This is a genomic window from Microcoleus sp. A2-C3 (assembly GCF_036706065.1).
Classification (GTDB): Bacteria; Cyanobacteriota; Cyanobacteriia; order Cyanobacteriales; family Microcoleaceae; genus Microcoleus.
In genome coordinates, this window is record NZ_JAUBVX010000033.1 from 1 (window position 1) to 57,671 (window position 57,671).

52 protein-coding genes, 2 tRNA genes and 1 pseudogene (1 of these 55 running past the window's edge) are annotated in these 57,671 nt (G+C 44.9%); 21 read left to right on the plus strand and 34 right to left on the minus strand.

Annotation, left to right across the window (positions count from 1 at the left end; all coding sequences use genetic code 11):
• Positions 1-308: pseudogene (locus tag QUB66_RS18455) on the plus strand (hypothetical protein); the annotation flags it as partial.
• Between the two features lie 61 nt (positions 309-369).
• Here the strand turns inward: QUB66_RS18455 and miaA are convergent.
• The gene (gene miaA / locus QUB66_RS18460; protein ID WP_332969121.1) at positions 370-1,275 is read right to left on the minus strand and encodes a tRNA (adenosine(37)-N6)-dimethylallyltransferase MiaA; all 906 of its coding nucleotides are present in this window, start codon (positions 1,273-1,275) and stop codon (positions 370-372) included.
• Positions 1,276-1,562: 287 nt separating this feature from the next.
• Here miaA and gyrB point away from each other — a divergent pair, with 287 nt between their 5' ends.
• Complete coding sequence (gene gyrB / locus QUB66_RS18465) at positions 1,563-3,503, plus strand: DNA topoisomerase (ATP-hydrolyzing) subunit B (protein ID WP_265234103.1); 1,941 nt, start codon at positions 1,563-1,565, stop codon at positions 3,501-3,503.
• 255 nt (positions 3,504-3,758) lie between these two features.
• Positions 3,759-4,475 (plus strand): biliverdin-producing heme oxygenase, encoded by a 717-nt coding sequence (locus tag QUB66_RS18470; protein ID WP_265234102.1) that lies wholly within the window; start codon positions 3,759-3,761, stop codon positions 4,473-4,475.
• A gap of 361 nt (positions 4,476-4,836) precedes the next feature.
• On the opposite strand, the gene QUB66_RS18475 is transcribed toward QUB66_RS18470, so the two are convergent.
• Both QUB66_RS18475 and mfd read right to left on the minus strand, forming a co-directional pair.
• Positions 4,837-5,502 (minus strand): S-layer homology domain-containing protein, encoded by a 666-nt coding sequence (locus QUB66_RS18475; protein ID WP_332969122.1) that lies wholly within the window; start codon positions 5,500-5,502, stop codon positions 4,837-4,839.
• Between the two features lie 30 nt (positions 5,503-5,532).
• The gene (mfd, locus tag QUB66_RS18480; protein WP_332969124.1) at positions 5,533-9,072 is read right to left on the minus strand and encodes a transcription-repair coupling factor; all 3,540 of its coding nucleotides are present in this window, start codon (positions 9,070-9,072) and stop codon (positions 5,533-5,535) included.
• A 347-nt stretch (positions 9,073-9,419) separates the two neighbouring features.
• On the opposite strand from mfd, the gene QUB66_RS18485 reads away from it, so the two are divergent.
• Positions 9,420-10,751, plus strand: coding sequence for a hemolysin family protein (locus tag QUB66_RS18485; RefSeq protein WP_265234099.1), 1,332 nt, complete (start codon positions 9,420-9,422; stop codon positions 10,749-10,751).
• Between the two features lie 292 nt (positions 10,752-11,043).
• Here QUB66_RS18485 and QUB66_RS18490 read toward each other — a convergent pair whose 3' ends face one another.
• Genes QUB66_RS18490 through QUB66_RS18510 form a run of 5 tightly spaced genes read right to left on the minus strand, consistent with a single transcriptional unit; the run spans position 11,044 to position 15,530 of the window.
• Positions 11,044-12,375 (minus strand): hypothetical protein, encoded by a 1,332-nt coding sequence (locus QUB66_RS18490; RefSeq protein ID WP_265234098.1) that lies wholly within the window; start codon positions 12,373-12,375, stop codon positions 11,044-11,046.
• A gap of 6 nt (positions 12,376-12,381) precedes the next feature.
• A complete protein-coding gene (locus QUB66_RS18495; protein WP_332969127.1) occupies positions 12,382-13,707 on the minus strand; it encodes a hypothetical protein in 1,326 nt (441 codons plus the stop codon).
• A gap of 13 nt (positions 13,708-13,720) precedes the next feature.
• On the minus strand, positions 13,721-14,953 hold the full coding sequence (locus QUB66_RS18500) for an SGNH/GDSL hydrolase family protein (RefSeq protein ID WP_265234096.1): 1,233 nt from the start codon (positions 14,951-14,953) through the stop codon (positions 13,721-13,723).
• Positions 14,954-14,957: 4 nt separating this feature from the next.
• The gene (locus QUB66_RS18505; protein ID WP_265234095.1) at positions 14,958-15,122 is read right to left on the minus strand and encodes a DUF5989 family protein; all 165 of its coding nucleotides are present in this window, start codon (positions 15,120-15,122) and stop codon (positions 14,958-14,960) included.
• Positions 15,123-15,530: an SxtJ family membrane protein gene (locus tag QUB66_RS18510; RefSeq protein ID WP_332969129.1), complete on the minus strand. Its 408-nt coding sequence runs from the start codon at positions 15,528-15,530 to the stop codon at positions 15,123-15,125. It lies immediately after the preceding gene.
• Between QUB66_RS18510 and QUB66_RS18515 the strand changes: the two genes are divergently transcribed.
• Positions 15,501-15,665, plus strand: coding sequence for a hypothetical protein (locus tag QUB66_RS18515; RefSeq protein WP_332969130.1), 165 nt, complete (start codon positions 15,501-15,503; stop codon positions 15,663-15,665). The two genes, QUB66_RS18510 and QUB66_RS18515, sit on opposite strands and share 30 nt — an antisense overlap.
• Here the strand turns inward: QUB66_RS18515 and QUB66_RS18520 are convergent.
• The 8 genes from QUB66_RS18520 to QUB66_RS18555 form a co-directional block, all read right to left on the minus strand.
• Positions 15,662-17,632: a carbamoyltransferase family protein gene (locus QUB66_RS18520; protein WP_332969131.1), complete on the minus strand. Its 1,971-nt coding sequence runs from the start codon at positions 17,630-17,632 to the stop codon at positions 15,662-15,664. The genes QUB66_RS18515 and QUB66_RS18520 overlap by 4 nt on opposite strands.
• A gap of 161 nt (positions 17,633-17,793) precedes the next feature.
• Positions 17,794-18,279, minus strand: a complete 486-nt coding sequence (locus QUB66_RS18525; RefSeq protein WP_265234092.1) for a hypothetical protein — start codon at positions 18,277-18,279, stop codon at positions 17,794-17,796.
• A 167-nt stretch (positions 18,280-18,446) separates the two neighbouring features.
• A complete protein-coding gene (locus tag QUB66_RS18530; protein ID WP_265234091.1) occupies positions 18,447-19,367 on the minus strand; it encodes an NAD(+) kinase in 921 nt (306 codons plus the stop codon).
• Positions 19,368-19,488: 121 nt separating this feature from the next.
• Positions 19,489-21,015 (minus strand): hypothetical protein, encoded by a 1,527-nt coding sequence (locus QUB66_RS18535; protein WP_332969133.1) that lies wholly within the window; start codon positions 21,013-21,015, stop codon positions 19,489-19,491.
• Positions 21,016-21,072: 57 nt separating this feature from the next.
• Positions 21,073-24,915: a cobaltochelatase subunit CobN gene (cobN, locus tag QUB66_RS18540; RefSeq protein ID WP_332969135.1), complete on the minus strand. Its 3,843-nt coding sequence runs from the start codon at positions 24,913-24,915 to the stop codon at positions 21,073-21,075.
• Positions 24,916-25,207: 292 nt separating this feature from the next.
• Positions 25,208-26,080 carry an EamA family transporter gene (locus QUB66_RS18545; protein ID WP_332969136.1) on the minus strand — a complete coding sequence of 291 codons (873 nt, stop codon included), beginning with the start codon at positions 26,078-26,080 and terminating at the stop codon, positions 25,208-25,210.
• Positions 26,077-26,814: an ABC transporter ATP-binding protein gene (locus tag QUB66_RS18550; RefSeq protein ID WP_332969137.1), complete on the minus strand. Its 738-nt coding sequence runs from the start codon at positions 26,812-26,814 to the stop codon at positions 26,077-26,079. Before QUB66_RS18550 ends, QUB66_RS18545 begins: the two co-directional genes overlap by 4 nt.
• A 201-nt stretch (positions 26,815-27,015) precedes the next feature.
• Positions 27,016-27,828 (minus strand): ABC transporter ATP-binding protein, encoded by an 813-nt coding sequence (locus tag QUB66_RS18555; protein WP_332969139.1) that lies wholly within the window; start codon positions 27,826-27,828, stop codon positions 27,016-27,018.
• A gap of 30 nt (positions 27,829-27,858) precedes the next feature.
• Here QUB66_RS18555 and QUB66_RS18560 point away from each other — a divergent pair, with 30 nt between their 5' ends.
• The 6 genes from QUB66_RS18560 (at position 27,859) to QUB66_RS18585 (ending at position 35,567) form a co-directional block, all read left to right on the plus strand.
• On the plus strand, positions 27,859-28,068 hold the full coding sequence (locus tag QUB66_RS18560) for a DUF433 domain-containing protein (protein ID WP_332969141.1): 210 nt from the start codon (positions 27,859-27,861) through the stop codon (positions 28,066-28,068).
• Positions 28,069-28,101: 33 nt separating this feature from the next.
• Positions 28,102-28,350 carry a type II toxin-antitoxin system MqsA family antitoxin gene (locus QUB66_RS18565; RefSeq protein WP_332969143.1) on the plus strand — a complete coding sequence of 83 codons (249 nt, stop codon included), beginning with the start codon at positions 28,102-28,104 and terminating at the stop codon, positions 28,348-28,350.
• Positions 28,351-28,625: 275 nt separating this feature from the next.
• Positions 28,626-31,835: a HEAT repeat domain-containing protein gene (locus QUB66_RS18570; RefSeq protein ID WP_332969144.1), complete on the plus strand. Its 3,210-nt coding sequence runs from the start codon at positions 28,626-28,628 to the stop codon at positions 31,833-31,835.
• Positions 31,836-31,839: 4 nt separating this feature from the next.
• Positions 31,840-32,697, plus strand: coding sequence for a Uma2 family endonuclease (locus QUB66_RS18575; RefSeq protein ID WP_332969146.1), 858 nt, complete (start codon positions 31,840-31,842; stop codon positions 32,695-32,697).
• A 21-nt stretch (positions 32,698-32,718) separates the two neighbouring features.
• On the plus strand, positions 32,719-33,633 hold the full coding sequence (locus QUB66_RS18580) for a Uma2 family endonuclease (protein ID WP_332969147.1): 915 nt from the start codon (positions 32,719-32,721) through the stop codon (positions 33,631-33,633).
• A 65-nt stretch (positions 33,634-33,698) separates the two neighbouring features.
• Complete coding sequence (locus QUB66_RS18585; RefSeq protein WP_332969148.1) at positions 33,699-35,567, plus strand: tetratricopeptide repeat protein; 1,869 nt, start codon at positions 33,699-33,701, stop codon at positions 35,565-35,567.
• A gap of 140 nt (positions 35,568-35,707) precedes the next feature.
• On the opposite strand, the gene QUB66_RS18590 is transcribed toward QUB66_RS18585, so the two are convergent.
• Entirely contained in the window at positions 35,708-36,340 is a 633-nt protein-coding gene (locus tag QUB66_RS18590) for a L,D-transpeptidase (RefSeq protein WP_332969149.1), read from the minus strand.
• A 631-nt stretch (positions 36,341-36,971) separates the two neighbouring features.
• Between QUB66_RS18590 and QUB66_RS18595 the strand changes: the two genes are divergently transcribed.
• Both QUB66_RS18595 and QUB66_RS18600 read left to right on the plus strand, forming a co-directional pair.
• Positions 36,972-37,469: an autotransporter gene (locus QUB66_RS18595; RefSeq protein ID WP_332969151.1), complete on the plus strand. Its 498-nt coding sequence runs from the start codon at positions 36,972-36,974 to the stop codon at positions 37,467-37,469.
• Positions 37,470-37,566: 97 nt separating this feature from the next.
• Positions 37,567-38,922, plus strand: a complete 1,356-nt coding sequence (locus QUB66_RS18600; protein ID WP_321161545.1) for a PQQ-dependent sugar dehydrogenase — start codon at positions 37,567-37,569, stop codon at positions 38,920-38,922.
• A gap of 65 nt (positions 38,923-38,987) precedes the next feature.
• Here the strand turns inward: QUB66_RS18600 and QUB66_RS18605 are convergent, their stop codons facing one another.
• The 5 genes from QUB66_RS18605 to QUB66_RS18625 form a co-directional block, all read right to left on the minus strand.
• Positions 38,988-39,443 (minus strand): DUF6575 domain-containing protein, encoded by a 456-nt coding sequence (locus tag QUB66_RS18605; RefSeq protein ID WP_332969152.1) that lies wholly within the window; start codon positions 39,441-39,443, stop codon positions 38,988-38,990.
• Positions 39,444-40,200: 757 nt separating this feature from the next.
• The gene (locus QUB66_RS18610; RefSeq protein WP_332969153.1) at positions 40,201-40,767 is read right to left on the minus strand and encodes a DUF924 family protein; all 567 of its coding nucleotides are present in this window, start codon (positions 40,765-40,767) and stop codon (positions 40,201-40,203) included.
• A 143-nt stretch (positions 40,768-40,910) separates the two neighbouring features.
• Positions 40,911-41,354, minus strand: a complete 444-nt coding sequence (locus tag QUB66_RS18615) for a peptidoglycan-binding domain-containing protein (protein ID WP_332969154.1) — start codon at positions 41,352-41,354, stop codon at positions 40,911-40,913.
• Between the two features lie 130 nt (positions 41,355-41,484).
• Complete coding sequence (locus QUB66_RS18620) at positions 41,485-42,123, minus strand: HesA/MoeB/ThiF family protein (protein WP_332969155.1); 639 nt, start codon at positions 42,121-42,123, stop codon at positions 41,485-41,487.
• 38 nt (positions 42,124-42,161) lie between these two features.
• The gene (locus tag QUB66_RS18625) at positions 42,162-42,989 is read right to left on the minus strand and encodes a hypothetical protein (protein WP_332969157.1); all 828 of its coding nucleotides are present in this window, start codon (positions 42,987-42,989) and stop codon (positions 42,162-42,164) included.
• Between the two features lie 153 nt (positions 42,990-43,142).
• Between QUB66_RS18625 and QUB66_RS18630 the strand changes: the two genes are divergently transcribed.
• On the plus strand, positions 43,143-43,535 hold the full coding sequence (locus tag QUB66_RS18630) for a DUF4189 domain-containing protein (RefSeq protein ID WP_265234071.1): 393 nt from the start codon (positions 43,143-43,145) through the stop codon (positions 43,533-43,535).
• Between the two features lie 187 nt (positions 43,536-43,722).
• Here QUB66_RS18630 and QUB66_RS18635 read toward each other — a convergent pair whose 3' ends face one another.
• On the minus strand, positions 43,723-44,064 hold the full coding sequence (locus tag QUB66_RS18635) for a hypothetical protein (RefSeq protein ID WP_265234070.1): 342 nt from the start codon (positions 44,062-44,064) through the stop codon (positions 43,723-43,725).
• Between the two features lie 316 nt (positions 44,065-44,380).
• On the opposite strand from QUB66_RS18635, the gene QUB66_RS18640 reads away from it, so the two are divergent.
• Positions 44,381-44,692: a DUF433 domain-containing protein gene (locus QUB66_RS18640; protein ID WP_265234069.1), complete on the plus strand. Its 312-nt coding sequence runs from the start codon at positions 44,381-44,383 to the stop codon at positions 44,690-44,692.
• Between the two features lie 46 nt (positions 44,693-44,738).
• Here QUB66_RS18640 and QUB66_RS18645 read toward each other — a convergent pair whose 3' ends face one another.
• The 8 genes from QUB66_RS18645 to QUB66_RS18680 form a co-directional block, all read right to left on the minus strand.
• Positions 44,739-45,125: a type II toxin-antitoxin system Phd/YefM family antitoxin gene (locus QUB66_RS18645; RefSeq protein ID WP_332969159.1), complete on the minus strand. Its 387-nt coding sequence runs from the start codon at positions 45,123-45,125 to the stop codon at positions 44,739-44,741.
• A 59-nt stretch (positions 45,126-45,184) separates the two neighbouring features.
• Positions 45,185-46,618 carry a hypothetical protein gene (locus QUB66_RS18650; RefSeq protein ID WP_332969160.1) on the minus strand — a complete coding sequence of 478 codons (1,434 nt, stop codon included), beginning with the start codon at positions 46,616-46,618 and terminating at the stop codon, positions 45,185-45,187.
• A gap of 209 nt (positions 46,619-46,827) precedes the next feature.
• Complete coding sequence (locus QUB66_RS18655; protein WP_265234066.1) at positions 46,828-47,292, minus strand: hypothetical protein; 465 nt, start codon at positions 47,290-47,292, stop codon at positions 46,828-46,830.
• A gap of 643 nt (positions 47,293-47,935) precedes the next feature.
• Positions 47,936-48,005: transfer RNA gene (locus QUB66_RS18660), tRNA-OTHER, on the minus strand.
• Positions 48,006-48,122: 117 nt separating this feature from the next.
• Positions 48,123-48,211, minus strand: a tRNA-Leu gene (locus tag QUB66_RS18665).
• A 177-nt stretch (positions 48,212-48,388) separates the two neighbouring features.
• On the minus strand, positions 48,389-48,589 hold the full coding sequence (locus QUB66_RS18670) for a hypothetical protein (RefSeq protein WP_265234065.1): 201 nt from the start codon (positions 48,587-48,589) through the stop codon (positions 48,389-48,391).
• Between the two features lie 130 nt (positions 48,590-48,719).
• Positions 48,720-48,920 carry a radical SAM protein gene (locus QUB66_RS18675; RefSeq protein WP_265234064.1) on the minus strand — a complete coding sequence of 67 codons (201 nt, stop codon included), beginning with the start codon at positions 48,918-48,920 and terminating at the stop codon, positions 48,720-48,722.
• A 393-nt stretch (positions 48,921-49,313) separates the two neighbouring features.
• The gene (locus QUB66_RS18680; RefSeq protein WP_332969162.1) at positions 49,314-50,273 is read right to left on the minus strand and encodes a GNAT family N-acetyltransferase; all 960 of its coding nucleotides are present in this window, start codon (positions 50,271-50,273) and stop codon (positions 49,314-49,316) included.
• 299 nt (positions 50,274-50,572) lie between these two features.
• On the opposite strand from QUB66_RS18680, the gene cpeB reads away from it, so the two are divergent.
• From cpeB to QUB66_RS18710, 6 genes are all read left to right on the plus strand, one after another.
• Positions 50,573-51,127, plus strand: coding sequence for a C-phycoerythrin subunit beta (gene cpeB, locus QUB66_RS18685; RefSeq protein WP_265234062.1), 555 nt, complete (start codon positions 50,573-50,575; stop codon positions 51,125-51,127).
• A 76-nt stretch (positions 51,128-51,203) separates the two neighbouring features.
• Positions 51,204-51,698 carry a bleomycin hydrolase gene (locus tag QUB66_RS18690; protein ID WP_265234061.1) on the plus strand — a complete coding sequence of 165 codons (495 nt, stop codon included), beginning with the start codon at positions 51,204-51,206 and terminating at the stop codon, positions 51,696-51,698.
• Positions 51,699-51,953: 255 nt separating this feature from the next.
• The gene (locus QUB66_RS18695) at positions 51,954-53,234 is read left to right on the plus strand and encodes a HEAT repeat domain-containing protein (protein WP_265234060.1); all 1,281 of its coding nucleotides are present in this window, start codon (positions 51,954-51,956) and stop codon (positions 53,232-53,234) included.
• A 58-nt stretch (positions 53,235-53,292) separates the two neighbouring features.
• Positions 53,293-53,904: a HEAT repeat domain-containing protein gene (locus QUB66_RS18700; RefSeq protein ID WP_332969163.1), complete on the plus strand. Its 612-nt coding sequence runs from the start codon at positions 53,293-53,295 to the stop codon at positions 53,902-53,904.
• A gap of 273 nt (positions 53,905-54,177) precedes the next feature.
• Positions 54,178-54,450, plus strand: a complete 273-nt coding sequence (locus QUB66_RS18705; protein WP_332969164.1) for a hypothetical protein — start codon at positions 54,178-54,180, stop codon at positions 54,448-54,450.
• Positions 54,451-54,453: 3 nt separating this feature from the next.
• The gene (locus tag QUB66_RS18710; RefSeq protein WP_332969166.1) at positions 54,454-54,981 is read left to right on the plus strand and encodes a DNA-binding protein; all 528 of its coding nucleotides are present in this window, start codon (positions 54,454-54,456) and stop codon (positions 54,979-54,981) included.
• Positions 54,982-55,068: 87 nt separating this feature from the next.
• Here the strand turns inward: QUB66_RS18710 and QUB66_RS18715 are convergent, their stop codons facing one another.
• From QUB66_RS18715 to QUB66_RS18725, 3 genes are all read right to left on the minus strand, one after another.
• Positions 55,069-56,130, minus strand: a complete 1,062-nt coding sequence (locus tag QUB66_RS18715; RefSeq protein ID WP_332969168.1) for an MAE_28990/MAE_18760 family HEPN-like nuclease — start codon at positions 56,128-56,130, stop codon at positions 55,069-55,071.
• 19 nt (positions 56,131-56,149) lie between these two features.
• A complete protein-coding gene (locus QUB66_RS18720; protein WP_332969170.1) occupies positions 56,150-57,391 on the minus strand; it encodes a DUF262 domain-containing protein in 1,242 nt (413 codons plus the stop codon).
• Positions 57,392-57,516: 125 nt separating this feature from the next.
• Positions 57,517-57,671: the 3' portion of a DUF2656 domain-containing protein gene (locus QUB66_RS18725; RefSeq protein WP_332969172.1), read on the minus strand. It continues 322 nt past the right edge of the window; 155 of the gene's 477 nt are visible here — the last part of the coding sequence; its start codon lies beyond the right edge, outside the window; the stop codon is at positions 57,517-57,519.

The window sequence follows — 57,671 nt, forward strand, 5'->3', positions numbered from 1 at the left end:
AATTGCAGGAATTTACAATTATGACCTGTATTTATCATTACAACAGGCGAGCATTTGATATTTTCGCAGGAGGTCTAATTTATGCTGCTCTTGGTGTTCCCGAAATCTGGAGGTATCGGCGGGAATCTCTGCAAGTTTATCAATTGGTAGATGGGAAATATGAAATGTGCGATCGCAGTTTAGCTTTCCCCTTTTTACCCGTTGCAGAAATTCCCGGTTTCATCGAACAAAGCAGAACCATCGGACAGCGTGCGGCTGTGCGTTTTTTTCGACAAAGAATTAGAGAAATTTTACTAAGTCAAAAATAACACTTACATCTCTCTTTTCTCCTTCTCTGCGTCCTCTGCGCCCTCTGCGGTCAAAAAATTCTTATTGTTCGCAAAACTCTGCAACTCTTAGCCAAACCCGATCGCACAAATCCGGCGTGCTAACATCAAACCATTCAATTTCAGGATACGCTCGAAACCAAGTCCGCTGTCTCTTCGCAAATTGCCGCGTGTGCAAAACAGTCAAATTCTTAGCTTCCTCAAGCGTAATGTCACCAGCTAAATATTGTTTCATTTCCTGATATCCCAGGGTATTTAGCAGTGGTAAGTCGCAGCCGTATTTTTTACACAAATATTCGACTTCAGCTAACCAACCGCGTTCTAGCATTTGTTCGGTGCGCTGTTTTATCCGATCGCCCAAAACATCAATCTCACAATCCAACCCAATCTGTAGAATAGGATAATCGGGAGGATTTTCGCCCTGCTGTTCGGAAATAGAGCGACCAGTGACATAAAATACTTCCAGTGCTCGTAAGGTTCTGAAGGAATCGTTGAGGTGAATTTTCTCGGCGGCGGATCGATCGACCTGCTGCAACATCGCGTAACATTGAGATTGTCCGAGATCCGCAAGTTGCGATCGCAATTCGGGCATCGGTGCCACCATCGGAATTTTCAAACCCTTGACAATCGATTTGAGATACAAACCAGTCCCTCCCACCAACAACAGCGGGGGAGAAACGGGAAAATCGACATCAGCAATTATTTTTTGAGCTTGCTGTTGGTATTCTGCGAGTGTTAGAGTTTCTGTCGGATCGCAGATGTCAATCAAGTGATGCGGTACAGAAGCGCGATCGACCGCCGTCGGTTTTGCCGTTCCGATGTCAAATTCGCGGTACACTTGACGGGAATCTGCACTCAGGATCGAAGATTTCAGTCGCGAAGCCAAAGCCAAAGCCACTCCCGACTTCCCCGTCGCCGTCGCCCCACAAATTGTAATTAAACTAAACATAAGCTGTCGCAGATTTTAAAAGCATATTTCATTTCGCGATAAAAACCGTCAAATCCTCTCCTAGACTCTCATCCTCTCCACTTTCCCCTCACTCCATCCACTCATTCACCGCGCTACACCAGGAAAGTCGCGAAGCAATCTCACAACTATTCGCCTCCGTCCCCCTAATAAATTTGCATTTAGAAAGCCCTAGCATCGCCTTTAACGGTTTTGTGCTATAATTTTAGGAGTTTTTCCATTTTAGAAGCTTTTGGGGCTTTAGGCCTCATTATTGGAGCTATTTTTGTATGACCAGCAGCTACAGCGCCGATCAGATTCAAGTTCTCGAAGGTCTCGAAGCAGTCCGCAAACGACCGGGGATGTACATCGGTACCACCGGCCCGCGAGGACTCCACCATCTAGTTTACGAGGTTGTGGACAATTCCATCGATGAGGCGCTGGCTGGCCACTGCACTCACATCGAGGTTGACATCAACGCCGACGGTTCCGTTACCGTGACAGACGACGGCCGGGGTATTCCGACCGGCATCGTTGCCAAGACTGGCAAATCGGGAATAGAAACAGTAATGACTGTACTCCACGCCGGCGGTAAATTTGGCGGTGGTGGCTACAAGGTTTCTGGAGGATTGCACGGTGTAGGTATTTCTGTTGTTAACGCGCTGTCCGAGTGGGTAGAAGTGACAGTTTGGCGCGACCAAAAAGAACATTTACAGCGCTACGAAAGAGGCAATCCAGTTACTGAACTTAATGCCAAGCCTAACAAAGGCACTCGCACCGGCACTTCAGTTTCTTTCTTGCCAGATACTCAAATATTTAGCACTGGCATTGAATTTGATTACACTATACTCGCGGGGCGCTTGCGAGAATTGGGTTACTTGAATGCGGGCGTGAGAATTACGTTTAGCGACCACCGTTTGGAACTGCTAAAAAGTGGCGAACCTCGCATCGAAACATACTGTTACGAGGGCGGAATCAAGGAATATATCGCCTACATGAACCGCGAAAAGCAGCCTCTGCACGAAGAAGTGATCTACGTGCAAGGAGAACGCAACAACGTGCATATAGAAGTGGCTTTGCAGTGGTGCGTCGATGCTTTTAGCGACAACGTTTTGGGTTTTGCGAACAACATTCGGACGATCGACGGCGGTACGCACTTAGAAGGTTTGAAAGCCGTTTTGACGCGGACGATGAATTCGATCGCCCGCAAGCGCAACAAAATCAAAGAACACGAACCAAACCTCGCCGGCGAAAACGTCCGGGAAGGTTTGACAGCAGTGATTTCTGTCAAAGTCCCAGACCCAGAATTTGAAGGTCAAACTAAAACTAAACTGGGTAATACAGAAGTCCGAGGAATTGTCGATTCCTTGGTAGGCGAAGTATTGACCGAATATTTGGAGTTTCGCCCCCAGGTAGCTGATGCTATTTTGGAAAAGGCAATTCAGGCATTTAAAGCCGCTGAAGCCGCCCGTCGTGCCCGCGATTTAGTGCGCCGGAAATCTGTTTTAGAATCGTCTCCTTTGCCTGGGAAATTAGCGGACTGTAGCTCCAGAGACCCCGCCCTGTCTGAGATATACCTGGTTGAAGGGGATTCTGCGGGCGGATCTGCCAAACAAGGACGCGATCGCCAATTCCAAGCAATCTTGCCTTTGCGCGGTAAAATTCTCAACATTGAGAAAACCGACGACGCCAAAATCTACAAAAATAACGAAATTCAATCGTTAATTACAGCGCTGGGTTTAGGTATTAAAGGCGAAGAATTTGATCCGTCGCAATTGCGGTATCACCACATAGTGATCATGACTGACGCGGACGTAGATGGAGCCCACATCCGCACGCTGTTGCTGACTTTCTTCTATCGCTATCAGCGCGCACTTGTAGAACAAGGTTACATCTATATTGCTTGTCCTCCTCTGTATAAAGTAGAACGGGGGCGCAATCATTACTACTGTTACAGTGAACGCGAAAGAAACAGTTTGATTCGCAATGAATTTCCGGCGAATGCTAACTACACCATCCAGCGGTTCAAAGGTTTGGGCGAAATGATGCCGACGCAGTTGTGGGATACGACGATGAACCCAGCAACTCGGACGCTGAAACGGGTGGAGATTGAGGATGCTGCTGAAGCCGATCGCATCTTTACGATCTTAATGGGCGATCGAGTCGCCCCCCGCCGCGAATTCATCGAAACCTACGGCCCCAAACTCAATATGCTCGACTTGGATATCTAAGTTAGTTGATAGTTGACAGTTGGCGAGGATGAGTCATTAGTCATTAGTCATTAGTCATTAGTTAGTGACTGATGACTGGTGACTGATGACTGGTGACTGATGACTGGTGACTGATGACTACGGACTACTGCAAGTTTTGTTATAAAAATTAATACAATCTCTCATCAAATCGATCTAAGGTAAATGCTTAGGTAATTTTTAGATTTTTGGCGCATCCATCAGCTACCACAAAAATAGAAGGTTGGACAATATACTATGAGCATCAATTTAGCGACCAAATTGCGTGAGGGAACCAAAAAGTCTCACTCGATGGCAGAAAACGTTGGTTTTGTCAAGTGTTTTTTAAAAGGCGTTGTAGAAAAAACTTCTTACCGGAAGTTAGTCGGAAACCTCTACTTTGTCTACTCGGCAATCGAAGAGGAAATGGAACGCCAAAAACAGCATCCGGTTGTTTCAAAAATTTACTTTTCTGAGTTGAATCGCAAACAAAGCTTAGAGCAAGATTTGTTTTACTACTACGGTGCCAATTGGCGCGAACAAGTAGCTCCGTCAGCCTCAGCCAAAGCTTACATCAAACGGATTCACGAAATCTCGGCTACCGAACCAGAACTATTAGTTGCTCATTCTTACACTCGCTATCTCGGTGATTTATCCGGCGGACAAATCCTGAAAGGAATTGCTCAGCGCGGAATGAATTTGACCGAGGGAGAAGGTACTGCTTTCTATGAATTCGCCGATATTCCTGATGAAAAAGAATTTAAGACTAACTACCGTGGAGCAATGAATGAATTGCCGATCGACGAAGCCACAGCAGAACGAATTGTTGATGAAGCTAATGCAGCTTTTGGCATGAACATGAAGATGTTTATGGAGTTAGAAGGCAATTTGATTAAAGCTGTCGGTCAGATGTTGTTCAATACCCTGACGCGGAAGCGCGGCGCTGGTAGTACCGAATTGGCTACTGCTGATTAAGTAAATACCGATCGACAATTTGAGCCTCGTTAATAGAGGAAAACATTAAATCCTGGGGGTTTGATGGCTGCTTTTACAGTCACCAAAGCTCCGGGATTTTGCATAGATGCAGCGGTTGAAACCGCATCTACACAAAGGAAGTCCGAGCTCAGAGGGACACGCAATTTTCAACGCCGCTCTTCAACCAGCTATACAAGCGGGTTTTGTCTGTATAGACGCGGTTTCAACCGCCCGGCCTTCTGATATTCTCAATGACCAATAACCTGATGAATAGAACCCGCTAGCCGGTCACGCATCAACAATTTGATTCCCGTCGAGCGGTCAATTGTCAACTGTCAACTGTCAACTGTCAACTGCCATATTACCTTCCCATGCCGCGATTAGGAGGAAGCTGATCCGGGACTGGCGAAGAAGTGGGCCTTATCTGCCGCTCCAAATACTTGCTCAAAGCGTAAGCAATATCCCCGCGAGTCATCGGCTTCAAAGGATTAATCTTATTAGTTCCGAGTTCAATATTCACAAACCCTTCATAGAGTGCAGTAGCCATAGACTTTCTAGCCCAACTAGGGATTTCCCCTGCATCTGGATAATTAGCTAAAATCTCGGAAATGCTGGCATCTGGAAACTGAAAAACGCCGTAAGCTTGAGCAAAAATCGCCAAAGCCTCAGCGCGAGTCACCCTTTGATTTGGGAAAAACATTCCATCGCGATATCCACTCATCGTTCCCGTTTTCAAAGCAGTTTGAATCGCACTATACGCCCAGTAAGTCTTAGGTACGTCCGGCAATTCCCGATCGGGTTTCTGAGCAGTTTTCCGCCGTTCCAAACCAAAAGTTTTTACCAAAATTGCCGCCAACTCGGCACGGCTGACAAAGCCCTCAGCATTAAAATTGCCACTGGCATCTTTATTCATCAATCCTGCATTCACAACCCGGTCGATCGGGTCAATTATTGGTTGAGCTTGAACCGCCATTGGCACTCCTTGCACTAGCGCGATCGCCAAAAAAACACTGACTAACTTTTTCACGATTTGATATTCCGGGATTTTAGAGGAAAATCAAAGATTAGCTTCCGGCAAAGCGCCCTGCATTTTACCCAACCAATCTATCAAATTATCCAACTGCTTTTCGGCGCTCAAAACCGCCATACCTCGAATAGTAACCTTCCCCTTGCTGTAGACAAAACGAGACTGCAAATGTTCCGGCAAATTAGCCTTAAGCAGGTTCCAAGCAGGTTCCTCCATCGGCGTTTCCAAAACAATGTGCTGCTTATTTTCCGGTTTAATCCGAGAAAAACCAATTTGCTTAGCGATTTGTTTGAGTTCCACAACACGGATAAGTTGCTGGGCTGGCAGAGGAATGGGGCCGTAACGATCGCACCAATCGGCCCGAATCTGCTGCAACTCTTCCGAGGTATTAGCAGAAGCCACCGATCGATAAGCGCTCATCTTTTGATCCAAATCCCCGATATAATCAGCAGGAATAAACGCCGTCAAACTGAGGTCAATTTGTGCATCCTCAACCTTCGGAATTTCCTGACCCTTAATTTCACGAATAGCCTCCTCTAACATTTCAGCATACAAATCAAAACCGATCGCCTCCATTTGACCAGACTGTTCCGTGCCCAAAACATCACCCGATCCCCGAATTTCCATATCTCGGACAGCCAACTGATAGCCGGAACCCAACTGCGCGAACTCCTGAATAGCGCGCAACCTCTGCCTTGCAGCATCAGAAAGCTTATTCTGCTTCGGATAAAACAGCCAAGCGTGAGCTTGAATCCCCGCGCGTCCCACCCGTCCCCGCAACTGGTAGAGTTGGCCCAAACCGAACTTTTGGGCATCTTCAATCAAAATAGTATTGACACGCGGAATATCCAAACCCGACTCAATAATCGTAGTGCACACCAAAATATCAAACTCCGCCGCGCTGAAAGTCAGCATGATCGATTCTAGTTCCGCAGCCTCCATTTGCCCGTGGGCGATCGCAATTCTCGCCCCCGGAACCATTAGCTGCAACGTATCCGCCAACTCATCAATCCCCTCAATCCGAGGCACCACATAAAAAACCTGACCGCCCCTGTCCAATTCTTGACGAATTGCAGTCCGCACCACCTCCAAATTGTAGGGGGATAAATGCGTCTGAATTGGGCGGCGGCTGGGTGGCGGAGTCGCAATCAAACTCATCTCCCGAATCCCCGACAGCGACATATACAAAGTGCGGGGAATCGGAGTCGCGGTGAGAGTCAAAACATCTACTTCGGTTTTCAGAGATTTAATCGCTTCCTTTTGCTTAACCCCAAACCGTTGTTCTTCGTCCACCACCAACAAGCCCAAATCCCGAAATTTAATCGCTTTGCTCAAAACAGATTGAGTACCAACAATCACGTCTAATTCCCCAGTTGCCAAGCGCTTGTGAATCTCCCGGCGCTCGGTTTCTGTGCGAAAGCGATTGAGTAAACCAACTTCGATCGGATAAGGCGAAAAACGCTCCTTGAGCGTGTGATAGTGCTGTTGGGTCAAAATTGTCGTCGGTGCGAGCAAAGCCACCTGCTTGCCCGCTGTAATTGCCTTAAAAATAGCTCTCAGAGCAACTTCTGTCTTGCCAAAACCGACATCTCCGCAGACTAAGCGATCCATTGGTCGATCGCCCTCCATGTCACGTTTAACATCAAGAGTAGCCTTCAACTGATCCGGCGTTGGTTGATACGGAAAAGAATCCTCTAACTCTTGCTGCCAAGGCATATCAGGAGGAAAAGCATAACCCTGTTGTTTAGCTCTTTTAGCGTAAAGATTCAGCAAATCTACCGCTACTTTCTTAACAGCTTTGCGAACTTTTGCTTTAGTTTTTTCCCAACTTTGACCAGTCAGCTTGTTGAGATCCGGCACTTTATCGCCGACAGTCCGAAATCTCGACAAAGCACCCAATTGATCTGCCGCGACTCTCAGAGTGCCGTCAGCGTATTGCAGTACCAAATATTCGCGAGTTTCCCGATCGATCGTCAAGCGTTCCAACTTGAGAAACTTGCCAACTCCGTGCTGGCGGTGTACCACATAATCGCCTGGAGTCAGCTTGTGCGGGTCAACTTTTTTGGAAGCAGCGCGGCGGCGTTTGCGGACATAGCTAAAGGTAGCGAGAGAATGCTGGCCGTAGAATTCCCGATCGGTAATTAACACAATCCGAAAAGTCGGCAGGATAAAACCTTCCAATTCTGCCAGCCCGCTGTACTTCAAAGCTACAGGGATATGCTGTAATTGCAATTTGTCGATCGCCAAAAAATCCCTCGGATTCACCACAAACTGAGCCGGACAGTCATGTTCCGACAGCAGAGATACCGATCGACTCGGTTGAGCCGAAACCAGAAACACCGTAAAACCTCGATCGCGCTCTTCCCTAAGCGCTTGAGACAGTTTTGCGAATTGGTGAGGCATCACCGGCACTGGCCTGCTGGACAAATTAATCGCAGGCGTTTGAGATTTTTGAGTAGAATTAGAATCTTCTGCCAATTCTGAAAGTTCCAGCCGATCGAAAGCTGCGACATCTGCCATCGATTGTGCAAAACTGCGGTGAATTTTCGGAATCTGCAAATTAGCAATCGGCAATTTTTCAGTTTCCCCATCCGCAATTTGCGATTCCCGATTGCAACTTTCCCATTGTTCCTGTGCATTCTCAAACCAGCGATCGCTATGAGCTTCGCACCCAGGCGGTTCGTCAACCAGAACTAAAGTATTTTTTGGCAAATAATCCAACAAACAAGCTGGTTTCTCGAAAGCCAAACCTAACAGCCTGCGGACATATTTTTCGGCTTCATTTTCTGTGTCAACAAAGTCTATTTTGTTGGTTTTGTCAATATTTTGTTCAGCTAAAACCGCTTTAATAATTGGGTTAAAGCTAGTAGGAGTTAATACTAATCGATCGACCTTATCGAGCGATCGTTGGTTCGAGGGATCGAACTCGCGCAGTTGATCCAAATTATCCCCGAACCATTCCAGGCGCACCGGCAACTCCGCCGCCACCGGAAACACATCGACAATATCGCCCCGGCGACTCCATTGGCCTTCGGTTTCTACCAAAGTCACCCGATCGTACCCCATCGAGGCAAGTTGGCGGTCAAGTATCTTGGAGTCTTGTACTGCGCCTCGGTTCAGCGTCAGACAGTAGGGTTCAAAAGCATCCGGCGGCGGTAAGTGAGGCTGGAGAGCTCTTTCGGTAGCTACAATGGCGATCGGCTTAGATGCAGTGGCGCTTTTTTCTTGCTTGTCCACCAAATCCGCTAGCACCTGCATTTGCCCCCACGTCATTTCGTTCTCGTCGGAGTAAGATAGCTCGTAGGGCGAAGCCTCCGAAGTTGGGTAAAAATGTACGGTTTGCCAGCCCATCGCTTCTAGTTGAGCTACCCAGCGGCCTGCTTCTTCCAGAGTTGCTGTCACCGCCAATAAATTGCGCCCCTCTTGTTGTGCGAGGGCGGAAGCTACTAAACCTTTGGGCAAACGGGCGATGCCGTTGAGTTGCAGGCAATGGTGCCGTTGGAGCTTGTTGAGCAGTTCTGTTGCTAGGGGCGATCGCCCCAGGATGCGAATTATCGAAGAGAAAGTCATGCGCTATTAATTTTTATCCCCGATCGGCGGAATAAGGCTCTTTCCCGGCTGCCTACTAAGTCTGATTGTACGACAAACATCTATGATTGTAGCGATCGGCTGTTGGCAGTGCCACTCAACTACGGGTAGATTTCTGCTAGAGGCTTTCTTTAAATATCTCGAACTTGCGATCGAAACGAGCCCGTTCCGTTAATCTAGTGAGAGGTCGATCGACAATTTCGATTTGGCGATCGAGATTGACATATCCCCCAGATTATGGGTGCCAATTCAATCTAAAATCTAAATCTAAAATCTAAAATCGACTAACCGGGCAACGCGCTTCGCCTTTACCACCGATAATTTGAGAAATGTCCCCAAGTACCGACCTTCTGATTGTTCTCCTGCTGGTTTTCCTCAATGGCGTGTTTGTGATGTCAGAGATGGCCATCATCTCAGTACGGAAGGTGAGACTGCAACAGATGGCAAACCAAGGTTCGATCAATGCCCGTGTAGCTTTGGATCTGGCTAATGCCCCGAATCAGTTCTTACCGACAGTTCAAATCGGGATTACGCTGCTGGCTATCCTGTCGGGCGCTTTCGGAGAAACGACGATTTCTAAAAGAGTAGAGCCTGCTTTGCGCTTGATTCCGGCTTTGCAACCCTACTCTCAGGCGATCGCCTCAGTCATCGCAATTTTAACCATAACTTATCTCACCATCATTATCGGCGAACTTGTGCCAAAGCGGCTGGCCCTCAACAATCCTGAGCCGATCGCCTCTCGTGTCGCTATTCCCATGCGAATGCTCTCAAACATTGGCGCTCCAGCAGTGTATGTTTTAAGTTATTCTACTGACTTAATCTTGCGAATTATGGGGATTGTGCCTTCAACAGAACCTCAAGTTACAGAGGAAGAAATTAAAGTTTTAATCGAGCAAGGAACCGAGGCCGGCACCTTTGAAGAAGCCGAACAAGACATGGTAGAAAGAGTGTTTCGTTTGGGCGATCGGCGAGTCAGCGCCTTAATGACCCCGCGACCCGATCTTACCTGGCTCGACCTCGACGACTCAGTAGAAGAAAACCGCCAAAAAATGCTTGGCAGCGGTCATTCCCGGTTTCCCGTTTGTCAGGGCGGGCTCGACAATGTTATCGGTTTAGTCCACGTTACAGATATGCTGTCGAGGAATTTAACAGGTCAACCGTTCGATTTAAGCGCTTCTTTGCGCAGGCCCTTATTTTTGCCGGAAAGCACGCGCGGTTTAAAAGTATTAGAGCTTTTTAAGCAATCTAGCAATCAAATTGCCTTAGTGGTTGACGAATACGGAGTCATTCAAGGATTGGTGACAGTCAACGACATTTTAGTCGAATTAGTTGGCGACTTTCCCTCCATTGAAGATGCCGACGAACCGCAAGCCGTGCAGCGCGAAGACGGTTCTTGGTTGTTAGACGGAATGTTGCCTGTCGATGATTTCTTTGAACTGTTTGGAATTGATGAAAGATCGTCAGAAAATAGGGGAAGTTACCACACAATGGGCGGTTTTGTGATTACACATTTGGGCAAGATTCCGACAGCAGCCGAGCATTTTGAGTGGAACGGTTTGCGAGTCGAAGTCGTGGATATGGACGGCAACCGCGTTGATAAGATATTGGTAATGCCGATCGACTCCACGGGCGATCGAGCTAAAACCGCACCAAAAACTTAAAAATCGCCCCCAATAAAATTGATTCTGGTGGAACAGTAGCCGTAGGGTGCGTCGCCATCGACAATCCTCAAGAAAGAGCGACGCACCTGTTCTTTTCAACGGCCCAGGACACAACCCTCCGTTTCACTCCGCCCAAAATTTTTGTCTTAAGCAAGCTCTTTTATAAATAGTATCAGGTGCGTCCCTATGAGATTGTCGATCGACTTTGAGGATTTTTCATGGCGACGCACCCTACGAATACTCAAGAAAATGACTAATGACTAATGACTTCTTACAAAAATGAGATGCTCCCCTATTTTTTATTACTCCTAGCCCGATCCTTCCGCAAAGCTTCCAGAATAGAACTGCCCACATAATTGCTAAAAACCACATCCCCAGCTTGATTGTAATGACAGCAGCTATCCATATAAACAATATCTTTTGTTTTGTCGAACGCCTTAACCCCATTCAAAATATTGATCTGATTTTTTTGTAAATTAGGCAACTTACTCAAAAGAGCCGGATAGCCAATTTTCACAGATTCAGCATAAGGAGTATCATTGTTAAAAGCAATCCGTTTTTCTTCCTCGCCAAACACCCTTTTCGTCTGATAATATTGATTCGGCTGAAGGACGTGAAAATAAGGAACATTACTCGCAGACAGCACTTTGTGCATAAAAATTGAACTTTTCGCCCAATTCCACGCCATTTGTTCAAAAGCTGCTGAATCCTCTAAAACCGACTTATTTTTATTAATATAAATCACGCTGCCCTCGTCATCTTCTTGTTTGCCACGTTCTTTTTCAAATGCGATCACATCTCTCCGATAACTATTGACTAAATTTTGAACGTAAACAGAAGTCAAAGCATCACACGCAGCTAAAGAGCAGTGTTGCAAACTTTCCAAACCCTCATTAATCCTAGTTTTATTTTCTTTAATTCTGAGAGTTACTTGCATAGCCTTAGTAGAAAGGCTATTATTTGCCAAGCTAATCAGCGGCAGAATGTGCTGATTGCTTGGCATCGCCAGATCAATTTTATTTTTATTGTTTATATTAGAAAGTGCTACTTCATTAAAGCCATCTATATTGACGACCAGATCTAACTCTTGACCTAATGCCAAAAAATAGTTTAAAATTAATAACTGTTGCGGCTGTTTGTAGCCGCCGGTAGCAAAAGACAAAATTATAAACTCTTTATCTTGTAAGCCGGGAACCTGTTTGAGGTATTGAGGTAAAATCTTATTTTTAATTTGAAAAATTGAATAATCGGAAGCCACGGAACCGCCAAAAATTCCGATCACAAATTGTTTTTTTTTTGTTTTTTTAAAAGGGTAATCGTAAGGAGAGATAAATCCGTAGTTGTTAACCTTAAAACCTGGTCGAAAATCAGGGCCTGGTTTTTGAACAAACCCAAAGAAAGGATGAAATCTTTCGACAATAGACTGATTCAGCCGCACTCCTTCTAAATTGATTCCTAAAGCCGACTTATCTTGCGCTTTTTCTCTAGTATAGAAAAATTGCTTGTGCTTGACAAAATACCATCCCAAGGAACCTAGTTCTAGGAAAATAAATAAAAGCGCCAAGTTGATTAAAGTAATTTTGAGGATTTCTTGGCTTTTGTTAATCAACTTAAAATCTTTCATAAATATTTATTTAGACTTTCTTACTACTTTAATCACCGAACTGGAAACATAATCGTTCAATACTTCCTGTCCCACTGAATTGTAGTGGCAGCAGCCATCTTTGTAAACCGTCTCTTTTGTATTGTCCAAAATATTCACGCCGTTAAAAACATTAACCCCAGCTTTTTGCAAATCATTGACTTTTGACAACAGTACGGGATAACCTTTTTTCACCCCTTCAATGTAAGGACTATTCTTGTCGATCGCGATTTCATTCTCCTTGGCGGTAAAGGTTCGTTTAGTTTGATAATATTGGTTGGGCTGGATAAAGTGAAAATACTTAATTTTTCTACTTGATAAAATTTGATTCATCGCGATCGACGATTCGTACCACATCGATGCTATTTCATCAAAAGCAGCGCGATCCGGCAAAACAGAGTCAGCTTTGGGAAGGTATACTATATCGCTATTTGCCGTGTCTGGGTTGGATTGTTTGACTTGCCGGTCATACTTGACAATGGCTTGCTGGTAATTGTTGATTAATTGTTTCACCTCTAGCGAGGTGATAGCGTGACACAAAGCAAGCTGACAAGTTTGCAATTTGTCAATACCTGCTTTCAACTGTTTTTTAGTTTCGCTAATTTGCACGATCGAACTCATTGCTTCCGGCGACAAGTTGTTATTGGCTAAACTCGTCAGTGGCTTTACGTGCTGAACGCTGGGCATTCCTATTTCTAATCCGGCTTTGTTGTTTAAATTTGACAGTGCTACTTCGTTAAAACCGTCAATATTGATGGCTAAATCTAAATCTTGACCCAAGGCCAGAAAGTAATTTAAAATCAATAATTGTTGGGGTTGTTTGTAGCCGCCGTTACAAAAATTTAAAATTACAATTTCTTTGTTGGCGAATTCTGGATAACTCTTTAACTTTTTAGAAAATCTTTGAGTGATGTATTCATCTACGGCAAAGTTGTTAGCAACAGAACCGCCGAAAATTCCTACGATCAATTGATTTTTATTACTTTTAATAAACGGATATTCGTAGAGGGAATAAAAGCCTTCTTTGTTGACTTTTAATTTTAATTTTTCATTGGGAAAAGCACCTTGTTTGAGCACGTAGCCAAAAAACGGGTGCAGTCTTTCTACGATAGATTCATCTAGTCTAATTCCGATCCTTTCAATGTCTTCTACTACTTTTTCTTTACCTTTGGTTCTGGTATAAAAAAACTGCTTTTGATTGATAAAATAAAAAGCTAGCGATAAAGCTTCCAGGCAAATAAAGGCGATCGCCAAATTGACAGCGATTAAAGTTAATATATTTTTGCCTTTTTGGAACGAGGTTGAGTCTTTCATGAAATTTGAATGATTAGGGTTGTTTTTTGGGGGCTTGAGACTGCTTCAGGTTTTCGCACAAATTGCGATCGATCAGGATGCTGCCCAGCCGGTGTCCCAGTTCGTTCCAGTGACCCCCACAGGGTACAGAATTCTCAAAACCGTGGGCGCACACTTGAAATTTTTCAGTATAACCTTGGAACTGTTCGGATAAATTCAGTACCCTAAAACCCTCGCGCGCGCCCAATTTTTCCAGCCGCCGATCGGGATAAAATAAATCCTGAATGTTGTACTCCTGCATAAACTTTTGCCGCTTAGCCGGATCGCGATCGACTTGCATCGGAGTGCCGATCGTCACAAGTAAGAAATCAGCATTTTTCTGCACGACTTCATTGCGAATCTCCACAATCAAACCTTCTGTCACCTTCCAGGCATCTTGCCAAGCTGCATCTTGAGGTGGAATGAAGTTTTTGGTACTCAAAGCGGTAAAATCCGCAGATAACTGCAACTTTTTCTGGTCTAAATCAATTTTTTTGATGACCTGCAAAATGCGCGAATTGTTGACGAGAAAACTGGGCAATCTATCTACGAATGAAACGGCTCTTGCGTTGCGGTCGATCGGTGCTAAATTGCGAAAAGACATATCCGGTACTAACTTGCCGCTAGCATTATACACAAAAAATGGTCGATAGTGGTCGTATTCTAGTTTGGGGGAATTGTTAATTACATCATTGCCAATAAAAAAGGCAAGAATTACAATATCAGGATTGTAATCCCATACTTTTTTTTGCAGCATTATCAATTCTTGAGCATTACCGTAACCCTGCACGCCGAAATTGATGACTTCAACATTTTTGCGTCCCTTAACAGCCTCGCAGTTGCCTAGTTTTCGCTCCAATTTTGACCAGAAAGTTTGTTCGACTGGTACGTGAATTGCTTCGGTGAAAGAATCGCCTAAAACTGCGATTCGGAGAGTGTTGGGAGGTTTGGCTTTTGTGTGTTCGCGATCGCGCAAACCCTCACTATTCACCTGCACAAAACTCTTACCTTCGCCGTTCCACTCGCCCGACACACCGGGTTTGAGCTTCCAACCCAGATCGCGATCGGCAGTGTGGAAACCTGTGGGTGCAGAGTCTGCGACATCAGGAATTTTTGGATAACCCTCAAATCTAGCAACTCGCAATCCAACTTCACCAATTATCACTCCCATCAACAAACCGCCGAGTGTCAAACCTAAATTGACACCCAAATTTTTCAACTTGCTCATTCTTTCAAAACAACGTGTAAATAAACGGAGCAATCACAGAACCCTGACTTAATACAATCAAAGCTCCCAAAAAGACTAAAGTCACAATTAACGGTAGCAGCCAATATTTTTGGCGTTCCTTCATAAACGCCCACAAATCTTTAAGAAAGTCTATTGTTGATTCAAACACTTAGAAAGGACGCTCCATACTAACTTTTGTTCTTGCTTTACTTGCGACGCGGTAAGTATCCATTTTAGGATTAAGTTTGCGCCGCATCGCATCTTCACCAAACAGGCTTTTAATAAATCCCATCGGCCAAATTATCAGGTAAAAAACTATCCCCAAAATAATCGGCGTTTCGATCTTATTGAGAGTCAGTCCAAACCGCATCCATGCGTGATAAACGGGATTCAACGATTTCGGTGCAACTAATGCTAGCACAACTAGGACTGCGCCGATTGCCCAAGGCCACCAAGGTATAGAATGCCGCCGCAGTAAAGGTACTGCTAAACCGAACACCAGTGCAATTAAGCCGCCAATTAGCAGCCCGAAATCGCGCAAGCCTTTTTGATCGAGTTTTTTTATTTCGTCGCTCATTGTGAAGGAAGAAGGAAGAGGGAAGAAGGAAGAGGGAAGAAGGAAGAGGGAAGAAGGAAGAAGGAAGAGGGAAGAAGGAAGAGGGAAGAAGGAAGAATTTCAGCTAATGACAACTGTCAACTGCCAACTGACTAATCTAGTTCAAATTCATTTTTCCAAGCATCATCTTGTTTCCAAGGAATTTGTTCTGATTTAGGAATTAAGAAATTCTCTAAAACCAGATAATCCATTTCGGTTCGCATGAAACAGCGGTAAGCATCTTCGGGAGTGCAAACAATGGGTTCGCCTCGGACGTTGAAAGAAGTATTTACCAGAATCGAACATCCCGATCGCTCTTCAAAGTGACTGATTAAGTCATAGTACCGAGGATTGGTTTCTTTGTGAACTGTTTGGATGCGAGCCGAGTAATCGACGTGGGTAACAGACGGAATTTCCGATCGCGGAATGTTGAGCTTTTCAATGCCAAACAACTGTTCTTGTTCGGGAGTCATCGGGATGCGGAGACTGGATTTGACAGGTGCTACCAATAGCATATAAGGGCTAGAATGGTCAATCTCGAAATAATCCGCAACTCGTTCGGCTAAAATTGACGGTGCAAAAGGTCGAAATGATTCCCGATATTTGATTTTCAGGTTCATCACGGACTGCATTTTAGCATTGCGTGGATCGCCAATGATCGATCGCCCGCCCAGAGCCCGCGGCCCAAATTCCATCCGCCCTTGGAACCATCCGACGACATTTCCCTGTGCCAAAATTTCCGCCAACTGCGGCATCAATTCGGCATCGTCCAATCGGTGATAGCTAGCTTTGACAGCATCCAAATATTCGAGAATTTCTGCGTCTGTAAACCTTGGCCCCAAATAGGAACCGCGCATTTTGTCGTGACAAGTTAAATGAGCCACCGACTTCGCCACTGTTGCGACAGCTTGGCTTGTAGTAAGGACTTCAGTCCTCTCCTCGTTCGTAGTAAGGACTTCACTCCTCTCTTGTTTGAGATTATTTGCGACAGGTAACTCGTCGCCCACAGTACGAGTTTGTTCGCAATACTGATACCAAATCGCCAAAGCCGCGCCCAAAGCACCGCCAGCATCTCCTGCGGCCGGTTGAATCCAAATATCTTTGAAAATACCTTCCCGCAAGAGTCGGCCGTTAGCAACGCAGTTGAGAGCAACGCCGCCCGCGAGACAAAGATAATCGACATCCAATTCTTTTTTAACTGTTCTGCAAAGCCGCAAAACAACTTCTTCGGTAACAACTTGAATGGAAGCTGCAATGTCCATTTCCCGCTGAGTCAGTTGTCCTTCACCTTGACGCGGCGGCCCTTCAAACAGTTCGTCAAACTTCTTATTTGTCATGGTTAAGCCAACTGTGTAGTTGAAATAATCCATGTTTAAACGGAAAGTTCCGTCATCTTTGAGATCCATCAAATGGGTGAGAATTTTGTCTACATACTTGGGTTCGCCGTAGGGCGCTAAACCCATGAGTTTGTATTCACCAGAGTTGACTTTGAAGCCTGTGTAGTAGGTGAAAGCTGAATAAAGCAAACCTAGGGAGTGGGGAAAATCGATTTCCCACTGAGGTGTTAGTTGGTTGCCGTCTCCCAGCCAAACGGAGGTTGTGGCCCACTCGCCTACGCCGTCGAGACACAAAACGGCGGCTTTTTGGAATGGGCTGGGGAAAAATGCTGAGGCTGCGTGGGATTGGTGGTGCTCGGTAAATAGCAGAGGTGGCAGTTTATTGGTTTTGCAGTTTGCTATTTCTGCTAAATCTCTTTTGAGCATGGTTTTGAGGTAAAGCTTTTCTTTCAGCCATATGGGCATGGCGGTTAGGAAAGAGCGAAAACCTTTGGGTGCGTAGGCTAAGTAGGTTTCGAGAAGGCGCTCGAATTTGATTAATGGTTTGTCGTAAAAGACTATGCGATCGACTTCCCGTAATTCTATGTTCGCTTCTTTTAGGCAATAGGCGATCGCATTCTTGGGAAATCTGGCGTCGTGCTTTTTGCGGGAAAATCTTTCTTCCTGCGCTGCGGCGATAATTTCTCCATCGCAAATTAAGGCTGCGGCGCTGTCATGGTAGTACGCCGAGATTCCAAGTATGTTCATCCGTCTCCTCACAAATCGCTATGCGCTCGTATCTGAGTATTTAGAATAGCAAATGATTATAGCTTTAGTGGTGCTGATTTGGAGTTGAGTTTTGCGATCGCCTCTAACTTTACCGCAATAAATCTCGGTGCGCGGCCCCTCAACCGTCTGACACCAACCAGCTAGCGCCTGCGAATCCTGCGCCCCCAAGCTCTTAAATAAGTGGCCGCGGGGAATTGATAAAATTCGCCTACCAACCACAGCACTATGCCTAAATGGGACAAAAAGGCTAAACCAGTCCAAGCAGCAGGCAGCCACGACAAGCGGCTGCCGGGAACCGGGGGAAAGTAGTAAGCGGAAAGTCCGAGCAAGATGGTGGGAAGGAAGATGAGACCGATCGCTGCGGCAAAATAAGGCCATCCGAATTCTACGCCTTCGAGGTGTGCTCCTATCCATTTTTTGCCATTCCAGTGCCAAGTTACCGGCGGCTGGCGATCGGCCATTTTGAGCGATTGCCTTTCTTCGTTGGCGGTAAAAATGTGCTGGCAGAAGTTGCAAGCTAGGGCTTCCATCATCGGCATGGTAGCAATTTCACCGGTGCGACAGACTGGACAGGGATATGTATCTTGAGAGTTGAAAGGTCTGGTTGATTTTTTAATAGTCTGCATGGATCGGGCTGCTTGTCAAGATATTGAGAGATCTTAACAGAGTTGGGTGAGGGCGGGTTTTTGTAAGTCGCAGAATATTTGATAGTGGGGTGGGGGCGGGTTTTGAGTGAAGTTATTGGTTGAGATGCGATCGATTGTCGCTAAACCCGCCGCTACATTAATGTAGATTAATTGCGGTGATTGTTGCTGTACTTAATTCGGGCTCCTGCCCATTGAAGTTTTTCCCTCAAAGTGCCGTAATAAGAATAGTTTTCTCGCAAAATGATAAACTTGGCTTCGCAGTCTGCCATCCGCACGTCTACGCGCTGTCCGGGCCAAATTGCTGTACCTAAAACGCCGTCCATCCAGAGTTTTGTGCTGAGTTCGTAATCTGCTAAGGGCCAAATGCTGACGACTGAACCGGGTGGTAAAACTACAGCCCGACTGGATAAGCTTAAAGGGCAAATCGGAGTAACTGCGATCGCATTCATCCCTGGATGAATAATCGGCCCGTGGGCGGAGGCGGTGTAGCAAGTTGAACCGGTGGGAGTTGCCACAATTAAGCCGTCGCCTTGATATTGATCGACGACTTCGCCGTCAACTTCCATTTCTAGAATACAGCTCGGCATTCGATCGGCAGAAGCGGGTTTGACACACATTTCATTAAGTGCCAAAAATCGATCGCTCTCCGGTTCCAGATTAGTTCTGTTTCCCTCAAAAACCGTCGCCTGCAACATCATCCGCTTCTGCACAGCATACCTATCTTCGGCTAGTCTGTCCCAAATCTCCTCAGTATTTTGGAAATCCTCAAAAGACTCGGTTAAAAAACCCAGATGTCCCCCCACATTCGCTGCCAAAATCGGGATACCGTCAGCAGCTAAATTCCGGGCTGCTGCCAGGGCTGTACCGTCGCCACCGAGGACTACTGCTAGATCGATAGGGCTGTTACTAGAAGCTAAAAATACTGGATATGGGTTATCTTTTGGGCCGCTGGGGCCCATTAAAACTTGACATCCGCGACTTTCTAACTGGCGGGCACATTGTTCTGCCCACCGCTGGCTGAGGATGTCTCTGGCTTTGTGGGCGATAATTACTTGTTTTAGTTGCACAATTAGTCCGTCGATTTTAGATTTTAGACTTCGGCTAGCGCTCAGTCGAAGGATTTCGCACTGCCAAGAAGGAAAGCTCCAAACCCTTATATAATAAGTCATTCGTCATCGAAAAATCCCATCAGCCATCAATACTCCGGGATTTGGGGCGGGGCCAGACAATGCTGGAATCGGCTGCGAGGATGCGAGAAACTGCGATCGCTCCAAGACGGTTGAGGTGGCTTGGATCGAAAAAAAAGTCGTTGCGGCCTGGCCACCGCTGCGAGAAGTCACGGAAAGCGAAGCCTTTTTGTCGCGAGAGTTGCTGCATTCGCTGCCGAAACTGCTGTTCTGCCGATCGACGTGTGGGATCTAAGTAGTCGTCGGTGAGGGGCAGATTGACGAAAATTAGGGGGATTTTGCGAGTTTTGGTAAATGCTACGACTGAATTAAAGGCTGTTGCTTGTTGGCCGCTGAGGTTGAAGTCTTCGTAGTCGCGATCGTACTTACCTGACACGTAAGGCCTTTGTCGATAATAGGTGTTGGGGTTGTAACTGCCTGACATAGACATGAATCCGTTAGAGTCGATCGCATCTGCTAATTCGCTGACTTGTCTAATTGCTACTTTTGTTGGTGGCGCTGCATTGTTAGCAACAGGCAAGATGCCCGTTCCACTAGACATAAATTTGACTGTGGGGTGGGCATCTTGCCCGCCCCTGGAAAGCTGATCGACAGATGCCTGTGCTCGGCGGAAAGTGCTGTTAGCGCAGGGCTGCGGGAATCTGTAACACTGGGGAATCACATTCGGTTCATCGGACACGAGTTGAGGACGAACGCCTGCTGCTAAAAGCTGGCTGCCTTCAGAATCGACGATCGAATTAAAAGTGCGATCGTCCCGGCCGCTGTTAAATGCGCGCACACCGTCCGCCCAGACAATCATTTGAGGCAAATAATCTGGCTTCAAAAGCCGCCGCAGTTGAAAGTCAACTACTTGGGCAGTTGCGCCGTTGATTGCAAAGTTGAATATTTTTAAGCCCGGACGCCCGGACGCGGCTAAAGCTTGTTTTAGCTGTTTGGGATCGACGCCTTGCAAGGCGCGGGAACTACCGACAATCAAAACATCTGGCGGGCCAACGGCTGCAACGTAGGATAGGTATAGTTCTAGCTGTTCGTCGAGTAAATCGCTGCTGAAGCTGACTGTACTAGCTTGCGATCGGGTTGCGCCCGCTTGCTGTTGGGAATAAACCAGGTTTTTCGTGTACTCGATGACTTTTTTCTCGGCAAACGCCCGCCGGGGACTGCCGGGGGGAACTGCTTGCATCCAAGCGACGGCTTGCACCCACAGGGCTGCTACTTCGTCCCACTCTTCTTTTGAATTGGCAGATTGAGCTAAATTAGAAGCTTGGGTGGCAAAGTTAATTGACTCCGCAAATGGGTCGTTTTGGGTGCAGGAGGAAGCGCTGAGGGCTTTTTGGTTTTTTTTGGGGTTTTTAGCCAACACAGAGCTTGGCAGCTCCGCTAGGGCTGCCGGTTCGGTGGTGTTAGATGCCCTAGGGCTGTTGGGCTGGTTGGGTTGCGAACATCCGGCTGTTAGGGCGATCGCGGTTGCGGCGGCGCAGGTAAGTTTTAAGATGTTAGTGGTCAGGCTAGCAATATAGCGGCGAATCATACAGCTTTCACCGTTGGCGAAACATTAGTAGATATTACCGCAAACGGTCTGGTCAGGTTAATTGCGTATTTCGGTATGGGATTCGATGACTGCTTCGGCTTGCAGGGCGATCGATCGCAATTTATCAAGAGTATCCTGATTAGCGCTCTGCCACAATCCCCGTTGACGAGCTTCTAACAATCTTTCCGCCATATCTCGCAGCGCCCAAGGATTATTTTCCTGAATAAATCCCTGCACTTTTTCATCAAAAATGTAAGCCTCTGCAATTCCTTCATACATGAAATCTTCTACACAATTTGCCGTCGCATCGTAAGCAAACAAAAAATCAACCGTTGCGGCAATTTCAAAAGCACCTTTATAACCGTGGCGCATCGCCCCTTCAATCCATTTTGGATTTACCGCCCTGCTGCGATAAACCCGCGCAATTTCTTCTTTGAGTTGGCGCACTTTCGGATTTTCGGGAATCGAGTTATCGCCAAAATAGGTTTCAGGATTTTTGCCTTGCAAATTGCGAATTGCCGCCGTCATTCCGCCTTGAAATTGATAATAATCATCGGAGTCGAGGATGTCGTGTTCGCGGTTGTCTTGGTTTTGCAAAACTATTTGCATTTGGCCGAGGCGTTTTTCAAATGCTTCTGGCGCACAACATCCCCATTCACTTTGTTTAACTCCTGCAACATCTCCCTGCAAATTTGAGGAACTAGAGGAAGTATAGGCGTAACTACTCCAATTAATGTAAGCTTTTGCTAAATCGCCGTCGTCTGTCCAGTTTTGAGCTTCAATTATGCCCTGAAGTCCCGCACCGTAAGCCCCCGGTTTTGAACCAAAGACTCGAAATTGCGATCGCACTTCTGCATCTTCCCGACTCAAGCCCACCGATTCCCAATCCAAAATCTCTTGTTTAACTTGCGCTGCTAAAGGATTATCTTCCGCAGGTTCATCTAAATTTGCCACAGCTTTTACCGCACTGTCAAACAAGTCTATTAAATTAAAAAAAGCATCACGGAAAAAGCCCGAAATTCGCAAAGTAACATCAACTCTCGGCCGCCCCAAAACAGCAACAGGCAATATTTCAAAATCTACAACCCGGCGCGAAGGCCCATCCCATATCGGTTGAACTCCGATTAATGCTAAGGCTTCGGCGATGTCATCTCCCCCTGTCCGCATTGTCGATGTTCCCCACACTGACAAACCCAAAGTTTTGGGATATTCGCCATTTTCTTGAGTGTATCTTTCGATCAAAGTTTCGGCCGCAACTCTGCCAACTCTCCAAGCAGTTTCTGTGGGAATGGCGCGGATATCTACTGAGTAAAAATTGCGGCCTGTGGGCAGTACATCGGGTCTGCCGCGGGTGGGCGCGCCGGATGCGCCGCTGGGGATGTGCCGCCCATCTAGTCCGCGCAACAGGTTAGTAATTTCTTGGTTTGTTTGGAGGAGTGAGGGTAAAAGATAGTTGGCAATCCAATCTAATTCTTGTTGCGTAGCTTCTCCTATTTCTGGATTTGTAACCGCCGATGGACGCGGATGAACGCGGATATTTTCGATTAAATTATCTACTAATTCGGCGGCTTTTTCTTCTAATTCTGCTGTTAAATCGCCCGCTGTAGTTAAGGGATCGAAATCTAACTTTAAGTCTTGGGCTAGGGAGCGGGTTAAGCCTGCGCGATTTGTGCTAGGATGGCGGGCGATCGCAATTATCAAATCTCGCAACTGTCTACCTTGGGGACATTGACCGAAAATGTGCAATCCGTCGCGAATTTGCGATTCTTTGAGTTCGCAAAGATAGCCATCTGTGCGGGTGATGAATTCGGTAAATTCTGATTTATTTAGCTGGATTCCTAAGTCTTTATCTAAATTTTCCTGGTTGGTGAGGGCTACAATGCGATCGCGAATCATGGGTAATCTGGAGGGATCTAAGCTTTGGGCTTCGCAATATTCGTCGATTAAGGCTTCTAATTGCTGCAAAGGCCCGTAAAGTTCGGCGCGAGTCATCGGCGGGGTCAGGTGGTCGATTATCACGGCTTGCGATCGTCTTTTTGCCTGGGAACCTTCCCCCGGATCGTTGACAATGAAGGGATAAAAATTCGGCATCGCGCCTAATGCTACTTCGGGATAACATTTGTTAGACAAGGCGATACTTTTACCGGGAAGCCATTCTAAATTACCGTGTTTTCCGGCATGAATTATCGCATCTATTCCCAACTTTTCGCGCAGCCAGTAATAGTAAGCGAGATAATTGTGGGTAGGTTCCAAATCTGGCGCGTGATAATTTAACGCCGGGTCAAGTTCGTAGCCCCGCGATGGTTGAATTCCGACAAACACATTACCGAATTGAATTCCGGGAATCGGAAAAGATGTATTTTCAGCGATTAAATCCTGTGCATGGATTCCTGGAATTCCCCATCTTTTAGAAATTCCATCCTGTACTTCTGGCGGTAAAGTAGTAAAGTATTTCTGATATTCTGCCAAATCCAAAGATTGATTAATAGGCCGCAATTCGCGTCCTTCCGGGTCATTTGTAACGCCAGAAGTCAGCATTTCAATTAACTCATTACCGCTAGCGGGGATATTTTTAACTTGATAACCGGCTTCCTGCATAGCTTTGAGGATTTCCACACAGCTAGCGGGCGTATCTAAGCCAACACCGTTGGCTAAGCGGGCGTTGCGGGTGGGATAATTGGCGAGAATTATGGCGATGCGTCTGTTGGCGGCGGGGGTTTGTTTCATTTTCACCCAATTCGCCGTTAAGTCTGCTACGAATGAAATGCGATCGTCCGCTGCGACATATCCTACCACATCTGTTTCTAATTCAGCATTCCAAGTTTGTACAGCTTTAAAAGAAACAGCCCTAGTAATAATTTTACCATCTACTTCTGGTAAGGCTACATTCATCGCCACATCGCGGGGCGAAAGTCCCTGTAATTCTGTTTCCCACTGTTCCAAACCGCCGCCGCTGAAGATGGCTTGCAAGATAGGAACATCTAAGGATTTTAAACTATTTTGTTCCGGTTCTGGACTGTTGAAACCGGAGACTGCAAAACTTGTAGTGTTGAGCAATAATTGAATTGGTTCTGAGTCTTTGGGTTGAAAATGTTCCAGCAATTCCACTTGCAAATCTGGTTCCCGCAGCGAAGACACAAAGACGGGAACTGGTACTAAGTTTCGCTCTGATAAAGCTTGACAAAGTGCATCAATAGGTGCTAGGTTTCCTGATAAGTAATGAGCGCGATAAAATAAGATTCCGACTTTAGTTTGTGATGGTAAACCCGGAGATCCCCCCCAGCCCCCCTTATTAAGGGGGGAGCAAGAAGTTGTCAAAGTCCTGTTTGTTAAGGGGGATTTTCGCCCACCCCAATCGTAAATCCCGACGCGGGAAACTGTTTGAGGTAGGGGCGGATTGTAAGCAGTTTTCAAACAAGTATCGGCGGCAAACTTGAGTGCATTAACAAAATTTTGGACTCCGCCTTCGGTGAAGTAGCGCCACAGTCTATCGACTGCTGATAGCGATACATTGGAATGGCTGATTAAATCGGGATCGGGACTATCTTCACCGGGCATCACAATCAATGCTGCATTAGTTTTCTGCACCGTTTCCCGCAGAATTTCTAACCCGTAAGACCAATAGGAACGCCCGCCTAACAGCCTTAAAATTATTACCTCCGCCTGTTCTAAAATTTCCTCTGCATAGGTGTCGATGGTTAATTGTTGCTGCAACTGAAGCAGATTTACGGCGCGCACTTTGGGGAATTCTGGCGGCATTTTGGAGGAGGCGGCCGCGAGTGTTTGAATGTCGGTGTCAGCAGCACTAATAAATACGATTGGTGCTGGGGTTTGCTGAATAAAAATTACTCCTTCTGCTTGAGGGTTCCAACCTCCGGGTGTGGCGGCTATTTTGTGCATTGTTTTTTTCCTCTATAAAAACGACAATCAAACTTAGATAACGGATACAATTGTAGGGTGTGTCGCCCTCGAAAATCTTTAAAAAATACAGACTATCTCATAGCGACGCACCTGACAAAATAGTCGATAAAATAAACCTAACACTTCTTTTATAGCAAAAATTTTGAGAATTTATATTAGAATCGCTTTTAAATAACCCAGGTGCGTCGCTTTCAGATGGTCGATACTTAGTTAGGTATTTATCGCAGGCGACGCACCCTACGGCTAGATTTTTTTAAGGTACTTGGGAAAATCATAATGTGATAAAGAAAACTCCCACAATCATGATAGCAGCTCCTAACAATCTTTGCTGAATATCTTTTTCTTTGAAAATGAAATGACCGAAGAGTACACCCATTAATACGCTGGTACGTTTAACTGCTATTACTTGCACTACTAAAGTCATTGTTAAAGCTTGCATCTGAAAAATGACTCCTAAAGCATTGAAAAATCCCATTGTTACTAGCAGCGGTAAGTTTTTGATGATTTTGCGGCTGGGGTTAGGGGTTTTCTTGAGTAAAACTGGTAGTAATACAATACTCATAGTCGTAAATAATGAGAATAACCAAAAAATTGGGGAGGAATTATGCACGCCTATTTTGTCAAAGTTTGAGGTGATACTCCAGAGGAATGCTACGATTAACATTAATTTTGGCCCTGGTTCGTACAGCAGTGCTTTGAAGGGCGCTAGGTATCCTTTAGATTTTTCTTTAATGTTTAATAGATAGGAGCCTGTGACTATGAGAAAAATTCCGATATAATCAAAAAAATTGGGATATTCGCCGACAATTAACGGTGAAGTGAACAGCATGAATAAGGGTGTCAAAGCTACTAGCGGTACTGTGAGGGATAAGTCCGATAGTTTGATGGCTTTAATGTAGAGGATAGCTGTGACTGCGTTGATGCTTCCTCCGATTGACAATGCTATCCAGAATTGCGGGTTTAGTTGCGGGTTTAATTGGGGTATTTTTATGAAAAATAGAAAGGGAGTTAAAAAGACGGCTGAAAAAAATGCTAGTGACCAAGCTACCACGTATTCGTCGTTTTTTTTCAGGTTTTGCTTGCCAAAAACGTCTTTTATTGCTTCAAAAAAAGCAGTGAGAATTCCAAAAATTAACCAAGTCAACCTAAATATGCGCTCCTGATTCGCTCGTCGTTTAGCAAGTCCAATCCTATACCTGTGAGGGTAATTTTACCAGCTTCTAGTACGTAGGCCCGATCGGCAATTTGGAGTGCTAAGTTGGCGTTTTGTTCGACCAATAGAATTGTAACGCCCGTAGAGCGCAGGTTTTGAATAATTGCGAAAATTTCTTTGACGATCGCAGGTGCTAAGCCTAAACTCGGTTCGTCTAATAATAGCAGTTTCGGGCGGCTCATGAGCGCGCGGGCGATCGCCAACATTTGCTGTTCCCCACCGCTAAGGGTTCCCGCCAGTTGAGTGCGCCTTTCTGCTAGGCGCGGAAATAGCTCGAATTGGCGGGTTAAATCGGCTTTGATGGCCGCAAAGTCCGATCGCACATAGGCCCCTAATTCCAAGTTTGTCAACACCGTTTGCTGCGCCAAAACCCTTCGCCCTTCTGGACTGTGGGCGATTCCCAATTTTACCACTTCGTGAGCTTGACGGCGCGTGATATCGCGCCCGCTATAAATAATTTGTCCTTGACGCAAATTAACTATTTTAGAAATTGCTCTCAGCGTCGTACTTTTCCCCGCACCGTTAGCACCGATGAGGCTGACAACTTCGCCTGCATTTACGGTTAAATCAACATTTGTGAGGGCTTGAATTCCTCCGTAATTTACACAGAGGTTTTTGACTTCTAAGAGGATGTTTTCGTTGGTTTTAATTGGGCTGTGCTGCATTTATTGTGATTTCAAAAAATATTGAGCAATTACGTTTATCTTTTTCCCAGCAGTCCGCCAGGGGTTGAAAACCCCTGTCTCATAGCTAAAGTCCTCTTTTAGAGGACTATAAGGTATTATAACTCTTATTCCGCTTGTGGAAATTCTATGTAAAGGCGCAATTTTAATCAGTTGTTTCGCATCGATTTTATCAATTTTATTTTATGCTTCATCTCCCAAATAAGCTTCAATCACAGCAGGATTATTCCTCACCACACCAGGCTCACCCAAGGCAATAAGTTGACCGAAATGCAGCACCGCAATTCGATCGCACAATCCCATAACTAGCGGTACGTGATGCTCGATCAATATTACAGTTAAATTGAATTGTTCCCGCACTTCGCGGATAAATTCACTTAACTTGTGCTTTTCGCTGGGATTCATCCCCGCCGCTGGTTCATCTAACAGCAATATTGTCGGTTCTAGGGCTAGGGCGCGGGCAATTTCTAAGCGCCTCTGATCGCCGTAGGGCAGGTTTTTGGCTTGTTCTGCCGCGCGATCGCCCAAACCGACCAAATCCAACAATTCCCTGGCTTTCCGCTGGGTTTGGCGCTCCATTGCGTTAGATTCTGGTAAGGCTAAAATCCCCGATAGTAGCGATAATACCGGATTTTGCGATCGGCTGTGGATGTGTCGGGCGATCGCCACGTTATCCAAAACAGAAAGTTCTCCAAACAACCGAATATTTTGAAAAGTGCGCGCAATACCTTTATTGGCAATTTGATAAGGCCGCAATTTAGAAATATTTTCGTCTTGATAAATCAGATTGCCACTAGAAGCAGGTATCAGTCCAGTCATTACATTAAACAAAGTGGTCTTGCCAGCGCCGTTAGGGCCGATCAATCCAAAAATCTCGTGTTTTTGAACTGCAAAAGATACATCGTTTACAGCCACTAAACCGCCAAAACTGCGAGTTAATCCTTGTGCTTCTAAGATGGAAGTGCTTTTTGAGAGGGTAAGTGGTTCGGAAATCATCAAATATGATAAAATAGCTATTATCTAATTATGCCTCAAATTATGGATGCTCAAAAACTTTTAGAACGAATCACCGTAAACCCCAAAATATTTAACGGAAAACCGATTATTCGGGGTCGCCGTCTGGCTGTTGAGCATATTCTAGGAATGCTAGCCGCCGGCGACACTCCTGAAACCATTTTAGAAGGATATTCTTGGCTAGAAAGAGAAGATATTCAAGCTGGTCTAATTGTCGATTGAGAATCCGAAATCCGGGATAATGAGGATAAACTCATGCGAAAAATCCGATGCAATACCTGCGGTAGCAACCGCTATGAGGAACGTATAATTAATTACCTTTACAGTCACAAGGGTAAATACTTGCTAGTTCCTAACACGCCTGTTGAGATTTGTCTTGATTGCGGTATGATTTATTATGATGCAGCAGTGCTTAAAGAAATTGAACGCCGTTTTTTTGCTATTCACCAGCAGCATGAAATGCCTGATTCATATATCCAAATTCCTACCAAAAGTTACACGTAAATCATTTTTGGTTGGTTTGGGAAGATGCGATGCTCGTTCTTAGCAGCATTGAAAATAGATTCACTGCTGTAATTTTCCCATAACACCAACTATAAATTCAAATAATTATATTCTTAAAATCCCGCTTTTTAAGGAAATTTATAGAGCGACTATCAATTTCGCGGCTGACAAGCACAAATTTAGATCGCCCGGATTCAGAAAACCAGTGTGATGAGAATGTAGATACAATTATTCAAATGGCTGAGACGGCTGATCAAATATAAGGATTCTGGCCCATGACAACGCACTACCGAAAAAAATTAGTTGCCGTAATTGCCCTCTCGTTTTTATCTTTCACATCGCCTTTGCTGTTGATTCGCAGCGCTGGGGCTGAAAGTGTCAGCGCAGCAAAAGCTAGTTCCAAAGAGATTTCCTCCCTCATTCAGAAGTTAAAGAGCAACGATGAAAAGGAACTTGATGCAGCTATTGAGAAGTTAGTAAAAATAGGTGAACCAGCTATCCCTGCTTTGATTGAATCTTTGCGGGATAAGAATTTAGTAGTCCGCCAGAGTGCTTCCCAGGTTCTCGAAAGAAATGGCCCGCAATCTATTCCTGCCCTTGTCAAAGCGTCGAAAAACTCGGACGTAAAGGTACGCCGTAATGCTGTCAACTTGTTAAAAATAATTATGAGTCAGAATTATGACTGGTCTGGATCGTGGCAAGAACTTAAAACTTCTGCTGTGCCACAGCTAATTTTCTTGCTGAAAGACTCCGATGCAGACGTGCGTAGCAGTGCAGCCCGTGCTTTGGGGAATATTCCTGCAAAAGCTAAAACTGTTGTGCCACAGCTAATTTTCTTGTTGAAAGACTCCGATGCAGAGGTGCGTTACAGTGCAGCCTATGCTTTGGGGAGTATGGGTGCAGAAGCTAAAACTGCTGTGCCGCAGCTAATTCCCTTGCTTAAAGACTCCAATGCAGATGTTCGTAGGAGTGCCGCCAGTGCCTTGGGGAGTATCGCAGAAGCTAAAACTGTTGTGCCACAGCTAATTCCCCTGCTGAAAGACTCCGATGCAGGTGTGCGTAGTAGTGCCGCCAATGCTTTGGGGAGTATGGGTGCAGAAGCTAAAACTGTTGTGCCGCAGCTAATTCTATTGATGAAAGACTCCGATGCAGGTGTGCGTAGTAGTGCCGCCAATGCTTTGGGGAATATCGGTGCAGAAGCTAAAACTGTTGTGCCGCAGCTAATTCTATTGATGAAAGACTCCGATGCAGAGGTACGTAGCCGTGCTGCCGATGCTTTGGAAAATATCGGTAAAAAAGCTAAAACTGCTTTGCCACAGCTAATTCTATTGCTTAAAGATTCCGATGCAGATGTGCGTAGCAGTGCCGCCAATGTCTTGGGGAATATCGGTGCAGAAGCTAAAACTGCTGTGCCGCAGCTAATTCCCTTGATTAAAGACTCTGATGCAGGTGTGCGTAGCAATGCCGCCAGTGCCTTGGGGAATATCGGTGCAGAAGCTAAAACTGCTGTGCCACAGCTAATTCTCTTGCTTCAAGACTCCGATGGAAATGTACGTAGCAGTGCCACCAAGGCTTTGGGGAGTATGGGTGCAGAAGCTAAAACTGCTGTGCCGCAGCTAATTCTCTTGCTGAAAGATTCCGATAAACTACGTAGCAGTGCCGCTTATGCCTTGGAAAACATTGCTCTTAGCCTTCAAGAAAAGGCAAAGACGCTAACTCCATCGGAGCTAAATCAGGCGGTGTCAAACCTAGAATCAGCCTTAAAAATTTTTGAACAGTATGAACCTGAACGTGATGATGAATATGTTTCAGTAGATGGCTCGGTAAAGAAGAGAACGATCGCAAATCTTCGTGTATACATCAAGAATCTCAAAGCCGAACAAAACGCCAACTTATTCAATTTAATTAGCCAGAATCAATGGGTAGCAGCAGCAATAATTTACCTAATCTTCTTCCCCTCCCTGTGGTTTGCAATCCTCCGGCTGCGTCCCCTATGGCTGCTGCGAATCAACGACGCACTCAAACCCTACGAATTTAAACTACCTGAAACATGGGGCGGTGCTCCCGTGCGAATTCGCGACCTTACCTTTATCAGTATTTTTATTTACCGTCCCAGAGTTCTAGATTCCTGGGTTTCGGCCCACATCGAAACAGTCCGCGAACAATTTTCTCAACGAAATACAGTCAAAAGCCGCGCTACTTACATCCCAGTTTCTTTTGAATTAGACGACAAAAAACTACCTCAACTTAGGGGTCAAGATTTGCCATCAATTTTCACCAAAAAGCGAATCTGTCTGCTCATCTGGGGTGAAGGCGGTATCGGCAAAACTAGCATCGCTTGTCAAATTGCAGATTGGGCAATGGAACCCGATAAAACCAAACGCCTCTGCAAACATCTAATGATTCCAATCTTGATCGAAGAAGAACTAGACAGTAAAGTCGCTGAAGGCAAAAATCCATTTTTTGAAGCCATACGCGGTCAACTAAAATCTATCACCAACCATCCCACCCCGATTTCTGAAGAACTGCTGCAAAAATTGCTACAACAGCGCCGCATTCTGGTAATTGCCGACCACTTTTCAGAAATGGCAGAAACAACCCAAAAGGAAATTGATCCTAATGCTGCCGATTTTCCGATCAATGCTTTGGTTGTGACTTCGCGACTTGATTCCACAATGAGTAAAGCCAACAAAAACACGCTTCACCCGTTGCGAATTGAGGGATCGGAACTATCAGCTTTCATGGAAAAATACTTAGATAAGCTAGGGAAATTGAATCTTTTTAACGGTTCGCAATTTCATTATGCCTGCGGCGATTTGGCTAAACTTTTAGAGGAAATCAGAATTCAAGGCCGAAGTACAACTGTATTGTTTGCCAAACTGTACGCCGATGTGTTGGTCGCGAAAATGGAAGGCAACAAAACGGGTAAATTACCTGAAAATATACCAGATTTAATGCTTTCCTACCTCAACGAACTGAACCGGGACATGGTAGAGAATAAATTGACAGATATCACGGTTCACGAAGATGCTAAATTGCTCGCTTGGGAATGCCTGAAACTCACTTATCGACCCACTAGCACTAAGATTGAAGATGCCATCAATGCGCTATCTGCATTCCATTCACAAGATGTCGATAGACGCTTCAACTATCTCGAAGAAAAACTCCACCTCATCCAAACGAATGTTCCTAGTAAAGAGAATATCCGCTTTGTACTTGACCCCGTAGCCGAGTATTTAGCAGGATTGCATTTAGTTGATATTTATGGTGAAGATGAAATCAAGTGGCGCGATTTTATAATAGATGCAGACTTTCAAAATTCGCCAGAGGCAATTAAAGGTTTTATGTTAGCGGTTCGTGATTGTTATTTGGCCAAGATTCCCGGTGCAAGAGATACTAACTTTTTGCCGAAAGAAATCGCAGCGCGCTATAATGTCCTAATTACCGTACCGCCTCAACATCCTCCAGCCGTCTCGCCAGGGTAATCCTATGACTGCATACAAACATGACTCGCAGCCTTCCCAAGCAAAAGTGCTACCGACGATGTACGATCTACCTAGCGAAGACCCGGAGGAGCCTGGTTTGCCTGACGAATATCACCGCTTGCAAGCACAAGTTTTGTGCGATAGCTGCATTCCCCCTAATTATCCAGCCGATCGCGTATTCTCTGCCAGCGATCTGAATCTATACTACGACTCCAACCACCTCAATTGGTACAAAAGACCCGATTGGTATTTAGTTGTCGGCGTTTCGAGATTTTACCAAGACAGAGACTTGCGCCAAAGTTACGTGATTTGGGATGAGGTGGTAAGTCCTTTAATTGCGATCGAATTTCTATCACCAAGTACGGAAGATGAAGATTTAGGGCTGACAGAATCAGAACCCAACAAACCGCCGACTAAATGGCAAGTTTACGAGAGAATTTTGAAAATTCCTTATTACTTTGTTTTTAGCAAATACAACAATCAACTGAGAGTATTTCGCTTAATTGGCAACCGTTACCGCGAACAAGTGTTAACAGGTTCTCGATTCTGGATACCGGAAATCCAGTTAAGTTTGGGTTTGTGGGAAGGTGTTTTCCTCCAAAATGAAAGGTTGTGGCTGCGCTGGTATGATCTTAATGGCAATTTGGTTCTGACTCCTGAAGAATTTGAAAGACAGCGAGCTCAATTGGAAAGTCAACGAGCTGAATTGGAACGCCAACGAGCCGAATTTGAAAGGCAGCAAGCTGAAATTGAAAGACAGCAAGCTGAATCGGAAAGGCAACGTGCTGAATTTGAAAAACAACGGGCAAATCAATTGGCCGATCGCCTGCGAGACATGGGCATTAATCCAGATGAACTGTAGTTTTATGCTAATCATATAACCATGTACATACCAGATTCGCAATCTTCCCAAGCAAAAGTGCTACCGACGATGTACGATCTACCTAGCGAAGACCCGGAGGAGCCTGGTTTGCCTGACGAATACCACCGCTTGCAAGCACAAGTTTTGTGCGATAGCTGCATTCCCCCTAATTATCCAGCCGATCGCGTATTCTCTGCCAGCGATCTGAATCTATACTACGACTCCAACCACCTCAATTGGTACAAAAGACCCGATTGGTATTTAGTTGTCGGCGTTTCGAGATTTTACCAAGACAGAGATTTGCGCCAAAGTTACGTGATTTGGGATGAGGTGGTAAGTCCTTTAATTGCGATGGAATTTTTGTCACCAAGTACGGAAGATGAAGATTTGGGGCTGACAGAATCAGAACCAAACAAACCGCCGACTAAGTGGCAGGTTTACGAGAGAATTTTGAAGATTCCCTATTACTTTGTTTTTAGCAAATACAACAATCAACTGAGAGTATTTCGCTTAATTGGCAACCGTTACCGCGAACAAGTGTTAACAGGTTTTCGATTCTGGATACCGGAAATACAGTTAAGTTTGGGTTTGTGGGAAGGTGCTTTTCTCCAAAATGAAAGGTTGTGGTTGCGCTGGTATGATCTTAATGGCAATTTGGTTCTGACTCCTGAAGAATTTGAAAGACAGCGAGCTCAATTGGAAAGCCAACGAGCCGAATTTGAAAGGCAGCAAGCTGAAATTGAAAGACAGCAAGCTGAATCGGAAAGGCAACGTGCTGAATTTGAAAAACAGCAAGCTGAATCAGAAAGGCAACGTGCTGAATTTGAAAAACAGCAAGCTGAATTAGAAAGGCAACGTGCTGAATCAGAAATGGAGCGAGCAAATCGTTTAGCCGATCGCCTGCGAGCAATGGGCATTAATCCAGATGAACTGTAAAATGAAGTAGCAGCGTGAAATACTGTCTGCTGTCTCAATAAAAATTTATTAACTAAAAATAACTTATGCCAGAATCTACCTCATTGCGCGATCGCTACCTAGCACTGATCGATAAAATTGTCGAAATCACCCTCAAAGGTCAAATTCGCTCTAAAGAACAAGTTTATCAAATGCTGGTGCAAGACATTGGCACCGGCACCGGCGAAATCTTTGAACGCTGTTTCGGCGAACGCTTAGATGCCACCGAAAACCTGCTGAGAAATGAAAAGGACGAAATCAAACAAGCCAAGGCAAATCGTAGCCTCAGAGCGCTAAAAACCATCCAAGGAGAATGGGAACGCTGGCAGAAGGATAACCGAGTCGATCGCGAAATTGCATCTTCCATCCAACAAATCCTTACCGCCGAATCCAACGGCCGCCTCCTGGCAATATTGCAAATAATCGATCCCAATAAAGAACATCCGCTGACTTTAGAGCAATTGCAGCAGTTGTCCAAATCCGTGCACCAACAAATGCTGCAAACTACCAATCCCGAAACCGAGCGAGATTTGCAGCAAATCACCAGCGGGATTGCCAAAGGTTTAGAATCTTGGCAGCGCTTGGAACCGGAACTCGTCGGCTGGATTTATCAGCCGCAGCAGCTAGGATTCGCTGGTAGTCCCGAACAAAATGGGCCTTGGGCTTTTTGGGCAAAAAAGGTTAATAGTCCGTTTCCTCACGCTCTTTTGCAGACTATTGCCAGGGGTGATTCTATCGTTGAACTGGCAGCTAAGCAGTCTAATGTAGAATTAGGTACATTGGTGGAATTGGCGATTATTTTGCAGTGCTTGCAGCGGGCTTTGGCGACATGGTTTGACAAGCAAGTTTATGATTCCAAAGTATCCACAAAAGCTTCAATTTCTACTTACATTACTTTTGCGGTAATTTGGAGTCAGCTAGCTAGTGGATTTAATAATTCTACTAAGAGCGGGGAGCAGTTGGCAAATGCTTGTTTTCAAGTGACTTTGCAAATTTTGCGCGCGTTTTCTCAGCGGGAATACTTTCCGCTTTATGGCGGGATTTTTGCTTCGTTTGATGGTAAAGCTCTGCGGCATACTTTGGATTATTTAGATGAACCTCTGCGCCGTGTTGAGGGTACTCAAGCTAAGGCTCGGATTTTGACACTTTTGGGTTATTCGATGCAGGCGGCTGGGGCCTATGAGCGATCGATCTTACTGCACAAGCAAGCGCTGGAAATTGCCCGTCTGGAGGAGGATAAGGCCTGCGAAGTTGCTAATCTCAATCACATCAGCCGCAATTATGTTGCTCAAAAAAATTATCAAGAAGCGATTAATTACAGTCAGCGGGCTTTAATTATGGCACGACAAGCGGGAGAGCGGCAAGGTGAGGCAAATGCGCTGGCTAATTTGGGCTACAGCGAGGTGTTTCAAGCGCGGCAGTTGGAGGAGGTGGAACCGGACGTTTATGAAAGTGCGATCGGCTATTTGGAGCAAGGCTTGTTATTATCGGAGAAATTGGGAGACAGGCAAAGTCAAGCTTTTTGCTCTAGCAGCCTCGGAATTGCTAAAATTGCTCTGGAAAATGCCGCCGGTGCGATCGAGTATTTGGTCAAAGGTTGGCAAGCTGCCCAATTTTCGGGCGATTTGTATTTGCAAGGTCTGAATTTGGCTTATTTGGCTCAAGCTTATTACAGGATGAATGAACTAGAACAAGCGATATTTGCTGGTAGTTTGGGGATGTATACTTTGGAGCAAATTGGGGCGATGGAGTGGCGGCAATCGGCTGGTTTGCTGACTATTTTGCGCGGACAAATGGGGGCTGAAGCTTTTAAAGAATCTTTGGCGAAAAGTCGATCGAATATCATTCCGGTAATTGGTGTTGATGGCTACGATTACATCCCAGAATTGCTGGAAAAATATCAGCAATCTATTTAACTCTTTGTGGAACAGGCATCTTGCCTGTTGCTAAGAAAGGGGGCGGGTTCTCCGGCCCACCCCATAATCAAATTCATCAAGAGTGGCACAGGCATCTTGCCTGTTGCTGAATATTTTCAAGCACCCCAGTTTCCGAATAATTACTTTTCAACTATCACCGTCGTGCCAACTGCGACTTTCTCAAATAAAGCCTGGGCATCTTTGTCAAACATTCTGACACAACCGTGAGAAGCTGCTCGCCCGATCGACTCTAGAGTCGGAGTCCCGTGAAAACCGATCACATTCTTACCATCCGTCCAAAACCCGATCCACCTTGTACCCAGCGGATTGTCGGGCCCTGCGGGTACAATTTCTCCCGTCCAAGGATGCTCCCAAGCAGGATCTTTAATCATTTGCATGACTTTAAAGCTGCCCGTGGGAGTTTCCCAGCCCTGTTTCCCGATAGCCACCGGGAAACTCGCTTGCACCTTATTTTTGCGGTAAACATAGACCCGACGTTCTCGCAATTTCAGCACTAAACGTACTTCCTCAATGGGATTTTCTGCCGCCTTTGGTTCTTGGGGAATATACTGAGACGGTTCGCCCAATGGTGGCAGTTCTGGAACTCCGAGATTTGGCAATTTTACATCGGATTTTGAGCGCTGGGCGATCGCACTATTACTTAAATTAGCAACAGATTGGGCAGTCGCCTGCTGCTGTAGGGCAACAGACAGCAGCGCTGCACTCAAACTCAACGCAATTAGCTTGTTAAATAAAAATTTGCTGTTCACCATTTTTTTGTTCGCTAAACTCCTCATCAGCAGTTCCTACAAAGTTCCTATCTAATTATCCGCCAACCGCACCCGATCTGAAAAGTTTTAAGATGGCTTTTTGACTGTCAATATTGCGCCGTTTTTAGTTGAAAGTTCATCAAAGCACAGGGGATTTAAAGCCCCCACCTTTAGGTGGATTGTTTTTAGGCTGGGGCTTAAATCCCCTGCCTAAAAACTTCGCACTCCAAAGTCAACTGTCAACTGTCAACTGTCAACTGTCAACTGAACTGTGGCAGGCTGGCGATCGCGAATTGAAACTATGGCGCTACTGCATGGGGCAAGCAGAATCTGTCTGTTGGCAGAGTTTCCCGCTCGTGCCGCAACAGTTAGGTGGGCGCAAAAAAACTGCAACGGTCGATCGAACAAACTCAATATATCATGCCTACACTCAAGAGATGCCAAGCGCTGAACTTGTTGTAAATGGGGAACTTTTCATGTATAATTCAGTCTTTCAAAACTTGTTCGATAATCTTTTTTTGAGATTGTCATAAATTTACTACTCCGGGGATTAAACTGGATTAGGTTTAAAGGTTGGGATTTTCGCGTAGCGAAAGCAAGCCCGACCCTCAAAGGCAGTTAATGTGAGGTTTCAATGCGTCTTCAGAACATCAAATTATTGACAGGTGCAACCCTGTCGGTGCTCATTTCGGCGGTCTCAGTGCATCCTGCGATGGCTAACCCTGCAATTGAAATAGCCCAAACACAGACCACCACAACAGCAAACGCTCAAATTTTTACGGGTTTTGTCAAAAATATTGTCGGCGACATAGTAACAATTCGCCCAGAAAGCGGGCCGTACAGGACTCTCAGGATTCAAAGATGCGTCCTGAGAATTACTGCCCTCGTACCGGGAATGAAAGTCAGAGCGACGGTATCGGGAGATCAGGTGGAAAATCTCACAGTGATCCCCAATTATAAGGTGGTCTCTACAACCGTTGTTCGTCCTGCCACCCCCGCACCGCGTCCGACTCCTGAACCGCCACCAGTTCCGGCTCCCCGCCCGATTCCCCGTCCGGCTCCCGCTCCAATTCCGGCTCCCCGTCCGATTCCGGCTCCCCGTCCGGCTCCTCCTGTGAGAGGACTTTGGTAGAGTTACCGTTGTAAACGGAATTAAGCCATCGCGCGCGCGGTGGCTTCGCTGTTTAGGAGCAGTTAAAATCATAGAATTGTCGAGCAATTGTGGAGAAATGGCTGCTATGTATTACCTGCGTTTCCTGTTGCTAATTCTGCTGTTACCTCTGGTTGCGTGCGATCGACCTACAGATGCTACAGCAACTCCTGTACCCGCACCAAGTCCGCTGTCGCAAATTCCCTCCCTTGCGCCGCTGACAAATGTTCGCACAACTCAAATTGTACCGACCAAACCGCTTTCGCCACAGCCCATCCGCATTGTTGCAACTGCTTTACCGCAACCTTTCGCCAGCCAAAGCGCCTCAAAACCTCCTCAAGTAGTACCGATTCCCGCATCGCCAGTGCTGCGAGTGCCTCCTGGCTTTGTCGTCAACGTTTTTGCTGACAATTTAGACGCTCCCCGATGGCTGGCTTTAACGCCGACAGGGGATGTTTTGGTAACAGAAACGCGCCAAAATCGGATTAGGCTGCTGCGGGATGCCAACGGTGACGGCGTTGCTGAGGTGAACATGACTTTTGCTAGCGCCCAAAATGGGTTAAATATTCCCTTTGGCATGGCTTTTGCCGATCGCTATTTTTTCCTCGGAAACACCGCCGAAGTCCGCCGATTTCCCTACACAAAAGGGCAGGAACAATTAACAGGTAGCGGTGAAAAGATTGCCGATTTACCTGGCGGTGGCTACAACCAACACTGGACGCGAAATGTTGTCGCTTCCCCGAACAACCGCCAGCTTTTCGTATCAGTTGGTTCCCAGTCTAATGCCGACTCCGAACCGCTGCCGAGAGCATCTGTGCAAGTGATGAATTTGGACGGCACAAGCCAACAAACATTTGCTTCCGGTTTGCGAAATCCGGTGGGATTGGATTTTCACCCGAAAACCAATCAACTCTACACGACAGTCAACGAACGCGACGGTTTGGGAGATGATTTGGTGCCGGATTACTTGACCAGAATTCGTCAAGGCGAGTTTTACGGCTGGCCTTATACTTATTTTAAGCCGAATTTGCTCGACCCGCGCCACGCTAAAAACGGCAAGAGCGATCGACCCGATTTAGCAGCTAAAACATTGATGCCAGATGTGTTGTTTCAGGCGCATTCTGCGGCTTTGGGACTTCAGTTTTATGACGGAAAAACGTTTCCTAAAAGATTTTTTAATGGGGCATTTGTGGCGTTTCGCGGCAGTTGGAACCGCAATGCAGGAACGGGTTATAAAATCGTGTTTGTACCCTTTAATGCGGCCACTGGACGGCCTCAAGGGTATTATGAGGATTTTCTGACTGGTTTTCTCACAGATCCGTCAGGCCCGAAAACTTGGGGGCGGCCTGTTGGTTTGTTGGTTTTACCTGATGGGAGTTTGCTGTTTACTGAGGAAGGGAATAACCGGATTTATCGGGTGCAGTATCGCGGCTGAGAATTGGGCGATCGATTAGATGCCGACTTTTTCAAGAAGTCGGGTATCTGGTTGTTTAGTCAGCTTCAAACCTTGCTAAGTTGAGATTCACCGGAAAATTTATGAAAAATTAATAATTTATCTTCTTCCGCCGTTTCGCGATTTAAATCAGACATTTCGTAATAGGAATCTGTTTCGGGCAAGTAGATTGCCGGTAAATTTTCAGGCAGGATTAAATAAGTGTTTTTCACCTGTAAATCATTGTCTATATCTAATGAATAGAGAAATCCGTCAACAGGATTTACAATTAACTCGTGCAATGAAACTTGTCCCTCTATGTAAAGCTTGAGAGTTAGTTGTGCAACTCTGAAAACCAACCAGCGATTGTACAAATTATCTACATCGCACCAGGAATAAAGATAGCTATCGCCGTATTCATTCTCAAAAAGCGATAGTAGCGGGCCGTCGAAATACTCTAAATGGACTATGCTTCTGAGAGTTAGAGGAAATTTACTTAGTTTAAATCCTATTAATTGTTCCATATTTTTCTACCTTACAATAAACAAGATGTTATTACAAATTTGGCTGCTAAATCAGCAGTAGCAAATTCATGTAGGCTCAAGTGACCGTTATCATCTATTTGCGAGACAACTCCATCTGTCTTGCAGAGCGCTCCTGCTGCTATGTGAGTCCCCAGAGAATCACGCAGTTTTTTTCTTTTTTTTGTTAGTTTTAAATAACGTTTTTCGGCATTTTACCTGGTATCAAATAATGATAGCGCATAACCCAATACGGTTTACTTAAGACAGATCCCCCCTAGCCCCCCTTCTTAAGGGGGGGACAAGAATGCCCTCAAAGTCCCCCTTCTTAAGGGGGATTTAGGGGGATCTCCGGGGCAGAAATATGTTAAGTAAACGGTATTGGCGCATAACCTTGACATCTGGTTGCTTCAGTTTCTGGTTTTAGGTTGCGCTGCGGAGTTATTATCAGCACTGGTTTAAAGTTATTAATAGATCGTTCATCATTGGGTTCAAATACAAATCTAAAAGCCAGCATTTCTTTAGGTTCATAGTCCAGTGGTGGGCATTGAGTTGAAAGCTTATCTATATATTCTTGATGTTTGAAACACATATTGATAATTTTAGTAGCCGATTTGATTTTAAAGTTTAGCAGAAAATCGCTATTTTTTATAACAATGGTAATCCGTGCTTTTTGCTGTAAAATCAGTGGGGTATTCCTGTTAACTATAGTATTTTTAAGTCTGTATAGCAAACAACCTAAAAATTTGGCGATCGCGCTTTAAAATGCAGAACCTGGTTGTTTGAGAAACTCTGCTTCTTCGGGAGTTGTTTCGCGTCCCAGAATTTGATTGCGGTGGGGAAATCTCCCAAAACGCTCGATTATTTTAAAATGTCGTACTGCGAAATCTATGACTGAATCGCTTTCGGGTTTGCCGCTGAGCTGGCGAAATAGTTCGACAGATTTTTGCTGGTTTTCTAAGTTTTCGCTGTGTTCAAAAGGTAGGTAAATAAACCATTTTTGTACTTGCAGCAATTCGCGATCGAAGTTATTGTTAACACCGTGTTGGGCGGCGGCTAAGGCTTTGCTGTCTGTGGCGAAGGCTTGGGGCCTTTCGCGAAACATATTGCGCGGGAATTGATCGAGCAGTATGATTAATGCTAGGCAGTTTTCCGGGGAATCTAGCCACGAGTCGAGTTTACCGGATGCTGCTAGTTCGTATTGCGGGAGAAAGTTCGTTAGTATTTCCGCATCAAAATTCGCATCTTTTTTAAACCACTTGTTTTGGACTTTTCCAAACTCAGGAGAGTTCGATCGACCAAACCAAAAATCTAAAACTTCATTCATTAGCAATCGAGTGTTTGATTGATTGTTGATTGCAGCTTCTGTGTCTGTAGTTGCACAAAATGTGCTTGATGCACAACTACAAACCGCAGCGATTAATGATTGGCAATGAGGACTGAGAAGCGTTTGTTGTCCGGTGCTTAAATTTACGAACTAGCAAACAGTCTGTCCCAAGTTTTGCCTCCCACAATTCCGTCTACAGGAAGGTTGGCTTGTCGCTGAAATATTTTCACTGCATCTAGGGTTGTCCGGCCGAATATGCCATCAAGTGCGATCGGTTCTGGGCAGACACCCTGCGCGTTCAACAATTTTTGCAGTTTCTTCACATCTGCCCCTCTCGATCCGTGTTTTAAAATCCTTTTATGGAATCTAACTTCTGGTTCGTGGCAATCATTAGTGGGGCAAACTTCGCCGCCTGAATAATAATTGGCTGCATTGGCGCCAGTCAACACTAATATGCCAAGAACTGCTAGTAAATAATAAAAAGTCGGCTGCTTAGGCTTAACCTCATGCTTAACCTCATGCTTAACCTCAGGCGGTTTTGGGTGGCATTCTAGTGAAATAGTACCAGTACAAACTTTTGCGGACATAGTTTCCCTGTTAATTTTATCAAGCGTTTTCGGAAATTTTGACGATTGTTTGAGAGTGAGCAACCGGGTTTATGGGATGGAGGTATCCAATCTCGCTAGACCGGGTTTCTGGCAACAGTCAACCGACATTCTACAATAGAAGTGGCTTTACTGCAAAATCTTTGATCGTGCAAGTTAAATTTTGTTGCTCTTGGGTAGCAGCAAAGGTAACAATTACTTCGCAGGCAATAGCAACCGTCAGCATTACCAAGTTTCTTGCCAGCGGGTAATCACAAATGTCATCATTCGCCGGTGAAGGAACGCGATAGTGTTGGTTCCAAATTATTTCGGAGTAATCTGCTGCTAATCCGACGTGCACGCAGGGAATGGAGGTACTCGCACAGTAATCCTTGACTGCTTGCCGTCCGACGCTGTTATCAAAAGTATCGATCGCAACGGCGCTGTTGGCAAGCAGTCGATCGACATTGGCGGGTGTCAATTCCTTTGAGTGCGCGTCAATGCTGACTCCCAAGGCGCGGTAGAGGTTGTTGGCGAGAATTTTGGCTTTGAATGCGCCGATGTCCGATCGATAATAGGGTTGAGTGGAAAGGTTGCGCTCTTCGATGCGATCGCGATCGATGACTCTTAACTGACAAAAGCCCGATCGCGCCAGACTCTCTACAATATTCGCACCCAAAGCACCCGCGCCGCACACCGTTACCGGGAAATTTTTGATCTGCGACATCACTGAGGAATTTCTGTAAAGTTGTTCGTGAAAAAATATACTCATGACAGTTGACAGTTGACAGTTGACAGAATTGATGATTTTTATCGATTTTCGACGACTCCGACTAATGACTGCAAGTCGAAATCTTTGTCCAATCCGCTGAGACAAATGCCAGCACTCATTACTGTTAAGTCATTTTTTGCGATCGCAGAACTATGATGTTCTCCACTGCCGCCAGTCCATTCAACCAGCCAGTAATCTTTGCGATCGCAAAAATCCCGCAATTCCCCGCCGCCCATCTTCAAAGCCCGCTGCAAGCGCTGTTCTGCCTGCACATTCGGGTCTAAATGTTTAATATTTCGGGAGACCAATTCGTAAACAGTTCGCATTTCCGGCGTCATTCCTTTAAAGTGAACTTCTTGAGGCAAAATCAACTTTTTCAAAGCTCTTCTCAACTGCTCAGCAAGCAGCGGATCGGCGCGCCTGTCAATTTCTTCAAACCACAAACAATCACCGTCCCACCGCGCCACAATCGGCTCGAACTGCGAGCCTTTAGTTACTAAATGTACTGGCACGGGTTTAGCAAAACCAGTGCGCTGTTTAGCATCAGATTCATTAACAGGATAAGCCAGCCAAGTTTGCCCTTGCAGCACGCAAGCCAAATGCAAGCGAATCGGCATGAGTAGTTGCAAATACTCTGCCACTTGCGGCAAAATAGGATCCTCAATTACAGCAGCAATTTTCTCATTTACAGGCTTAAAAATAGCCCATCCTTCAAAATTTTGCGGCTGCGGTTGAAACAGATAAGTCATCCCACTTATCCTTGTCCGCACCCTTCCCCCCCGCACGCAGGGAGCCAGGAATTGGGTATCGAGCAGTTGCCCTTCTTGCGCCGCGAGTTGGCTGAGAATTTGGCGGATATCTGTCACTGAATTGACCTCCGTAATCTTACTTATTTTTACATAACCTGCTCTTAACTTAAGCGATTATAAACATTTACCAAAAATCTTGACATCAATAAATATTATAGGATAATATTTATCGAGCCTCCAAATTTAACCTTGTAGAAATATTAACTGAATATGCTGAAAAAACTCTTTTCTAAGTTAGTTATTGTGACAGCTTTGACAATTCCTATCTTAGCATTGGCCCAGGTTGCTCATGCTCAGAACACTCATGGAGCTACTGCTTATTCTCCGACTTCTGACGCCACGGGTATTAGTTGGGATCATGCTACAGAAAAAGAAGCACTAGATGCAGCAGTAACTGCCTGCAATCAACAAAGTGGCGGGGCTAACGATTGTGTAGCTCTGACATCTAATACGAATAATTGTGGAGCGATATCAGTAGGGAAGGGAGGAGCAGGTGCAGGCTGGGGCGATGATAAAGCAGCAGCAGAAGCTCAAGCTCTCGCTGCTTGCAGTGAACTGGAAGGAGGCAACTGCAAAATAGAGCTTTCAGCTTGCAACAATTAATTGAACCGATCGAAATCGGTTTGAGCGGTGTATATTTTCGCTTGTAAAATAGCCGAGAAAATAACCATATTATGTCCGTTCATTTCCGAGGCAAAAACGGTTTGTAGTGAAGACTTTAGTCCTCAGATTGTAAGGAATAAAGTCCTCACTACAAACCAGTAGGCTGCACCACAAGCACCTTACCTAGTTAATCTCCTACTTCCGAAGTAACTGCATCAGGTGGCAGCAAACTTTCTAATCTATCTTTAGACCAGTATTCAGTAGGATAAGCAAGTGCAATAATATCAGAGAGTCGAATCAACCACGTAACTTGTCCGTAAGCATCGATATTTTCCCCGTGTTCGTTAGGGGGAACTATTACCAAAAGTTCGGCAAACTCCCCGTACAAGTTAATCGGGATGCCGCCGAAACTGCTATTATTTGTTTTAACCCAAACTTTACAGCCTCGATCGAGAGCTTCTTGCAGTCGCTGGCAGAGCAAAGTGGATTTTTTGACCTGGGATTTTTTGGCTTTCGACTTTTTTCCCATAGTTTTAAGAAGTTAAAGTAGTGGTACTGTGGGTTGCACAGTGGGTTGAGATAAGCGTGCGATCCTCTTCGAGGGCTTCGCTAACGCGATTTGGTATTGAAACGGACAAAATCAAAAAGGGCGATCGCCCTGTTGCCACCCTACTACTCTAGTCTATAAGAAAGTGCCATAGTGCGATCGTAATAACAATTTAATCGCAAAATCGGGAAATAATCTGCGGTATCAATTTACAGAGTCAATCAACGATCCACGTATTTATACTGTGTCCAAATGTAGTATGATCAGTGGAATCTTCCCAAATCGTTTAAGTAAAACAATGGACTGGCGAAAGCTCATTCATCCCAACCCAAAAACTGCAACAAGTCAACCCGCACCGCCAGAAACTCGATTGTCAGTAGAATTCTTGCTGGGGCTGTTTGCGGCGGGATGGACGGAACAACAGGTGTTAGAGAAATATCCTACACTCACTTCGCCGAAGTTGCGCGCTGCTTTGGCTGCTGCGGATTTTCAGTTAGTTTCATCCATCGCCAATCCAGAATTACTGGAAATTATCGAGCAAACTAGAGAAGAATTGACGATAGGCAAAAAGTTGCCGCTTCAGGATACTGAGGGAGATGTTTGGGAGTAATATCAAATACGGTTAGATTGGAATTATATCGCGAACACTGGCGAACTCACACTGCACTCCGAAAATTCTGCGATTCTGTTTCTGCCAAATGTCGATGATGTTGACGCATTCCCTCTAGCATAACTTGGTCTGACGGATCGAGTCCATCGGCATCTTCATCAAGCCCAAATTTTATACAAATTTCATCAAGCGTCTGAGGTTGAGTGACTCTTAATTTAGCTCGTTTCAGTGCCGTTAACAAGCGAGTTGAATTAGCAGGAGAACGCAACAAGTAAAGCGTTTCTAGCAAACTTTCTAATTCTGCCTTAGAAATCAAAACTGCATTTTTGCCGTTATGTCTGGTTATCACAATTAATTCCCCAGTTTCAACAGCACGATCGCAAAGTAAATCAAAATTTTCTTGAGCCTCAGCGGATGTAACCTCAGTTGACATACCAGAATAAAAAATATGAGGATTGCTCACCAGCATAACTGACGGGCAATCCCATTCTATCACTTGTCATCCCTGACCGGCAAAGCCATATCCAGAATTTCCATCAACAACTCCAGCCGCGAAGGACGAGACAACATCGGCACTAAGTTCGGCAGCGAGTAATAATCACCCGCAAAGGTAAACGTTTCCACTGACACTTGCTTGTCCTTCAATTGGTTCTCAACATAATCGCAGTAAGCGCCAACTCGCACAATCACCACATCAGGAATTACCCCCAAACTGCGGCAGTAATTCTGATAAGCATCAGCAAAATAAGGTGCAGAATTTTCGCCTTCATCTGTTACCATAATGAACTGCTCAACCACTTGCTTCTTAATCCGCATTGCTTCCACCGCGCAACCGCAGCTAGTGCCGCTGCCTGCGTTAATGTGCTGGAATGCGCGCTCCCAATCGGTCAATTCGCTGCCGTTTGCTTGCACTGGATACGGCATCGTGTCAAAGGCATAAACGAACAGTGCAGCCTCGGAAATGCCCGATATCAAAGCAGCTAGACGCTTCCCAACTTCGATCGCACTTTCCATACTTCCCGACTTGTCAATCAACAAACCGGTGGCTTTGACAATCTTGCCGCGCTTCTTTACCTGTTGGTTTGTCACCGCTTCCAGCTTCGCCGTTGTGGCTGCGTCAAAGTTCGCGCCCGCGCCCGCCACACTAGCTTTGTAAGCAGAAACTCGATCGCACTTGGCGGCTTCATCCAGCTTGGAATCAATCAACTGCTTGACTTCCGGGTGATCCATCGCGCCGCGAGACTGAATTGATTTGAGGTTGTTGATCACTTCCTGCGGCGACATCGAGTTAATCAGCGCGGCCAAAACCGTTGGCGTTAGCTGTTTGATCGCACCAACTGCGATCGTATACGGAATCTTGTACTCAACAATCAAATTCGCTTGTTCCGCAGGTGTCGCCGCCTTCGCTAACTGCTTTAACACGAATGCCAGCGAGTCTTCCGGCGGATTGTCCTTAAACAGAATAGCATTAGCTCGATCGCTCGGCTTGACGTGCAGAGTGGCGTACAAGTGCTTCATAGCCTTGCGGTTGCGTAGGGCGGCGCGATCGAAAAACTGAGCATTCTTTTCGCGCGATCGCAGATAGCGAGTGACAGCAGTGCGCGCGCTGCGCGGAACCTTATTTTGGTGCTGCTTCATAAAGTCCACAATCCGCGAAACCTCGTAGGGCGGGAACTCTTGCAACATCATAAACCCGGCATCTCGGTGCTCTGTCAGCGCCGAAGTCAGCAAATTTCCGGCAAAAACTTCCTTGTGATCGCGCACGTCGCCGTGACGCTGATACCACACTGCTAAATGACCGTAAAAAATCGGGTCTAATTCGATAATTAACTTGTGAATTTCTGTCACCTTTTCCAGTTGACGGTGAGGTGTTGTCAGCAGACTGTTGAGCATTTCTAAACGTAAATCGCGCTCTGCTGTATTCATTGGTGCTGCCTCCAGTTGTAATTTTGGATTTGCGATTTTGGATTTTCAATTATTAGGAATATCCAAAAATCTGCTAATGGCAGTTGTTGCACGCTTGGCAATAAATATAATAGTCGCCGCGCAAGTTTGAGGAGCTTTGTTTTTAGAACCTGGAAGGGTTGTATGTAAGCTCTTCGGATTGGGGCGCGGCAACAACTGCTATTTTAAAACTATTTCAGGGAAAATTCTGGGATTTCGATCGCCCTTAAATCCGGTTCAACCCAATTATTCCGGGCTTCCGAGGACATCAGGTGCTCGCGGGTGTAGTGGTGAAATGGTAAAGTGCGATCGGCATATTCGACAATCAAACCGTTAGCCAAATGTACGATCGAGCGATTCCGACTTTCAGCCGCCAGATACTCGCGCACAGTTTGTGCCCAAAACAGCGTTAGCGTTTCGTGATACCCGCTGTTTGGCGTGCTTTCAATGCCATTCACAGCGTTGTAACGTTTGATGCCATTGCGAATCGCATCGATCGCCTCTGATTCCGATTCGCCAAACAGAAAATACCATAAAGCAACGGTTAAATGGGCTTCGTGCGTCCATTGACTGCGCGGCAGGCTGCATTCTTGGAAGGCGTGGAGGAGGGTATCTATCTCGTAGGGCGATCGGTAAATTGCAAGTTTGTTGTTCATAGCTAATACCCAATCAATTTCTTAGTCCGCGGAGGCGGACTTCGTATGTATATAATCGGTTTCAACCGCCGACTAATACTCCAAAAATGTTAAAATTTAAAACACTTCGCACAAGTTAATAAAGCTGTAAGCACAGCCGTTCTTACCAGTTTTACCTAGCAGTGGACACGCAAACCTCATCTAGAACTAGAGACTCGGAATGCTTCCCTAATTCGATCGCTCGAATATCGGTACCTTAGGGCCCTTATAGTTAGGAAAGTGTGTAAGCTTCATCAGTTAGGGCGCGAAGTGATAAAATTAATGTCGATCGCAGTTAAGACTGAAGTAATTTCGTTTGTATTAAGGACTTCAGTTCTTAAAAAAATAGAGGTTCCGCGCAAGTTAGAAAAGCGTTTTGACAGTCCGATTGCTCTACCCCTGAGCTACAGCCCCTTAAACGGGACTGACAGGATTTGAACCTGTGACTAATCGGTTAAATTGTGTGTATGCGCTTCACATATTGGGGCGCAGAACTGAAAATCAAAGAGCGGATATTCTGGCAAAGACGACCAATTGCGTCTCTTACCTGATGCAACAAAAAACAGAATTAAAATCAAAATATTAGACCAGTAAAAGTCACATCGCGCAAGTTAAGAAAGCCGTTTGCACATATGCAGGAGTTGAACCCGCGACCTTTTCTTTAAATAGAAATGCTCTACCAAGAGCTAGTATGTAAGCTTCTTTTGTTAGGGCACGAAGTGGAACTTTCAACCGCTTTATCGATCTAAAAAGTTCAGGTATAAGAGAATGCGCACAAGTCAGAGAAGCTATTTTTTAAACCCCTCCGCAAAAGGCGGAGGGTAGGAATCGAACCTACAATTCGAGTTTAAGTCGAACTTTACCAGTTTGTAAGCTTCTTTAGTTAGGGTGCGCCTCCGACAACTGATGATTTTTTATACCGCGCAAGTTTGAAAAGCTGTTGACAATTTCTAGCGTGTTTACCATTTCACCATAAAAGCCGAAGCCTTTAGCGGGACTTGAACCCGCAATCTTTTCAGAGCTAGATTCTTAATGTGTGTAGGCTTCTCGAATTAGGGCGCGGAATAAAAGTTAATTCTTAGCCGTAAACGGCTTCTGGGCGGACAATTAAATCACCGCTGGGACGACGATCCAGCACGTAAGACTCGAAGCGATCGCTCTTGACATCAAAATGATTTGCTAGACGTTCCCCAATTGCCTTGTCGCTCATTCCTGCCGTGATACCCAGTTGGTTTTCTGCCACATCATAGGAACGTCCTTCAAAACGAATGTGAACCATAACTGTTACCTCCTTAAGCGATTTTATATTTGATATTTTGGATTTTGGATTAGTAGCTTATCTGCTGTTTAGTCAGGGCGTTAGTCGGTAAAAATTGCCAGGGTTAGCATCTGCGCTAATACGACAATTTTTACATAAACAAACGCCGTTCTAAATGGTAAGCTTGTTGGATATGGCGGATTTCCTCAGTCTTGTTTGCCGATCGCACTCGATCGCAATTGTTCTGTTCTGCATCCGCCTGAAATTCGTTGAAATTCGGTTGACTTGGTACAATATCTGACTCAGATCGAGTCAGTCTGTAACTGAACAGTCTCGTGAAAAGTAACAACATGACAATCAAGTCTGTATTGCAAGACTTTCAAATTTGATGTTCCTTGAAATCTCGATCGCTATTTAGTTGTCAAGGTTCAGATTTGGTACGGAAAATACAGGTTTTTGGCTCTCCTGCGCTTTCCATACTCTTATACTACAACTATACTACAAAGGTGTCAAGGGGGTAGGAAAAGTTTTTTAGATAAAACTTACAGAGGTTGTAGAAACGGGGTTTTTGAGGAAAATATTGTGTTATAACTCGTAAATGCACTAAAAAACCTGGTTTTTTGAGTTGAAGTGCGATCGCCAACTGTGCAATCGGGCCCAGAAACCGGGTTTCTACGAGCAATATTGTTTGGCGACGAGGCATACACCAAGAAACCGGGTTTCTTCAACCCTGCACCCAAATAGCTCAAACATCCTTAACATAGGAAATGCTATCGCGGATATTGTGGAAACCAACAGACTCGTAAAGCCCCATCGCACCCCAGGGATTTTCAGTATCGACACCGATAATAGCAGTCTCGACACCGGCAGCTTTCAGCCGATGCAAACCAGCCAGCAACATAGCTCGTCCCAAGCCAATTTTGCGGAAGCCGCGCCGGGTGCCCAGAGACATAATCCAGCCTTCGTTTCGTCCAGTGCGATCGCACTCTTCCGGGCTAATTTCGCCGTAGCAAAAAGCTGCAAAAGTCCCGTCAGCAGCAACAGCAATTAAGTCTAAATCCTTTCTGTAACTGGGTTGGGCTAAATCGTATTTGAATTTCTCGACTGTTAAATCGTGGTGATTCCAGTGGTCGATAAACGATTGGTTGAACATTTCTACCCAAGCTTCCGAATCCTGTTCGCCGGGGAATAGACGCAGCGTAAAACCTTCTGGGCATTGGGGTTCTGCGATCGGTTCAGAAAGCGATCGCGCCATGCGGCAAAAATAGCGATCGACCCTAAAACCGCAACTTTCCAGCACAGAAATGCGATCGGCATCTACCGCGTTAACCCAGGATCGCAGCTTCACTGGCGCACCCCGCAATGATCCCACCTCGCGCATTCGCGTTTCGCCCCAAACCACTGCCGCCGCTTCCACATCCCCGCAGCGCGCATCGGGATCGACGCGAAACCACAGCCAACCGTCGATCGGCTCTCCAGTTTCCGCAATCGACAACAAAGCAAAACCGATTAATTTTCCGCCCGCATCTTCCCAAAGGCAGATATCGCGCGCTAAATATCGGGAAGGTTCGCTAAATTTTTGTCTTAATTCCGAGATGGAAGTGCCTTCATCGAGCCGATCGACTTCTTCGCAAGTATTCATTAAATGCGCGATCGCATTTAAATCGCTTTCGCCGGCATAGGGTCTGCTCGATACACTTAACATAGCTTGTCAGCTCAGGATGTGAGTTTAAATCACATCTTGCACCATTGCCCACAAATTTTTCAAGGGCGGGCTCTTTTGCCCACCCCACAAGCAACTTGATGTTTTGTGGAACAGGCATCTTGCCTGTTCTTGAAAAGGAAAATGTAGTTTTAGCGACAAAAGTAACAAATTGTTACTTTGTTTCTCAGGAATGAGACGAAGGAATCACCCCAGAGATATATTCAAAAACATCAAGTTAGTCACCAAGTTGACCAACTAAAGATAAGAAATAATTTTTCGTCTAAGTTAAGGAGAACTCAATGCTTGACGCTTTTTCAAGAGCTGTAGTTTCAGCCGATGCCAGCACCTCCACCGTTGGTGATATTGCTGCCCTCAGAGCTTTCGTTGCCAGCGGCAACCGACGCTTGGATGCTGTCAACGCGATCGCCAGCAACGCTAGCTGCATGGTTTCTGACGCTGTTGCCGGTATGATCTGCGAAAACCAAGGCTTGATTCAAGCCGGTGGCAACTGCTACCCTAACCGTCGCATGGCTGCTTGCTTGCGCGATGCAGAAATCATTTTGCGCTATGTCACCTACGCTATTTTGGCTGGTGATGCTTCCGTTCTTGATGACCGTTGCTTGAATGGCTTGAAAGAAACCTACGCAGCTTTGGGCGTGCCCACCACCTCCACCGTGCGTGCTGTTCAAATCATGAAGGCTCAAGCCGCTGCTCACATCCAAGACAACCCCAGCGAAAAATTTGCTGGTGCTAAGTTGCGGAAAATGGGAACAATCGTAGTTGAAGATCGTTGCGCTAGCTTGGTTGCTGAAGCTTCCAGCTACTTCGATCGCATCATTTCTGCCCTGAGCTAGTTTATTGCTAATCGCAATTCGCTCAGCCAAATAGAAACTACGCTCACAGTCAAAATCAGTTTAGGAGATTTAGGAAATGAAATCAGTTCTCACCACCGCGATTGCTTCTGCTGATGCAGCAGGACGCTTCCCTAGCACCTCAGATTTAGAATCAGTTCAAGGTTCTATCCAACGCTCTGCTGCTCGTTTAGAAGCCGCAGAAAAATTAGGCAACAACCTGGATGCAGTTGCTAAAGAAGCTTATGATGCTTGCATCAAAAAGTATCCTTACTTGAACGAAGCCGGTCAAGCTAACTCCACCGATACTTTCAAAGCAAAATGCCATCGTGACATCAAGCACTACTTGCGCTTGATCCAATACTGCTTGGTAGTTGGCGGCACAGGCCCTCTTGATGAATGGGGTATTGCTGGTCAACGCGAAGTCTATCGCGCTTTGAGCTTGCCTACTGCTCCTTACGTTGAAGCATTAAGCTTTGCTCGTAACCGCGGTTGCACTCCTCGCGATATGTCTGCTCAAGCTTTGACTGAGTACAATGCTCTTCTTGACTACGCCATCAACTCCCTGTCCTAATTAATTGACAGGTTTGTAATGTCGTGACTGGGTAGTTTTTACCCCGACAAGTCTAGGAACTCTTGGCTCGTTGCTTTACCGATTTCGGTGAAGTAAGGGTAAAGAATTCCTGGGCTTGTTATTTTGTTTAAATAGACATATCCTAATTTCTATCGGGCATCGGGCATCGGGCATCGGGCATCGGGCATCGGTAGCTCACTCTCCTCTTCTCCCCGTCCCCCTCTCCTCTTCTCCCCATCTCCCCCTCCCCACTCTATGGATAAACGCTTTTTTAGTTTTTTTAATTTAACAGAAGACCAGGCGATCGCCATTTTAGATACGCCGCAAGCTGAAATTGGCGAAGAGGATTCCCGCTACATAGCCGCTTCCCATTTGATAAATTTTGCCACAGATCGATCGATCGCAGCACTGATGCGAGCAGTACAACAAACCGATCCAGCCCTAGACAACCGCATTGTGCGCCGCAAGTCGGTGGAAACTTTGGGAAGACTCCAAGCTGTCCAAGCATTGCCGGTGATTCGCACCTGTTTGAGCGATGATGACTGCTACACCGTGGAAAATGCTGTTTGGGCGATCGGCGAAATAGGCACTCAAGACTGCGATATTTTAGAAGAAGTTGCTCAACTACTGGACAAACCAGGACAAACCTACCGGGTAATTATCCACACCCTGACTAAATTGGATTATCAGCCAGGTTTAGAAAGAATTCGCAAATTTGTTGATGATGTTGATCCACCCACTGCTAGTGCTGCGATCGCCGCAATTTGTCGCCTAACCAGAGACTTTTCTAAAATGGGACAAGTTGTCGCCATGCTACAACACAAAAATGTCCTAGGGCGCAGATTATCTATTCAGGATTTGATTGATGCCCGTTACTACGATGCAATTCCCAATATTGCCCGATGTCCCGTATCTTTAGTCTTTCGGCTGAGGGGAATTCGGATGTTAGCAGCAGCCGGAATCGCTGACAAATCCCTTAGCTTTGCCACCATTCAACCTTACTTAGAGCAAACCTTACGAGATAAACCAGGTGATTTGGATTTAGTCCACAGTTATGAAAAATTACCAGATTTACCATTTCTGATTCACGAATTATACGAAACAGATTTTGGGCGTTGCTATTTAGCCAGCAAAATGATTCTGGAAAATTACTCAGAGGATGCACCCGCTGCACTTTTTGCCACCTTTGCTGAAGAAGCAAATAATGACTATGGAGCGCATTTTCATGTAGTAAAATTGTTTGGTTGGCTCAAACACTCTCCAGCCTACGATTTGTTATTGGAAGCTTTGAATAACCCCCAGCCCCAGTTTCAAAAATCCCGTGCAGCGGCTGCGATCGCCCTAGGGGAACTCGGAGAAGAGCGTGCTATTCCAAAATTGCAAGCCTGTTTGGAAACAAAAATCTGGGATTTGCAGTATGCTACATTAATTGCCCTGGAAAAACTAGGCGATATCAGTGGTTATCAAGCCGATACGACCAATCGAGATTGGTTAGTGCAAGCTAAAATAGAAGCTCATAATTCAGTAAAATCCTAATTATCTTAATTAAAGCCTTCTTCATTCTTCATTCTTCATTCTTCATTCTTTAAAAATTATGACAACAGATGCTTTGTTTGAACAACTAAAACACCCGAATCCTCATATGCGCGATCGGGCAATGTATGAAATTGCCGATTCCCGCGATGAAAATACCATCTCTCGACTGGTGGGCATTTTAGATGACGAAGATGTCGTCTATCGTCGGGCGGCTGTGAAGGCTTTGGGTGCGATCGGTGAGGATGCCATACCACCCGTGGTTGACGCCATGTTAAACAGTGAGAATGTGACTGTGCGAGGGAGTGCGGCGAAGGTATTGGCGCAAATTGCGATTAATTATCCAGAGTTGCCTTTCTCGGAAGTGGGTTTGCAGGGATTGAAAAAGGCGATCGATGATGATAATCCTGTGGTGCATATTGCAGCCGTGATGGCCTTGGGGCAGATGGGTTCCTCTGCATTTGAAATTTTGGTAGAATCGCTGAATACAACGGATAATGTGGCGGTACAGGTGGCGATTGTCAATGCGCTTGCTTCTGTGGGCGATCCTCGTTGTGTAGAAGTTCTCACCAGATTTGCCAATGATGAAGCCGTGGATGCCTACGTGCGGGAATCGGCGACAAGTTCTTTATCTCGGTTGGATTTGGTGATGAATTATAAGCGTGCAGAATAGTTAGGTTTTTATTGGGGTGATGAAGTATTAAGGCTTTGGCTGTGACGGCTTGGTTTGTTTGTGTGATCGCCATGTGTTGGCGATTGGCGCGCTGAGGTAAGCATGACAGATTGGCTGCGTTGTTGAGTATCAAGGAGGAAAGGGCGATCGCCAAAACCGGAAAATGACAATTAGTGAGAATTGTGCTATCTTTGTTTAACGCGGAAGCAATCAATTAATATCCCTAATATCTTAACTATTTAAAAGCTAATTTGTATGTAAACAAAAATTGTGATGGTCAGAAAAACTCACCCAAAGCCAGAAGTTGAGGATGCGTTGAGATACGCTGAAGAAAATGGATGGCGCGTTGATGTTGGTGGTTCTCATGCTTGGGGAAAAATCTACTGCCCCTACAACGATAAAGAGTGTAGAAGTGGGATTTTTTGTATATCTAGTATTTGGAGTACCCCAAAAAATTCAGGGAATCATGGGAAACAAATTCGTCGAGTAGTGGATAACTGCACAAAGCATAAAAATGTGAATGAGCCTTCCCCAGAGAAGGAATAAAAAATGAACGAGTATGACTTTACTTTGAAGTTTAATCTGGAAGATTCCCAAGCCGATCCTGATGATTTTATTGAGAGACTATATGCAGGTGGCTGTGATGATGCCTTGATTGGAGTTGGAAATAAAGGATATGTTGCACTAAATTTTATCCGTGAGGCATCATCGGCTTATCAAGCTATTTCTAGTGCAATTAATGATGTTAAAAGAGTTGTTCCAGCCGCCACTCTAATTGAAGCATCACCAGATTTTGTTGGTTTGACGGATGCAGCTAAAATTCTGGGTTACACTCAACAGAACATCAGAAATCTCCTCATAAAAAGCGACTCAAAATCTCCGATTCCTGTTTATGAAGGTACGGATTCTATTTGGCATTTAGCAGAAATTTTAATTTGGTTGCGCGAAGTTCAGACGTACTCCATTGATGATGCGTTGTTAGACATCGCTCAAACCAATATGAATATTAACATTGCTATGAGTTGGCAAAAAATCGCTCCTGATATCCAAGAAAGTATTAAGGCTCTGGCTGTTTAGCTTGGTTTGTGCGATCGATTCGGATGTGTAGGCGATTGGCGCGCTGAGGTAAGCATGAAAGATTGGCTGCGTTGTTGCTGTCTGGTATTATTTTTTTGCTATGTAAAATGTTTGATTATCTTTGATTTTAGGGTCAACAAGCACAGAAATATTGGTTTTTTCAGAAATTGTAAGTTCTTGATGTATTATATTATCTAATTGAATTTGCAAAATAGGCTTTTTGTATAATTTTCCTTCTGCATTTTCAACTATCATCATATCCCCAACTCTGATCGTATAATTTTCGATTTCAAACGCCAAGATTTTACTACTAAATATTTTTACCACTTTTTCTATTTTTTGAAAAGTATGTATTAATTCTTGTTTGATAATTTTTTCAAATAATGTTTCAAAAATAGCTTGACAATACACTTCTAAAAATTGAATATAAGGTTCTAATTCAGAGATATCTAAACTATCCAATGTTTCTGAACCATGAGCCATTTGATTTCTTCTTTCAACTAAATCATTAATTTTATTGTACAAAATATTCTTATCCGCCCTTGAAATTCGATCGTAACTTAAACCAATTTCTTGATTTAGGTTTTCATTCTTAATTAACTCACCGTTCAAATCTATATTGAAAAGTGTAAATAATTCTACAATTTTATTGTGTTTTAAGTTTCCCGATAACAAAACAAATGCTTCTGTATTGATTTGATAGTTTGTAGGGCTGACAATACAAGTATTTAATTTTTTTAAAACCTCCTCTTTGGTAAGGTGTTGATATTTTGGACTTTCTCTACTTATCATGGTATTTATTAGTTTTAAAGAAAGTTCAAAGTGATTATTGATAATTTTTTTATCTATTTGATTGTACTCAGGTACTAAACGGGAAAGTGAATCAAGATATTCCTTAATCCAAATTTCAACATATTTTTCCAACAGCCCGTAAAGTGAAATAATAGCTGCTTTATATTCAAATATCCGTTGATCTGTTCTAAAACTTCTATCATGTTCTTTCAGCCTATTTAGCAAAGCCTTGATTTGTTCATTATCCTCTTCTAAAATAGCATACCCAACCACATCACTTACATACTGAATGTGTTTCAAATATTCTCGTATTTGATTTACTTCTGCTTTAAATCTCTCCAATGATGTTATATTCATAAATTTCTACCCAAGTTTATTAAATATAGCTTTGTAGAAATTCATTAAAATATCCTATACGATTTTCCACATCGTTTTTATCGTTATACCTTCCGTCAAAAATATATCTCTTGTTTCTTGGCGAAACCAACAATTTATCATTTGAATATCTTGTTTTCTTGATAGTTTTTGCATTTTCTATTATGCGATTTTTGGATGTCAAATTTCTTGAAAAAACCTGCATTAATGGATCGTAAACACTCTTTCTCGGTGTCTTAGATTCTTGGAATCTTGAAGGAGGTAAAAACGCACTCTCACCAAAAACTGTGTAAACCAACTCAATAGTTTCGTTAAATACAGATTCAAGATCATTCAAAACTTGATCCGACCAGCTATTGGCTTGTCTCAGATAATCATCTAAAAAACTATCGATAGGGGACTTTAATTTATATAAATGTCTGTAAGCAAAAAATCGTAAAACCAATTCAACATCTTCCATTTTACGATACAATGCTAATCTAGCTGAAAATTCTGATTGTTTTAGCTCTTCTTCGCTTTTAAGTAGTAAATCTTCTACCTGGCTTTCTAAAGGTAGTTGCCACATTTTACGAAAGAGGTCGTTTTTGGCAAGCTTCATGCACAGTTGATTAAATTTGCCATTATGTAAAGCATTTCTCGTTTCTTGTGGTGTTAGTTTTTCACCGCCACTATTCAATCTTTCAAAAACTATTCGCTTGAGACTTTCGGCTTCCTCTCTGGTTTTTGCTGTTTCTTCTAACAATACGATAGATGATAAATAGCGCCTGTCTATACCTCTTCTAACTTGTTCAGGTAAATCGTCATATCTTTTTCCATTAAGTTCCTGCCAATATTCTAATCCTTTTAATTCAAATCTCCCTTTATAAAAGTCATAAATAGTGGTGAGCCTTTGTTGTCCGTCCATTACTTCATAAATAGAATAATCTACTTCATAAAGAAAAATAGGAGGAATAGGTACATTCATTATAAATGATTCTATTAAACGAGATTTGCGAGTGTTATTCCACCTTTTTCTGCGTTGGTACTCAGGATTTAAGATATATTTTTTACTGTCTCCCTGCTTGCTATCAAGCATAGTTTGTATGCTGTCAAGGGGATAACGAGCTTGCTCAGTCACTATTCTGATCTCACCTCTCTTGTATTTCTCGTTGATTTCCTGGTCGGAAAGAGAGGATTGGGAGAGATCGGATTGATTTCCAATACTAAATGTTTCGCCGGGAATTAAGTAGTTACTTACGCTCATATTTACTTTCCTATTTTTTAGGTTGCCATTAATACTTATTTTGCTGCTATATTGTTTTTACCTGATGCTTTACATCCTTTTTTCACGATAAATTGAAAGGCGATAACCGCCAATACACTACAAATTTAGCCCTTTTTCCTTTCAACCTTAAAAACATCCTCAATACTTTTCCCAGCCGTTTTATCCTCCCAGCCCATCGCCATTAAGAAACTCTCAGCCGACGGAGTTTCCACCACATCAACCCCCCATTCTCCCGTTTGCAGCGCTTCAGGATCGTCAC

What these genes read in the sequence shown, in the direction of transcription:
- QUB66_RS18485 (WP_265234099.1), top strand. Translation starts at nt 9,420, where the DNA reads ATGTCCCCAAGTACCGACCTTCTGATTGTTCTCCTGCTGGTTTTCCTC.
- cobN (WP_332969135.1), bottom strand. Translation starts at nt 24,915, where the DNA reads ATGCACAAAATAGCCGCCACACCCGGAGGTTGGAACCCTCAAGCAGAA.
- QUB66_RS18650 (WP_332969160.1), bottom strand. Translation starts at nt 46,618, where the DNA reads ATGAATACAGCAGAGCGCGATTTACGTTTAGAAATGCTCAACAGTCTG.
- QUB66_RS18645 (WP_332969159.1), bottom strand. Translation starts at nt 45,125, where the DNA reads ATGTCAACTGAGGTTACATCCGCTGAGGCTCAAGAAAATTTTGATTTA.
- QUB66_RS18510 (WP_332969129.1), bottom strand. Translation starts at nt 15,530, where the DNA reads ATGAGCGACGAAATAAAAAAACTCGATCAAAAAGGCTTGCGCGATTTC.
- QUB66_RS18535 (WP_332969133.1), bottom strand. Translation starts at nt 21,015, where the DNA reads ATGATTCGCCGCTATATTGCTAGCCTGACCACTAACATCTTAAAACTT.
- QUB66_RS18560 (WP_332969141.1), top strand. Translation starts at nt 27,859, where the DNA reads ATGCCTCAAATTATGGATGCTCAAAAACTTTTAGAACGAATCACCGTA.
- QUB66_RS18490 (WP_265234098.1), bottom strand. Translation starts at nt 12,375, where the DNA reads ATGAAAGATTTTAAGTTGATTAACAAAAGCCAAGAAATCCTCAAAATT.
- QUB66_RS18710 (WP_332969166.1), top strand. Translation starts at nt 54,454, where the DNA reads ATGAACGAGTATGACTTTACTTTGAAGTTTAATCTGGAAGATTCCCAA.
- QUB66_RS18690 (WP_265234061.1), top strand. Translation starts at nt 51,204, where the DNA reads ATGAAATCAGTTCTCACCACCGCGATTGCTTCTGCTGATGCAGCAGGA.
- QUB66_RS18555 (WP_332969139.1), bottom strand. Translation starts at nt 27,828, where the DNA reads ATGATTTCCGAACCACTTACCCTCTCAAAAAGCACTTCCATCTTAGAA.
- miaA (WP_332969121.1), bottom strand. Translation starts at nt 1,275, where the DNA reads ATGTTTAGTTTAATTACAATTTGTGGGGCGACGGCGACGGGGAAGTCG.
- QUB66_RS18670 (WP_265234065.1), bottom strand. Translation starts at nt 48,589, where the DNA reads ATGGTTCACATTCGTTTTGAAGGACGTTCCTATGATGTGGCAGAAAAC.
- cpeB (WP_265234062.1), top strand. Translation starts at nt 50,573, where the DNA reads ATGCTTGACGCTTTTTCAAGAGCTGTAGTTTCAGCCGATGCCAGCACC.
- gyrB (WP_265234103.1), top strand. Translation starts at nt 1,563, where the DNA reads ATGACCAGCAGCTACAGCGCCGATCAGATTCAAGTTCTCGAAGGTCTC.
- QUB66_RS18580 (WP_332969147.1), top strand. Translation starts at nt 32,719, where the DNA reads ATGTACATACCAGATTCGCAATCTTCCCAAGCAAAAGTGCTACCGACG.
- QUB66_RS18550 (WP_332969137.1), bottom strand. Translation starts at nt 26,814, where the DNA reads ATGCAGCACAGCCCAATTAAAACCAACGAAAACATCCTCTTAGAAGTC.
- QUB66_RS18700 (WP_332969163.1), top strand. Translation starts at nt 53,293, where the DNA reads ATGACAACAGATGCTTTGTTTGAACAACTAAAACACCCGAATCCTCAT.
- QUB66_RS18620 (WP_332969155.1), bottom strand. Translation starts at nt 42,123, where the DNA reads ATGAGTATATTTTTTCACGAACAACTTTACAGAAATTCCTCAGTGATG.
- QUB66_RS18720 (WP_332969170.1), bottom strand. Translation starts at nt 57,391, where the DNA reads ATGAGCGTAAGTAACTACTTAATTCCCGGCGAAACATTTAGTATTGGA.
- QUB66_RS18565 (WP_332969143.1), top strand. Translation starts at nt 28,102, where the DNA reads ATGCGAAAAATCCGATGCAATACCTGCGGTAGCAACCGCTATGAGGAA.
- QUB66_RS18630 (WP_265234071.1), top strand. Translation starts at nt 43,143, where the DNA reads ATGCTGAAAAAACTCTTTTCTAAGTTAGTTATTGTGACAGCTTTGACA.
- QUB66_RS18570 (WP_332969144.1), top strand. Translation starts at nt 28,626, where the DNA reads ATGACAACGCACTACCGAAAAAAATTAGTTGCCGTAATTGCCCTCTCG.
- QUB66_RS18585 (WP_332969148.1), top strand. Translation starts at nt 33,699, where the DNA reads ATGCCAGAATCTACCTCATTGCGCGATCGCTACCTAGCACTGATCGAT.
- QUB66_RS18495 (WP_332969127.1), bottom strand. Translation starts at nt 13,707, where the DNA reads ATGAAAGACTCAACCTCGTTCCAAAAAGGCAAAAATATATTAACTTTA.
- QUB66_RS18695 (WP_265234060.1), top strand. Translation starts at nt 51,954, where the DNA reads ATGGATAAACGCTTTTTTAGTTTTTTTAATTTAACAGAAGACCAGGCG.
- QUB66_RS18705 (WP_332969164.1), top strand. Translation starts at nt 54,178, where the DNA reads ATGGTCAGAAAAACTCACCCAAAGCCAGAAGTTGAGGATGCGTTGAGA.
- QUB66_RS18525 (WP_265234092.1), bottom strand. Translation starts at nt 18,279, where the DNA reads ATGCAGACTATTAAAAAATCAACCAGACCTTTCAACTCTCAAGATACA.
- mfd (WP_332969124.1), bottom strand. Translation starts at nt 9,072, where the DNA reads ATGACTTTCTCTTCGATAATTCGCATCCTGGGGCGATCGCCCCTAGCA.
- QUB66_RS18500 (WP_265234096.1), bottom strand. Translation starts at nt 14,953, where the DNA reads ATGAGCAAGTTGAAAAATTTGGGTGTCAATTTAGGTTTGACACTCGGC.
- QUB66_RS18635 (WP_265234070.1), bottom strand. Translation starts at nt 44,064, where the DNA reads ATGGGAAAAAAGTCGAAAGCCAAAAAATCCCAGGTCAAAAAATCCACT.
- QUB66_RS18615 (WP_332969154.1), bottom strand. Translation starts at nt 41,354, where the DNA reads ATGTCCGCAAAAGTTTGTACTGGTACTATTTCACTAGAATGCCACCCA.
- QUB66_RS18655 (WP_265234066.1), bottom strand. Translation starts at nt 47,292, where the DNA reads ATGAACAACAAACTTGCAATTTACCGATCGCCCTACGAGATAGATACC.
- QUB66_RS18575 (WP_332969146.1), top strand. Translation starts at nt 31,840, where the DNA reads ATGACTGCATACAAACATGACTCGCAGCCTTCCCAAGCAAAAGTGCTA.
- QUB66_RS18610 (WP_332969153.1), bottom strand. Translation starts at nt 40,767, where the DNA reads ATGAATGAAGTTTTAGATTTTTGGTTTGGTCGATCGAACTCTCCTGAG.
- QUB66_RS18680 (WP_332969162.1), bottom strand. Translation starts at nt 50,273, where the DNA reads ATGTTAAGTGTATCGAGCAGACCCTATGCCGGCGAAAGCGATTTAAAT.
- QUB66_RS18470 (WP_265234102.1), top strand. Translation starts at nt 3,759, where the DNA reads ATGAGCATCAATTTAGCGACCAAATTGCGTGAGGGAACCAAAAAGTCT.
- QUB66_RS18605 (WP_332969152.1), bottom strand. Translation starts at nt 39,443, where the DNA reads ATGGAACAATTAATAGGATTTAAACTAAGTAAATTTCCTCTAACTCTC.
- QUB66_RS18640 (WP_265234069.1), top strand. Translation starts at nt 44,381, where the DNA reads ATGGACTGGCGAAAGCTCATTCATCCCAACCCAAAAACTGCAACAAGT.
- QUB66_RS18600 (WP_321161545.1), top strand. Translation starts at nt 37,567, where the DNA reads ATGGCTGCTATGTATTACCTGCGTTTCCTGTTGCTAATTCTGCTGTTA.
- QUB66_RS18520 (WP_332969131.1), bottom strand. Translation starts at nt 17,632, where the DNA reads ATGAACATACTTGGAATCTCGGCGTACTACCATGACAGCGCCGCAGCC.
- QUB66_RS18675 (WP_265234064.1), bottom strand. Translation starts at nt 48,920, where the DNA reads ATGTTGTTACTTTTCACGAGACTGTTCAGTTACAGACTGACTCGATCT.
- QUB66_RS18595 (WP_332969151.1), top strand. Translation starts at nt 36,972, where the DNA reads ATGCGTCTTCAGAACATCAAATTATTGACAGGTGCAACCCTGTCGGTG.
- QUB66_RS18715 (WP_332969168.1), bottom strand. Translation starts at nt 56,130, where the DNA reads ATGAATATAACATCATTGGAGAGATTTAAAGCAGAAGTAAATCAAATA.
- QUB66_RS18590 (WP_332969149.1), bottom strand. Translation starts at nt 36,340, where the DNA reads ATGGTGAACAGCAAATTTTTATTTAACAAGCTAATTGCGTTGAGTTTG.